The organism is Permianibacter fluminis (genome assembly GCF_013179735.1).
GTDB classification, from domain to species: domain Bacteria; phylum Pseudomonadota; class Gammaproteobacteria; order Enterobacterales; family Permianibacteraceae; genus Permianibacter; species Permianibacter fluminis.
Window position 1 is genome coordinate 230,687 of record NZ_JABMEG010000002.1, and the last position, 57,671, is coordinate 288,357.

Genomic DNA, 57,671 nt, shown 5'->3' on the forward strand with positions numbered 1-57,671 from the left:
TCCAGCGTGTCAGCGTAATCGATGCGGGCAAACTGCTGGCGTTGCATGCGTGGGTCGGCGCAATGGGCAATCGGGGTGACGGTAATCGTTTGCTCGCCGCTGGCCCAACGCTGGTGCTGGTAGCGGACAATTTGCTCGCGGCCGGACCAACGCAGCTCGCGATCCGGCTCTCGCAGGTGTTGGTCACCAGCGCCGAGCTTGGTCAACGTTGCAGCATCGGCCAGCGTATGCAGCGCACGGAAATCCCCGTCAAAGCCAAAATCGGCGAACTCACTGGGTAGCAGGCGAATCTCCTGCTGGGTCCGGTCGTCAAACAGCGAATAGGCAATGCTGCCATCGGCCAGCCTTTCGTAGCGCCGCACCATGCCGTCCGGGTGGCTGTGCGCGCTCTTTGCTGCTGGCTCGGATGGTTCCGCCACCTGTGGTCGCACGCGCTCGAATGCAATCACGTTGTCGGTGCGATACAGCCGCTCGCGATAGCGTTCGGTGAGTTCAACACCATCCGCTCTTTGTTGGCGGCGACTGATGCTCAGTTCCGCACAGAAAAGTTGGCCGTCGGCAGCCATGCTGGTGGCCGGTATTGCTGTGTTTGGTGTTGCGGCTTTTTTTTCAGCGGTGTTTGGCGTCGATGCGTTGGCGATGGGAGCTGCCAGCAATGAGGCAAGTATGGCGGATGCAAGCAAGGCCGATGCACGCAATTCAGCATCGGCAAGCAGGAAAATACGAAACGACATGAGTCTTTGTCCGAAAAGCCATTGGCGCGCACGTCAGGATGCGGCCGTGAGCGCCAATGCGAGTGATTACAAACCGAGTGCGTCTTTGACCAGGCTGAACACCTTGGTGTTGTCCATCGTGCCTTTGAACGACTTGGCGCCCGCGCCGTCGGCAAACAGCATGACATCACCGCCACCATGGGTTTCGCTGCCCTGACGCACGATTGTTTCCTGCAAGTAGGCAGGATCCATTGCCTGCTCGCTGCTTACGCTGGTGCGAATTGCTGGCCGGTTTGGACCATTACCAAAAACCAGGGTGGTGTAGCTCTGGCCGTCGGCATCCAGCAGCGGTTCGTTGTGCTTGTAGTCGCGGACGATGTCGAGCACCGAATTGCCTTTCTTGCCATAACCGTTGAACACCATCGTGTGATCGTGATCGGCGGTGACGACAATCAGCGTATTGCTGAGATCCACCTTGGTCAGCGCCAGCTTGATGGCGTCGTCGAAGGCAACGGCATCTTCCAGTGCGCGCTTGGCATTGGTGCCATGCAAGGCATGATCGATACGGCCGCCTTCAACCATAAGGAAATAACCGTCGCTATCGTTTTTCAGTACATCGATGGCCTTCGCGGTCATCTCTGCCAGTGACGGCTGGGTGTTGTTGACGTTGCTGGCGCGGTCAAATTCATAATCCAGATGACTGCGGCTGCTGAACACGCCAAACAATTTGCTACCGGCGGTGGGCGTGACGGCAGCGAGCTCGGTGTTGCTGCGCACGGTGGTATAGCCCAGCGCGCCGAGTTCGGCGACCAGATCGCGGCCATCGGCCCGGCCCTTGTTGTTGGTCGTGGCGTTAAACGGTGTCCACTCGTTGGCACCGCCGCCCATGATGACATCAAGGCCGTTGCCCAGCGCGGTGTTGTAGCCATCACCGCCGGGTACTGCTTGCTTGGCGATGTCGTAATAGGCATCGCGGTGACAGATGTGCGCGTAAACGGCGGCCGGCGTGGCGTGCGTGATGGTGGTCGTGGTCACGACACCAGCAGCTTTGCCCTTGGCTTTGGCCAACTCCGCCAGCGTCGGTACGGCATGGCCGTTGCTGCCATCGCAGCCGCTCAGACCGGCGTTGTTGTTGCCATCACGCAGGGGGGCTTGGGCAAGCGTATCAGCGCTCATGCTGAGCACTTCGTTGTTCATTTTTACGCCGGTCATGTAGGCCGACATAGACGGCGCACTGTCGGTCGTCTGGGCGTCATGCGAGAAGGTCTTGATTTTGGCGGTACGTGACAGCGTGCCCATGGTCAGCTGGCCGGCTTCGCCGTATTTGTGCAGGCGCGCGGCCGTGACGACGGTTGGGCCCATGCCGTCACCGAGAAAGAAAATGACGTTTTTGGCTTCGCCGGCAGCGTGTGCGCTGGTGGCAGCACCGAGCGCGAGCGCCAGTGCAGTGAGAACAGTTGCTTTCATTTCAGCATTCCCTGAAGTGTGTTGAGCCGAATTGGTGATTGCAAATTCGCTGGATGATCTGCTTGATGCGTCGGGTCGATTACAGATCGGCCGCTTTGCGTACCAGGCTGAACACCTCGGTGTTGTCGATGACGCCGTGGAATGCGTCTGCGCCATAACCGAGTGCACCGAGCCAGACATCGGTACCGCCATGGGTTTCGCTGCCGACCGCGGTGCGAATCGCCGCTTCCTGATGGAAGTTGTTGGCGCTGGTTTCGGCATCGGTCAGCGGTGCAAAATTGCTGCGGGCCCCTTGCGGACGGTTTTCACCGTTGCCGAACGCCAGAATCGGGAACGGCATGCCGTCGGCGTCGGTGGCAATCGAGCCGTCGCTGTAATTGCGCATCACACCCAGCACGCCCGCGTTGTTGGCGGTGGTCTTGCCGGTGCGAGCGGCGTAACCGAGCATGGTCATGGTGTGATCGTGATCCGCCGTCACGACAATCAGGGTGTTTTTCAGTTTCGGATCGGTCTTGCGCACCTCGGCAATGGCTGCCTTGATGGCATTGTCGAACGCGACCGTATCCTGCAGTGCGCGTTTGGCGTTGGTTTCATGTAGCGCGTGATCGATGCGGCCACCTTCCACCATCAGAAAGAAACCGCTGCGCTTTTGCTGCAGAATCTGAATCGCCTTGCTGGTCATTTCGGCCAGCGACGGCTCCTTGGCCGGATCGCGATCCAGGTCGTAACTCATGTGGCTCTTGGTGAACAGACCAAAGGCTTTCTGGGTATTGCTACCGTTCAGGCTGTCGAATGCGGCGCGCTTGCTGACATCAACATAGCCTTCGGCTTTCAGTTGGGCTGTCAGATCCACGCCATCGGTACGACTGCCTCCCGCCGACGCCGGCAGGAAATGGCGGGCACCACCACCGAAAATGACTTCAATGCCGTCACCGAGTTTGCGGTTGTAATGGCGCTTTGCCGGCACCAATTGCGCGGCGATGTCATTTTCCAGATCGCGATGGCAGATATGCGCGTATGTGGCTGCCGGGGTGGCGTGGGTGATCCGTGCCGTGCTGACAATGCCGGTGACCCGACCGTGTTTTTCAGCCAGCTCCAGCAGTGTTTCGACCGGCTGACCGTTGCCGCTGCCACAGAGATTGGTCGAGTTGGCGCCGGGTGTGACGGCCTCGGTATCCGGGCTCATGCTGAGCACTTCGTTATTGGTTTTGACACCGGTCATGTAGGCCGACATCGACGGCGCACTGTCGGTGACTTGTGCGTCATTGGAATAGGTCTTGACGAACGCGGTTTCCGGCAAGGTGTCCATGGTCAACTCGCCGTCTTCGCCGACGGCGTAAACCCGGGCCGCGGTCATCGGTGCTATGCCCATGCCGTCGCCCAGAAAGAAAATCACATTGCGCGCTTTCGGTTCATCTTCTTTTTTACAACCGGCCAGCGTGGCGAGTGCCAGCGCTGCCACGACCGGTACCATGACCAGTGCCTGCTTTTTCATGCTCCAACTCCTGCAAAGGGTTCCTGAGACCGCAGCAGCGTAGGGGCAGCAGATGACTGACCAGTGACGGCAAGATGACGAATTCGTGGGACGCTTGTCACAAAGGCGCTACGATCTGATACAAATCGGGGGGGCCGGCTCACCTAGAATGCCGGGCCGGTCATTCCGTGGCTGGGTAAATGCCAAAAAGAAAGGGGAAGTCGATGAAGCAGTTACTATTGGTCTTGCTATGCGTCATGGGCCTGGGCGCCACGGCGACCGCTGCAGAAATTCCGATTCGGGATTTTTTTGAGCATGCCGAGGTAGCGAATATGAAGATTTCGCCCGATGGCAGCCATGTGGCGTTTACTTATGAGGCCGGCACAGAAGTCCGATTGGCCGTCATGAATCTGGCCAGCAAGAAAATAACGGCCTCATTTGAATTTGGCGACCAAATGCACGTGTTGGGCTTCGCTTGGGGTAACAACGAGCGTGTTCTGATGCAGGTCGGAAAGGTGACGGGTAATCTCGATAATATGGGGCGTCCGGCACACCTCTATGCGGCGAATATCGATGGCAAGAAACGCCAGCAGATATTTGAAATGCAGCGGTCGAGCTTCAATATCATCAGCTTGCTTCCAGATGATGACAGGCACATTCTGATCGCGAAGCGCCACTTTACTGACACCAGCGTCAGAGCGCATCTGCTGGATATCTATACCGGCGACCTTAAATATCTTGCCGATCAGCCTGATGCTGACAATATTTATCGCTTGATGGCGGACAACAGCGGCGCTGTTCGCATCGGCTTAGAATTCGTCGAAGGCGATACTATTGATGACGGACAAGTCATTTTGCATGTCAAGTCAACGAACGATGGCAATGGTGGAAAATGGAAAAAGGTTGCGCTTTCCTCCAAGCGAAAGTCGCCAACGCTCGATCCAGTTGGATTTTCATCCGATAACGATAAAGCTTATTTTGTTTCCAACTATGACTCAAAAGAAGGTGGATTGACTGGCTTATTTGAGTACAGCTTCAGTACGAATACAGTTCGATTAGTGGAGCGTGACAAAGTTGTAGATGTTTATGAACCGTCCGGCATCGGCGGTGTTATGACAATCAACGGTCACGATGGCGGATTGCTTGGCGTAACATACATGCCAGGAAAGCTAGAGTATTCATTTCTGCCTGATACGGGCAAGGACTCAGTCTTCATTAAGTCACTGGTAAACGCATTCAATGGCCAGATAGTTGATGTTACTTCGTTTACTGCGGATGGTACGAAAGCGATTGCTCACGTTAGCTCAGATAAAAACCCAGGCGAATTTTATCTGTTCGATGTCCAGTCGATGAAAGCCAAGTTTTTGGCTTCTCGCTTACCCAAGCTCGATACAAAAAGCTTGGCTTCAGTGGCTCCGGTCGAATTCGATGCTCGTGACGGCTTGAAGATCCACGGCTATTTGACCTTGCCAAACAATAGTTCAGGTAAAAATCTGCCGCTGGTGATGAATATCCATGGTGGCCCGTTTGGTATTCGAGACGATTGGGGCTTCCACTCTGATTCACAGTTCTTGGCTAATCGTGGCTATGCCGTACTGCAGGTCAATTACCGCGGCTCCGGTGGCTATGGCGACGATTTTCACCGTGCCGGCTGGCGTCAGTGGGGTCGTAAGATGCAGGACGACGTGACTGATGCCACCCAGTGGGCCATCAAGCAAGGTATCGCAGATCCGAACCGTGTTTGCATTTATGGCGGTAGCTACGGTGGCTATGCAACATTGTGGGGCGTGATCAAAGAGCCGGACCTATATAAATGTGCAGTCGGCTATGTTGGTGTTTATGACATGCTGAAGTTCTTCAATGGTGACGGATCGGACGCCAGCCGCGGGGATAAAATGGATGAGTGGATCGCCCTGCATATTGGTGATACTGAGGCTGAGCTACGGGAAATTTCGCCTGCCCAACATGTGGATCGGATCAAGGCAGACTTACTGATTGCTCATGGTAAAAACGATGTTCGAGTTACTATGCCACACTTCGATTCGCTGAAAGCCTCTTTGGATAAGATAGGCAAGAAATTTGACTGGATGGTGAAGCCGGAAGGTCACGGCTACTATCAACTAGAGAATCGTGTTGCGCTTTATGGTGAAATGGAAAAATTCCTCAAGAAGAATATTGGTGAGGGTGCGAAGCAGTAAATTCCTGTAACAACAAAAAGGCCGCATAGAGCGGCCTTTTTATTTGTGAATGGCGCGGTGCTGTTGCTTCATTTGATACAGCCTGGCATCCGCCAAGGCAAACCATTGCGTGCGTTCACCATTTGCTTCGCTCAGGGCGGCGATGCCGGCGCTGGCGCCGATGTCGGCGAAGCCGGCCTCGCGCAATTTCTGAACGTTATGGCTGAGCCGGGTTTGCAGTACGGCTGGCGAGACGGTGTTGCCGAGCAGCAGGGCAAATTCGTCGCCGCCGAACCGGTAGGCACGATCGCTGCGGCGGCAGCCGGTGGCGAGCAGTTGGCCGAATTGGCTCAGTAGTCGGTCGCCTTCGTCGTGACCTTTGCTGTCGTTGACTTTCTTCATGCCGTCCAGATCGATCAGCATCAGCACGGCATCCTGATCCTGCCGCCGTCGTCCGTGTTGTTCGAGTTCGGCAAGGTCTTCATCAAAGGCGCGACGGTTCCACAGGCCGGTCAGTGCATCGGTGCGAGCCGCGGCGCGTGCTGCCCGCAACTCGGTTTCGGCACCGAGTGCGCGCCATTCGGCGCTGAGCAGGGCGGTCAGTACGTTGAACACTTCCTCGATATGCGGATCGGCCGCCGGCACCTCGTCATGCAAGGCGAACACATGGCCGAGCGGCAGGCCGTTGTCATCGACATAGATCTTGCCGGCGTAAACCCTGGCACCGATGGCCTTGGCCATAGTGTCTTGTGGAAACAGATCGGCGACTTCGTCAAAGCGGCAGAACTGACGTTTTTCCAGCACCACGGCGCAGGGCATGCCGGGCAATTCGTAGTGCAGGCTGGCAGCGAAGTGATCGGTATCCCAGAGCACCAGCACTTCAACTTGACTGCAACTGCCGCTGGCATCGGGCAGAAAACGGGTGACACCCACCCAGCGCCAACTGAGCGCTTGCCGCAGCGCACTGACGACGGCCTGAAACAGCGATTGCCCTTCACGCAGGGCATGAAAAACCGGCAGCAAACTGGCGGCGGCGGTATCGAGAGCGGTTGGAATCAGGCTGATCAATTGATGATCGGCCGTCAGGATTTGCCGATGCAGGCTATGGCCTTGGCGGGTCAGAAAATTGCTCGTATTGCTGCTGGCCAGCCACACTTGGCCGTCACTTTCGTCGAGTGCGGCGCGCAGCGGCAGGAATGCCGCATTGCTGGCCAGGCATTCGCCTTGTGCGCTGTAAATGCCGGCGGCCTGCGGAAATGCGGCGATCAGGGCCTGATAGAGTTTGTCGTGACTATTTTGATTGTCGAATGTTTCCGTTCCGATCGCGTTCATGGCATCCGTTCCATCAGAAGCGATATTGCAGGCCCAGCGAAATCAGCCGCGGGTCCTGCGGCGATTCCACCAGCGTGGTCCGGGTGCCAGTGCCGGCGTTGTAATAGCGGGTGTCGAACAGGTTGTCGATGCGCAGTTGCAGCTCCAGACCCTCGGCAAGCTGATTTTGGCCGACCAACAGATTGGCCACGGCGAAACCCGGCACGCTTTCATCTTCCGGCAGGGTGGCATTGTCGAGCACCTTGACCCGGCTGCTGGCCTGAACATTGAGATTGGCAAACCAGCCTTGATCGTGTTGCCAGCTTACCGCCAGTTTCAGTTTGTGCTGGCCGACATAGGGCAGTTCTTCATCCATGCCGGAGTTCAGGGTGCCATCGATGGCGGAAACGCCGATGCTGATCAACCATTGCTGGCTGTCTACCCGTGCCTGCCATTGCCACCACAGATCCGCGCCGAGCAAATCGACATCGCCGACATTGTCCCATTGCTGGCTGGCCAGAATGACACCGCCCGGCACAAAGTCGGCATCGGGTGTTGCCATCGGCACCAGACCGATCAGATTGTCGAGCTGACTTTGATAAAGCGCGCCCGCGATGGCCCAATTGCGTTCGCCTTGCCAATGAAAGCCAAGCTCGGTGGTGTGTAGCGTTTCCGGTTGCAGATTTCGATTGGGCACCTGAAAAAAGGACGCGATATAACGCCCCTGATTGTCTTGCGTGCCATTGAATGCACCGAAGTGTTCGTACATAAACAACGGCGATGGCGCCAGATAGGCTTCGGAATAACTCAGGTGACTGCGCCAGTGTTCGCCGCTGCGATACTGGATGCCGAATCGGGGCGTGGTTTGCTCGGCCCAGCTGTCGCTGTGGTCAACGCGGACGCCGAGCAGGCTGTGCCAATGTTCCGACCAATCGCGTTGCCACTGGACAAAGCCACCGCGCTGCTGCTGATCAACGTGAAAAATCTGGATTGGCAAGCTGTCATTGGTGCCGGCATAAAACAGGCCTTGTTCAATTGCGCTGTGATCGGGATTGAACGGTTTGGCCAGATCGGCGGTTTTCGGCAGCGCGTCGATTTGCTGGTAGTTGAGCCCGGCGGTCAGATAGTCGCTGCCACCGAACGGCATGCCCCACTGCAAATCGAATTCTCGTCGTTCGCTTTCGGCGTATTTGTAGACCTTGCTGAAGCCGGAAAAAATATTGTTGAACGCGGTTTTCGGGTCAACTTCATAACGGCTGTAGTCGAGCATGGCGATCAGCTGGCCGCCGTTGTCCCAGTGCAGTTGCTGGCGCAAATAAACGGTATCGATGCGGCTCATCCATTCGCTGCCGTAATTGGCCGAGCCGGGCCGGTCTCCGGCGGTGGTGGGCGTGTCGATACTGCTGTGGTGCAGACCCAATTCGGCGCCGCTGTCATGGTGCAAGGTGGCCGACAGGCTTTCGCTTTCGCTGGCGTTGTTGTAGCTGTTGCGCTCGGCCAGTGGCACCACCACGGTGCCGCCGAAGTTGCGCAGATCGGTAAAGCGAAACACGTCCGGGTAAGCGTCCTGCAGATCGGCGCCATCACTTTGCTGGCGATGCCCGGCCAGATGCCAGCGCCAGCGTTCGTGCTGACCACCGGTGTTGATGCTGGCACGGTGGCTGGCGGCTTCGCCGGTGCTGAGCGCCAGCGTGCTGTCGTCCGGTTCGGCACTGACCAGATTGACCACGGCGGTCATGGCGTCGGCGCCATACACGGCCGACGCCGGGCCATAGACCACTTCGACCTGGCGGATATGGTGCAGCGGAAAATTGTTGTCGATGGGCAATGGCTCGCCGGCCGGGGTGCCGATGCGGACGCCATCCTGCAGAATCAATAACTTGTTGTTGCCGGTCAGGCCGCGCACGGCGACCCGGTTATAAAAGGTCACGCTGGAGTATTGCTGGACGTCGATGCCGGGCAGGGCCGCCAGTAACTCACCCAAATGGCGGTAACCGCGCCGCTGGATGGTGGCGGCATCAATCACCAGCACCGTGGCCGGGATCTGGCTGAGGGGCTCGTCGCGCCGGGTGGCGGTATTGACCCGGACCTGACTCAGCGTCTCTAGGTCCAGCGCAAAGAGGTCATCCGGTGGCTCGGCGGCCAGCAGCGGGCCGCTGGCCGCCAGCAACAGGACAGTGCAGGCACGACAGGTCAAGGGCGGTTTCCGGCGGAAGGTGAGGGCAATTCGCCCATGCGTGGCTTCAGTGTAGGTGAGCCAGCCCGGATCTGCCCTGATTAGCCTTGTCCCTTGTATATAGGCTCGGCTACGATTGCGGCCCGCATTTTTCCGGCGGTTTTGGCCACTTTGGCCCCGGGTTTCCGGCCGCCGAACCGGTCGCAAACCCCTGATTCCCCTTCTTTTGGACAGTACGATGAGCCTTCGCACGCATTTCTGTGGTGATTTGACCTCGGCCCAAGCCGGTCAGACCGTTTCCCTTGCCGGCTGGGTGCACCGCCGCCGCGATATGGGCGGAGTCATCTTCCTGCAGATCCGCGACAAGGCTGGCCTTGTGCAGGTCACCTGCGAGCCGGACGTGCCGGCCGTGTTCAAGGCCGCCGAAGCGCTGCGCGCCGAGTACGTGGTGCAGGTCAAGGGCGTCGTCCGCAAGCGCCCGGAAAGCATGATCAATAAAGAGATGACGACCGGCGAAATCGAAGTCGTCGCCAGCGAAATTGTCTTGCTGAACACCGCGCAGCCGCCAGCTATCTTAATCGACGGCCACGTGCCGACCTCGGAAGAAACTCGTCTTAAGTATCGCTATCTGGATCTGCGCCGGCCGGAGATGCAGCAGAAGCTGTTCTTCCGCCACAAAGTGACGCAGTACATGCGCCGCTATCTGGATGGCAAAGGCTTCACCGATGTCGAAACGCCGTTCCTGACCAAAGCGACGCCGGAAGGTGCGCGCGATTATCTGGTGCCGTCGCGCGTGCACAAGGGCAGCTTCTATGCGCTGCCGCAGTCGCCGCAGATTTTCAAACAGCTGCTGATGATGGCGGGCTTTGATCGCTACTACCAAATCGTCCGCTGCTTCCGCGACGAAGATCTGCGCGCCGATCGCCAGCCGGAATTCACCCAGCTCGATATCGAAACCTCGTTCCTGAGTCAGGACGAGATCATGGCGATCATGGAAGACATGGCCGTCGGTATGTTCAAGGAATGCCTGGGCGTTGATCTCGGCACCTTCCCGCACATGACCTTTGCCGAAGCCATGCGCCGCTACGGTTCCGACAAGCCGGATCTGCGCGTTGATCTGGAACTGGTCGATGTCGCCGACTTGGTCAAAGGCATGGACTTCAAAGTGTTCAGCGAGCCGGCCGTTGCCCCGCGTGGCCGCGTCGCTGCACTGAAAGTGCCGGCCGCCAGCGAAAAACTGTCGCGAAAAAATCTCGATGAGTATGCCGAGTTCGTCAAACCGTATGGCGCCAAGGGCCTGCCGTACATCAAGGTCAACGATGTCAGCAAAGGTATTGAAGGCATTCAATCGTCGTTTGCCAAGTTCCTGACGCCGGAACTCTTGAGTGCCATTTACCAGCGCATCGGCGCGCAAAACGGCGACGTGATTTTCTTCGGTGCCGATAGCTACAAAGTGGTCAGTGACGCACTCGGCGCACTGCGCTTGAAAGTCGCGAACGATCTGGGTTTGGTCAAAGCCGGCTGGGCGCCGCTGTGGGTCATCGACTTCCCGATGTTCGATTACGCCGACGGCCGCTACTACGCGATGCACCACCCGTTCACCGCGCCAAAAGTGCTGTCGATCGACGAACTGAAAGCCAACCCGGAACACGCGGTCTCGCGCGGCTACGACATGGTGCTGAACGGCGTCGAAGTCGGCGGCGGCTCGGTCCGTATCCACGATCAGGCGCTGCAAGCCGCGGTGTTTGATCTGCTCGGCATCTCGCGCGAAGAAGCCCAAGAAAAATTCGGCTTCCTGCTCGAAGCGCTGTCCTACGGCGCGCCGCCGCACGGCGGTCTCGCGTTTGGTTTGGACCGTCTGGTCATGCTGATGGTCGGCGCTTCGTCCATCCGCGACGTTATCGCCTTCCCGAAAACCACCACCGCCAGCTGCCCGCTGACCGATGCGCCGTCGCGCATTCCGGCTGAACAGTTGAAGGAAGTGGGCGTGAAGGTGATTGAATAGGATAGAAGCAAAATATGCCAACGCGCTTACTGTTATTGATAGGGTTGCTGTTTTCGGCAAATGCGATGGCCACCAAGGTGGAGACGAAGTCTATCGATGACGTAGTCGAAAGAGCCGACTACGTCATTGTTGCGACGGTGGTTAGCGTCGATTTGGTCAATGCGCAGGGGAGTATTGTTAACGATCCCGAAGCTAGAACTGGTGAAGGTGATGGCAACGTCATTCGGCTTCATGTCGATACTCAAGAGGTGTTGTTTCCAGCCGACGCAGATGTCCCCAAGCGAATCGTTATTGAATTGTGGCCGATGTGGCATTACACGCTAGGCCAAATTAAAGAGGAAGAATTGGGAAACACCGGTTTTTTCTTGTTGAAAGGGCCAAAATTTGAACCAGCATACCCGGCTTTCTTTCATCCATCCCTTGATAGACGTTCTGAAGTAATGCAGGCGGTCGAACGCCGTTTGGAAAAGACTTTGCGGAAATAAGCGGTCTTGTAGGTACGATTAGCGTAGCGTAATCGTACGAATGGTGACTAATGCAGAACGCTTCGCGTTCCCCCGATTACGACCCGCAGGAAGTCCCCTTGGGGGACGCTCCGTTAATCGAGGCTACAAAACAGGAAATTCTTCTTGCCCGTTATCCTTGGAATTGACCCTGGCTTTCGCACCACCGGTTTCGGTGTGGTGCGCATGGTCGGTTCGCGTGCGGAATACGTCATGAGCGGCTGCATCCGGGTCGCCGATCTGCCGATTGCCGATCGCTTGCGCACGATCTTCGATGGCATCAGCTCCGTCATTCTCGAATGCAAACCCGATGAGTTCGCCATCGAGCAAGTGTTCCAGGGCAAGAACGCCGATTCGGCCTTGAAGCTGGGTCAGGCGCGTGGTGCGGCGATTGTCGCGGCGGCGCAGGCCGGGTTGCCGGTGTCGGAGTATTCGGCACGACAGGTGAAGCAAGCGGTGGTCGGCACCGGCGCGGCGGATAAAGAACAAGTGCAAATGATGGTCTGTCGCTTGCTGAATCTGAGTGGCATTCCGCAGGCGGATGCCGCTGATGCGATTGCGGTGGCGCTGTGTCATGGTCATGGGATCAACAGCCTGGTGCACAGCGCCGGCCTTGGCCTGATAAAAAGAAGAAGAGGAAGAATGCGTTGAGACGGCAACTATGAGAACAACACAATGATCGGTCGTTTGCGTGGAATCCTGATCGAGAAGCGGCCGCCGGAACTCATCATCGAATGCGGTGGCGTCGGTTACGACGTGTTGGCGCCGCTGTCGACCTTTGCCCAGTTGCCGGACACGGGCAAGGAAATCATCCTGCATACCCATTTCGTCGTCCGTGAAGATGCCCAGCTGCTGTTTGGTTTTGCCTCGCGTGAAGAGCGGCAATTGTTTCGCGAATTGATCAAGGTGAACGGCGTCGGCCCGAAGCTGGCGCTGGCGGTGTTGTCCGGCATCAGTGGCGAGGAGTTTTTCCGCGCCATTCACGATGGCGACATCGCCATGCTGACCCGCTTGCCCGGCGTCGGCAAGAAAACTGCCGAGCGTCTGGTGGTGGAAATGCGTGACCGGCTGAAAGAGTGGGGCTCACCGGAAATGCTGCTGCCACCGAGCAAGACCGGCGAGCCGGCAGTGCCGTCGCGGGCCCGCATCACCTCAGAGGCAGTCAGCGCCTTGGTGGCACTCGGGTACAAGCCGCAGGATGCCAGCAAGGCCATCAATGCCGTTGATGATGGCGAACACCCCGCCGAGCAACTGATTCGCCTTGCCCTGCGTCAGATGGCAAAATAGCCGCCCAAACGGCTCAGCCAGTCATGTCTTGGCCGGTCATAATCGCCATAACCACAATAGCTAGTAGTATTGGCCCGCATTGGCAGCTAGCTGCCGTATAGTGCGGTCCAAAGCAGGCATCCCGGCCTGCCTCATATAAGTGGAAAGACGCGTACCCATGATTGAAACCGATCGCCTGGTCACGGCCCGTGGCTCCAACCAGGAAGAGCTCATCGATCGGGCCATCCGGCCCACCCGGCTGGCCGATTACACCGGTCAGGACGCCGTGCGCCAGCAGATGGAGATTTTTCTGGCGGCGGCCAAGGCCCGGAAAGAAGCGCTCGATCATGTGCTCATTTTCGGCCCGCCCGGTCTTGGCAAAACCACACTCGCGAATATCGTCGCCAACGAAATGGGCGTCGGCATCAAGCACACCTCCGGTCCGGTGATCGAGAAGGCCGGCGATCTCGCCGCCATTCTCACCTCGCTCGAACCGCACGACGTGTTGTTCATTGACGAAATCCACCGGCTCTCGCCTGTCGTTGAAGAAATCCTCTATCCCGCGATGGAGGATTACCAGCTCGACATCATGATCGGCGAAGGCCCGGCTGCGCGTTCAATCAAACTGGATTTGCCGCCGTTTACCCTGGTCGGTGCGACCACGCGCGCCGGCTTGCTGACCAGCCCGCTGCGTGATCGCTTTGGTATTGTTCAGCGACTGGAATTTTATTCGGTGACCGATCTGACTCGCATCGTCATGCGCTCGGCGAGCTTGCTGAAAATGCCGATGGAGGAGGGCGGTGCCCACGAAATCGCCCGTCGTTCGCGTGGCACGCCGCGCATTGCCAACCGCTTGCTGCGCCGCGTCCGTGATTACGCCGAAGTGAAAGCCGATGGCAATGTCACGGCGAATGTCGCTGATCGCGCGCTCGACATGCTCGATGTCGACAACCACGGTTTCGACACCATGGATCGCAAGCTCTTGCTGACCATCATCGAGAAGTTTGACGGCGGCCCGGTCGGGCTCGACAGCCTCGCCGCCGCGATCGGTGAAGAGCGCGACACCATCGAAGATGTGCTGGAGCCTTACTTGATCCAGCAGGGCTTCATTCAGCGCACGCCGCGTGGCCGGATGGCGGCCAAGCTGGCTTATCAGCATTTCGGGCTGGTACCACGCGCCGGCAATGGTGATTTATTTGCCGCCAACCGAGTTGATGAGTCCGGAACATGACGCCGTTCGTATTCCCGGTCCGCATCTACTACGAAGATACCGACCTCGCTGGCGTGGTGTTCTACGCCAACTACCTGAAGTATTACGAGCGCGGCCGGACCGAACTGGTGCGCGCGCTGGGGCTGGATCAGGCGGTGCTGATCGAACAGGGGCTGGCCTTCGCGGTCGCTCGCTGTGAAGTCGACTACCTGAAGCCGGCCCGTTTCAACGATGCACTGGAAGTGGTGACCGAAGTCAACCGGGTCGGTCGCGCGTCGATTGAGTTTGGCCAGTACCTGCGCAAGGCCGGCGATCCGGGGAACATTTTGAACAAGGCGCTGGTCAAGGTGGTCTGCATCACGGTTGCCGACATGAAGCCGGCCGGCATGCCGATTGATTTGACCCGCCAGCTGCAGCACCTGCAGCAAGCAAGGTTATAGCAATCCGCACACCGCATTGGCCGGTACCGAATCTGGCAGTACGGAATCAAGCGGTACTCATTCAACAGTACTGAATCAACAAATAGAACGGGAGTTGCAAGCGTGACTGCAGAGATGTCGATTATCAGCTTGTTCATGAATGCCAGCTTGCTGGTCAAGCTGATCATGATTTTCCTGCTGCTGCTGTCGGTGGCGTCGTGGACCATGATCATCCAGCGGGTCAATGTGCTGAAGCGCGCCCGTCAGGACATGCAGCAATTTGAAGAAAAATTCTGGTCGGGGATCGATCTGAACAAGCTCTATACCGATCTGTCGAGCCGCAATCGGGAGAGTTCCGGTCTGGAATTGTTCTTCACCGCCGGCTTCCGGGAGTTTGCCCGTCTGCGTGCGCAAGCCGGCACCTCGCCGCAAGCGATCATGGACGGCACGCACCGCGCCATGAAAGTGGCCCATTCGCGCGAAGTCGACAAGCTGGAGTTCAATTTGTCCTGGCTGGCGACGATCGGCTCGACCTCGCCGTACATCGGTTTGTTTGGCACGGTCTGGGGCATCATGAACTCGTTCATTGCGCTCGGTAGCGTCAAGCAAGCAACGCTGGCGATGGTGGCACCCGGTATCGCCGAAGCGCTGATCGCCACGGCCATGGGTTTGTTCGCGGCGATTCCTGCGGTTATTGCTTACAACCGGTTCAGCAACACGGTTGGTCGGCTGGAAAACCATTACGAGAACTTCATTGAAGAGTTCTCCGGCATTCTTCACCGCAAGGCGCACAGCGCCCCTGGCGGACAGGGGTAAGTCGGTATGGCCAAACGTCGCCGTCAGATGGCCGAAATCAACGTCGTGCCGTATATCGACGTGATGCTGGTGCTGCTGGTCATTTTCATGATCACCACGCCGATCATTACCACCGGCGTCAATGTCGAGCTGCCGGAAGCCGAAGCCGAGCCGATGTCGACCGACAAGGAAATTGCGGTCATCACGGTTGAGCGTAATGGCCAATTGTTTCTGGACGTCGGCAGCAGCAAGAGCGGCCCTTTCGAACCGAATGAATTGTTGGCGGAAGTCAGCGGCCTGCACGAACAGAAACCGGACATGTTGATTGCCCTGGGTGGCGATCGCTACACCGAGTACGGCAATGTCCTGAAAGTTTTCGTGCAATTGAAGCGGGCCGGATTGACCAACGTCGCCTTGATGACCGACGACTCTGCGCTCGAAGACGACAAGCGCCGAAATAAGAAGAAGTAATGGCTCAGCTTCCTCCTTTCCGACAAGAACAACAGAAGCTTGGGTTGCCGCTGGCGATAGCCGGTGTCGGCCACTTGCTGCTGATCGCCCTGCTGGCGCTGCATTTCAACTGGAACAGCTACGAGCCGACGCCAGTGGCGGGCGAGCTACTGGATGCGCCGACCATTGATGTCAGCGAGGTCAAGCAGATTCAAAAGAAGGCCCGACAGCAAAAGCAGGATGTGCAGCGGGCCGAGCAGGAAAAGCTGGACAAGGAACAGGAACTTGAGCGCATAAAACAGCTCAATGACGAGGCCGAGCGGCAACAGCAGGCCGAACAGAAGCAATTGGCTGAAGAGCAGGCCAGAGAGGAAGTTCGACGCAAGGAAGACGAGGCCAAGCGCATCGCACTGGAAAAGAAGAAAGAGCAGGAAGAACGCGAACAAAAAGAAAAAGCCGAGGCCGACAAGAAGCGCAAGGCCGAGGAAGAGAAAAAACGCAAGGCGGAAGAAGAGCAGAAAAAGAAAGACGCCGAAGCGAAGAAGAAAAAGGAAGAGGAAGAGAAAAAACGCAAAGCTGACGCCGAGAAAAAGAAGAAGGAAGAGGATGCCAAACGCCGCGCCCAGCAGGAAGCGGATTTGGAGGCACAGATGGAGCAAGAGGCTGCCGCCAGCGCCGCGCGGCAAAAATACATTCAGACCGAGAAGCAGAAATACATTGGCCTTATCCAGGCCAAAGTGAAACGCAACTGGATCAAGTCCAGTGAAACCGAAATCTGCATTGTGTCATTGCGACTCGGTGCCGATGGCACGGTGCTGGATGTGCTGAGTTCGAGTGGCAATGAGGCGCAGTGTCGGGCGGCGGTGACAGCCATTCGAAAAGCCGAACCGCTGCCTGTACCGCAAGAGCCGGATGTCTTTGATGAGTTCAGAAATTTGCGCTTGCCGTTTGATCCAACCAAACCATAACCGGCGGCGACTGTAAAACCTGTGGTGGAGCCATTGATGAATAAACTAGCAACGCTTTTGCTCTCGGCGTTCTTGAGTAGCCTGATGCTGGTGCCATCGGCGCAGGCTGAGTTGGAAATTGTCATTACCGGCGGCATGGACGATGCCCGGCCCGTCGCCATCGCCCCGTTTGTCTGGAATGGCACCACGGTTGCACCGCCGCAGGACATGGCTGAGATCATCGCCCGCGATCTCGAGCGTAGCGGACGCTTCAGGCCGATGGCCGTGGCCGACATGCCGGAGCAACCGACCAGCTCGGCAACGGTCAATCTCGCAGCCTGGCGCAATCGCGGCATCGAAGCCGTGGTGGTCGGCAAGATCAGCGAAACCGCACCGGGTCAGTATCAGATCGGTTTTGAATTGATCGATGTCTTCAAAGGCAAGGACAAGGCCGGCAGCGCGTCGGCACTGGGCAGCAGCAGCGTCATCGAAGCGCGTCAGCATCTGGTGCCGAGCGCCGGCGTGCGCATGCATGCGCACAAGATGGCCGACATCATTTATGAAAAGCTGACCGGTGAGCGTGGCGCGTTTGCGACCATGATTGCTTACGTCAATATCGATCGCGGTGATCGGCTGCCATACAAACTCTATGTTGCCGATTCGGATGATTACAATCCGCGCGTGGTGGCCTCGACCACTGAACCTCTGATGTCACCGGCCTGGGCCAAAGACGGGCATCGCATTGCTTATGTCAGTTTTGAAAAAGGCCGCTCACAGTTGTTTGTCCAGGACATCTACACCGGTCAGCGTCAGGTTGTTGCGGCATTCCCCGGCCACAATGGTGCGCCGGCGTGGTCACCGGACGGCACCAAGCTGGCGATGTCGCTGTCGCACGAAGGCAATCCGGAAATCTACATTTACGATCTCGCCTCGCGGCAGACCAAGCGGATGACGCAAACCGGTGGTGGGGTCATTGACACCGATCCGACCTGGTCGCCGGACGGTCAATACGTGGCCTTTACCTCGGACCGTGGCGGCAAACCGCAGATTTATCGGGTCCATCTGGCCTCGGGTCAGACCCAGCGGGTGACCTTCGAGGGCGACTACAACTCCGAGCCGGAATACAGCCCGGACGGCAAAAAGATGGTCATGATCAACCGGACCGCCGGCCAGTTCCGGGTCGGGATTCAGGATCTGGCCTCCGGCAACCTGCAAGTGCTGTCGGATACCCAATTAGATCAATCACCTAGCTTGGCACCGAACGGGAGCATGGTAATATACGCGACCCTTTACCGGGGGCAGCAGGTGCTGGCGGTGGTGTCCACAGATGGGCGCTTCAAGGCCCGGTTGCAAGCGCGCAAGGGTGAAGTGCGTGCGCCGGCGTGGTCGCCGTTCCTGGATTGATTTGTGGTGCCCGGCCGTTTTGGCTGGGCAGTTGTGCTTGTTTTTTGTTTCACTTGTCTTAGGCGGGAGTCTAAAAATGTCGATTTATCAAATGGGGAAAAGTGCTGTTCTGGCGTTGGTCGTCGCCGGTCTGGCCGCTTGCGCCAGCAAGCAAACTGAAACTGCAACCAGCGGCAGCAGCAATGCTGGCACTGACAGCACCGTGACTCAGCCGATTCAGCAAGGTCCGAGCGCCGAAGAACTGGCCCGTCTGGCTGACATCGAAGCCCGCAAGGCTCGCGTTGTCTATTTCGATTTCGATGATGCCAACATCAAGCCGGAATACCGTGATCTGCTGGCTGCCCATGGCGCCTTCCTGGCCAAGAACCCGGGCCTGACCGTCACCGTTGAAGGTCACACCGACGAGCGCGGCACCCCGGAATACAACGTTGGCCTCGGCGAGCGTCGTGCCAATGCTGTGAAGCAAGTGCTGCAAAGCTACGGCGTGCAAGCCTCGCAAATCAAAACCGTGTCGTTCGGCGAAGAAAAGCCGGCCAACCCGGGTCATGACGAAGCCGCCTGGGCGCAAAACCGCCGTGGCGTGCTGGCTTACCAAGGTTAATACCGATGCGTAAGCTCAAAGCGGCGGCGCTGGTCGCCGCTTTGTCTACTTCGTTCTCGCGGCCGCTCCTGCGCATCCTTGCGCTCGCGGCATTCACACTTCCGTGTGTAGCACTGGCAGCCGCTCCGGTTGTCAGTGCCGAGACCGAACAGCGTCAGCTGCAGCAGGCAACTGCCAATCAAGAGCAGCAGGCGCAATTGCGCAATCAAGTGATTGCCGATCTGCAAATTCAAGTCAATGCCCTTCAGGAAGACGTGCGCATGCTGCGCGGTCTGGTCGAGGAGCAGGACTACAAAATTTCCCAGTTGCTGGAACGCCAACGCGAGTTGTATCGCGATATCGATCGTCGTCTGTCTGGCATGCCAGGCGCGGGCGGCGGTGCGAGTGCCAGCACGACTGAACCGGCCACCGTCAATACGGTGCCGTCGCTGCCGGATGTTGCAACGTCCGAGCCGCAAGTGATTGAGCCGGTCCCGGCACCGGCCGAGCCGAAACCGGCCAAACCGGCCGGCAAAGGCAGCAAAGATGTCGAAGCCGAACAAAAAGCCTATGACGCGATTTTTCCGCTGGTGCGCAACAAGCAATACAGCGAAGCGGTGAAAGCCTACAGCGAATTTCTGAGCAAGTTTCCGGATGGCCGCAACGCTGCCAATGCCCGTTACTGGCTCGGTCAGGTCTATTACGTCCAAGGCAGCAACGAAGACGCTGAGACCCAGTTCAAACTGGTCATGAGCCAGTACGCTGACTCACCAAAAGCCTCGGACGCGCTGGCCAAACTGGCCGCCATCGAAGAGCGCCGTGGCGCCTTGGACAAGGCTAAAGCGCTGGCCTGATAAAAAGAAGAAGAGGAAGAATGCGTTGAGACGGCAACTATGAGAACAACACAATGATCGGTCGTTTGCGTGGAATCCTGATCGAGAAGCGGCCGCCGGAACTCATCATCGAATGCGGTGGCGTCGGTTACGACGTGTTGGCGCCGCTGTCGACCTTTGCCCAGTTGCCGGACACGGGCAAGGAAATCATCCTGCATACCCATTTCGTCGTCCGTGAAGATGCCCAGCTGCTGTTTGGTTTTGCCTCGCGTGAAGAGCGGCAATTGTTTCGCGAATTGATCAAGGTGAACGGCGTCGGCCCGAAGCTGGCGCTGGCGGTGTTGTCCGGCATCAGTGGCGAGGAGTTTTTCCGCGCCATTCACGATGGCGACATCGCCATGCTGACCCGCTTGCCCGGCGTCGGCAAGAAAACTGCCGAGCGTCTGGTGGTGGAAATGCGTGACCGGCTGAAAGAGTGGGGCTCACCGGAAATGCTGCTGCCACCGAGCAAGACCGGCGAGCCGGCAGTGCCGTCGCGGGCCCGCATCACCTCAGAGGCAGTCAGCGCCTTGGTGGCACTCGGGTACAAGCCGCAGGATGCCAGCAAGGCCATCAATGCCGTTGATGATGGCGAACACCCCGCCGAGCAACTGATTCGCCTTGCCCTGCGTCAGATGGCAAAATAGCCGCCCAAACGGCTCAGCCAGTCATGTCTTGGCCGGTCATAATCGCCATAACCACAATAGCTAGTAGTATTGGCCCGCATTGGCAGCTAGCTGCCGTATAGTGCGGTCCAAAGCAGGCATCCCGGCCTGCCTCATATAAGTGGAAAGACGCGTACCCATGATTGAAACCGATCGCCTGGTCACGGCCCGTGGCTCCAACCAGGAAGAGCTCATCGATCGGGCCATCCGGCCCACCCGGCTGGCCGATTACACCGGTCAGGACGCCGTGCGCCAGCAGATGGAGATTTTTCTGGCGGCGGCCAAGGCCCGGAAAGAAGCGCTCGATCATGTGCTCATTTTCGGCCCGCCCGGTCTTGGCAAAACCACACTCGCGAATATCGTCGCCAACGAAATGGGCGTCGGCATCAAGCACACCTCCGGTCCGGTGATCGAGAAGGCCGGCGATCTCGCCGCCATTCTCACCTCGCTCGAACCGCACGACGTGTTGTTCATTGACGAAATCCACCGGCTCTCGCCTGTCGTTGAAGAAATCCTCTATCCCGCGATGGAGGATTACCAGCTCGACATCATGATCGGCGAAGGCCCGGCTGCGCGTTCAATCAAACTGGATTTGCCGCCGTTTACCCTGGTCGGTGCGACCACGCGCGCCGGCTTGCTGACCAGCCCGCTGCGTGATCGCTTTGGTATTGTTCAGCGACTGGAATTTTATTCGGTGACCGATCTGACTCGCATCGTCATGCGCTCGGCGAGCTTGCTGAAAATGCCGATGGAGGAGGGCGGTGCCCACGAAATCGCCCGTCGTTCGCGTGGCACGCCGCGCATTGCCAACCGCTTGCTGCGCCGCGTCCGTGATTACGCCGAAGTGAAAGCCGATGGCAATGTCACGGCGAATGTCGCTGATCGCGCGCTCGACATGCTCGATGTCGACAACCACGGTTTCGACACCATGGATCGCAAGCTCTTGCTGACCATCATCGAGAAGTTTGACGGCGGCCCGGTCGGGCTCGACAGCCTCGCCGCCGCGATCGGTGAAGAGCGCGACACCATCGAAGATGTGCTGGAGCCTTACTTGATCCAGCAGGGCTTCATTCAGCGCACGCCGCGTGGCCGGATGGCGGCCAAGCTGGCTTATCAGCATTTCGGGCTGGTACCACGCGCCGGCAATGGTGATTTATTTGCCGCCAACCGAGTTGATGAGTCCGGAACATGACGCCGTTCGTATTCCCGGTCCGCATCTACTACGAAGATACCGACCTCGCTGGCGTGGTGTTCTACGCCAACTACCTGAAGTATTACGAGCGCGGCCGGACCGAACTGGTGCGCGCGCTGGGGCTGGATCAGGCGGTGCTGATCGAACAGGGGCTGGCCTTCGCGGTCGCTCGCTGTGAAGTCGACTACCTGAAGCCGGCCCGTTTCAACGATGCACTGGAAGTGGTGACCGAAGTCAACCGGGTCGGTCGCGCGTCGATTGAGTTTGGCCAGTACCTGCGCAAGGCCGGCGATCCGGGGAACATTTTGAACAAGGCGCTGGTCAAGGTGGTCTGCATCACGGTTGCCGACATGAAGCCGGCCGGCATGCCGATTGATTTGACCCGCCAGCTGCAGCACCTGCAGCAAGCAAGGTTATAGCAATCCGCACACCGCATTGGCCGGTACCGAATCTGGCAGTACGGAATCAAGCGGTACTCATTCAACAGTACTGAATCAACAAATAGAACGGGAGTTGCAAGCGTGACTGCAGAGATGTCGATTATCAGCTTGTTCATGAATGCCAGCTTGCTGGTCAAGCTGATCATGATTTTCCTGCTGCTGCTGTCGGTGGCGTCGTGGACCATGATCATCCAGCGGGTCAATGTGCTGAAGCGCGCCCGTCAGGACATGCAGCAATTTGAAGAAAAATTCTGGTCGGGGATCGATCTGAACAAGCTCTATACCGATCTGTCGAGCCGCAATCGGGAGAGTTCCGGTCTGGAATTGTTCTTCACCGCCGGCTTCCGGGAGTTTGCCCGTCTGCGTGCGCAAGCCGGCACCTCGCCGCAAGCGATCATGGACGGCACGCACCGCGCCATGAAAGTGGCCCATTCGCGCGAAGTCGACAAGCTGGAGTTCAATTTGTCCTGGCTGGCGACGATCGGCTCGACCTCGCCGTACATCGGTTTGTTTGGCACGGTCTGGGGCATCATGAACTCGTTCATTGCGCTCGGTAGCGTCAAGCAAGCAACGCTGGCGATGGTGGCACCCGGTATCGCCGAAGCGCTGATCGCCACGGCCATGGGTTTGTTCGCGGCGATTCCTGCGGTTATTGCTTACAACCGGTTCAGCAACACGGTTGGTCGGCTGGAAAACCATTACGAGAACTTCATTGAAGAGTTCTCCGGCATTCTTCACCGCAAGGCGCACAGCGCCCCTGGCGGACAGGGGTAAGTCGGTATGGCCAAACGTCGCCGTCAGATGGCCGAAATCAACGTCGTGCCGTATATCGACGTGATGCTGGTGCTGCTGGTCATTTTCATGATCACCACGCCGATCATTACCACCGGCGTCAATGTCGAGCTGCCGGAAGCCGAAGCCGAGCCGATGTCGACCGACAAGGAAATTGCGGTCATCACGGTTGAGCGTAATGGCCAATTGTTTCTGGACGTCGGCAGCAGCAAGAGCGGCCCTTTCGAACCGAATGAATTGTTGGCGGAAGTCAGCGGCCTGCACGAACAGAAACCGGACATGTTGATTGCCCTGGGTGGCGATCGCTACACCGAGTACGGCAATGTCCTGAAAGTTTTCGTGCAATTGAAGCGGGCCGGATTGACCAACGTCGCCTTGATGACCGACGACTCTGCGCTCGAAGACGACAAGCGCCGAAATAAGAAGAAGTAATGGCTCAGCTTCCTCCTTTCCGACAAGAACAACAGAAGCTTGGGTTGCCGCTGGCGATAGCCGGTGTCGGCCACTTGCTGCTGATCGCCCTGCTGGCGCTGCATTTCAACTGGAACAGCTACGAGCCGACGCCAGTGGCGGGCGAGCTACTGGATGCGCCGACCATTGATGTCAGCGAGGTCAAGCAGATTCAAAAGAAGGCCCGACAGCAAAAGCAGGATGTGCAGCGGGCCGAGCAGGAAAAGCTGGACAAGGAACAGGAACTTGAGCGCATAAAACAGCTCAATGACGAGGCCGAGCGGCAACAGCAGGCCGAACAGAAGCAATTGGCTGAAGAGCAGGCCAGAGAGGAAGTTCGACGCAAGGAAGACGAGGCCAAGCGCATCGCACTGGAAAAGAAGAAAGAGCAGGAAGAACGCGAACAAAAAGAAAAAGCCGAGGCCGACAAGAAGCGCAAGGCCGAGGAAGAGAAAAAACGCAAGGCGGAAGAAGAGCAGAAAAAGAAAGACGCCGAAGCGAAGAAGAAAAAGGAAGAGGAAGAGAAAAAACGCAAAGCTGACGCCGAGAAAAAGAAGAAGGAAGAGGATGCCAAACGCCGCGCCCAGCAGGAAGCGGATTTGGAGGCACAGATGGAGCAAGAGGCTGCCGCCAGCGCCGCGCGGCAAAAATACATTCAGACCGAGAAGCAGAAATACATTGGCCTTATCCAGGCCAAAGTGAAACGCAACTGGATCAAGTCCAGTGAAACCGAAATCTGCATTGTGTCATTGCGACTCGGTGCCGATGGCACGGTGCTGGATGTGCTGAGTTCGAGTGGCAATGAGGCGCAGTGTCGGGCGGCGGTGACAGCCATTCGAAAAGCCGAACCGCTGCCTGTACCGCAAGAGCCGGATGTCTTTGATGAGTTCAGAAATTTGCGCTTGCCGTTTGATCCAACCAAACCATAACCGGCGGCGACTGTAAAACCTGTGGTGGAGCCATTGATGAATAAACTAGCAACGCTTTTGCTCTCGGCGTTCTTGAGTAGCCTGATGCTGGTGCCATCGGCGCAGGCTGAGTTGGAAATTGTCATTACCGGCGGCATGGACGATGCCCGGCCCGTCGCCATCGCCCCGTTTGTCTGGAATGGCACCACGGTTGCACCGCCGCAGGACATGGCTGAGATCATCGCCCGCGATCTCGAGCGTAGCGGACGCTTCAGGCCGATGGCCGTGGCCGACATGCCGGAGCAACCGACCAGCTCGGCAACGGTCAATCTCGCAGCCTGGCGCAATCGCGGCATCGAAGCCGTGGTGGTCGGCAAGATCAGCGAAACCGCACCGGGTCAGTATCAGATCGGTTTTGAATTGATCGATGTCTTCAAAGGCAAGGACAAGGCCGGCAGCGCGTCGGCACTGGGCAGCAGCAGCGTCATCGAAGCGCGTCAGCATCTGGTGCCGAGCGCCGGCGTGCGCATGCATGCGCACAAGATGGCCGACATCATTTATGAAAAGCTGACCGGTGAGCGTGGCGCGTTTGCGACCATGATTGCTTACGTCAATATCGATCGCGGTGATCGGCTGCCATACAAACTCTATGTTGCCGATTCGGATGATTACAATCCGCGCGTGGTGGCCTCGACCACTGAACCTCTGATGTCACCGGCCTGGGCCAAAGACGGGCATCGCATTGCTTATGTCAGTTTTGAAAAAGGCCGCTCACAGTTGTTTGTCCAGGACATCTACACCGGTCAGCGTCAGGTTGTTGCGGCATTCCCCGGCCACAATGGTGCGCCGGCGTGGTCACCGGACGGCACCAAGCTGGCGATGTCGCTGTCGCACGAAGGCAATCCGGAAATCTACATTTACGATCTCGCCTCGCGGCAGACCAAGCGGATGACGCAAACCGGTGGTGGGGTCATTGACACCGATCCGACCTGGTCGCCGGACGGTCAATACGTGGCCTTTACCTCGGACCGTGGCGGCAAACCGCAGATTTATCGGGTCCATCTGGCCTCGGGTCAGACCCAGCGGGTGACCTTCGAGGGCGACTACAACTCCGAGCCGGAATACAGCCCGGACGGCAAAAAGATGGTCATGATCAACCGGACCGCCGGCCAGTTCCGGGTCGGGATTCAGGATCTGGCCTCCGGCAACCTGCAAGTGCTGTCGGATACCCAATTAGATCAATCACCTAGCTTGGCACCGAACGGGAGCATGGTAATATACGCGACCCTTTACCGGGGGCAGCAGGTGCTGGCGGTGGTGTCCACAGATGGGCGCTTCAAGGCCCGGTTGCAAGCGCGCAAGGGTGAAGTGCGTGCGCCGGCGTGGTCGCCGTTCCTGGATTGATTTGTGGTGCCCGGCCGTTTTGGCTGGGCAGTTGTGCTTGTTTTTTGTTTCACTTGTCTTAGGCGGGAGTCTAAAAATGTCGATTTATCAAATGGGGAAAAGTGCTGTTCTGGCGTTGGTCGTCGCCGGTCTGGCCGCTTGCGCCAGCAAGCAAACTGAAACTGCAACCAGCGGCAGCAGCAATGCTGGCACTGACAGCACCGTGACTCAGCCGATTCAGCAAGGTCCGAGCGCCGAAGAACTGGCCCGTCTGGCTGACATCGAAGCCCGCAAGGCTCGCGTTGTCTATTTCGATTTCGATGATGCCAACATCAAGCCGGAATACCGTGATCTGCTGGCTGCCCATGGCGCCTTCCTGGCCAAGAACCCGGGCCTGACCGTCACCGTTGAAGGTCACACCGACGAGCGCGGCACCCCGGAATACAACGTTGGCCTCGGCGAGCGTCGTGCCAATGCTGTGAAGCAAGTGCTGCAAAGCTACGGCGTGCAAGCCTCGCAAATCAAAACCGTGTCGTTCGGCGAAGAAAAGCCGGCCAACCCGGGTCATGACGAAGCCGCCTGGGCGCAAAACCGCCGTGGCGTGCTGGCTTACCAAGGTTAATACCGATGCGTAAGCTCAAAGCGGCGGCGCTGGTCGCCGCTTTGTCTACTTCGTTCTCGCGGCCGCTCCTGCGCATCCTTGCGCTCGCGGCATTCACACTTCCGTGTGTAGCACTGGCAGCCGCTCCGGTTGTCAGTGCCGAGACCGAACAGCGTCAGCTGCAGCAGGCAACTGCCAATCAAGAGCAGCAGGCGCAATTGCGCAATCAAGTGATTGCCGATCTGCAAATTCAAGTCAATGCCCTTCAGGAAGACGTGCGCATGCTGCGCGGTCTGGTCGAGGAGCAGGACTACAAAATTTCCCAGTTGCTGGAACGCCAACGCGAGTTGTATCGCGATATCGATCGTCGTCTGTCTGGCATGCCAGGCGCGGGCGGCGGTGCGAGTGCCAGCACGACTGAACCGGCCACCGTCAATACGGTGCCGTCGCTGCCGGATGTTGCAACGTCCGAGCCGCAAGTGATTGAGCCGGTCCCGGCACCGGCCGAGCCGAAACCGGCCAAACCGGCCGGCAAAGGCAGCAAAGATGTCGAAGCCGAACAAAAAGCCTATGACGCGATTTTTCCGCTGGTGCGCAACAAGCAATACAGCGAAGCGGTGAAAGCCTACAGCGAATTTCTGAGCAAGTTTCCGGATGGCCGCAACGCTGCCAATGCCCGTTACTGGCTCGGTCAGGTCTATTACGTCCAAGGCAGCAACGAAGACGCTGAGACCCAGTTCAAACTGGTCATGAGCCAGTACGCTGACTCACCAAAAGCCTCGGACGCGCTGGCCAAACTGGCCGCCATCGAAGAGCGCCGTGGCGCCTTGGACAAGGCTAAAGCGCTGTACAACCAGATTATCCAGAAGTTTCCCGGCAGCTCGTCGGCCTTGGCCGCACAGAAACGGCTGCAGGAACTGCGCTGAGTTTTCGACCGATTAACCGCGGGCCCGCCCGCTGCACTCCGGCCGCGTCTGCGGCCGTTTTCTTGTGATCGCCATGACCCGTTTGCGCCTCACCGAAATGTTTTTCTCGCTGCAGGGCGAAGCCCGCACCGTCGGCTGGCCGACCGTGTTCATTCGCCTGACCGGCTGTCCGTTGCGCTGCGGTTATTGCGACAGCGAGTACGCGTTTTACGGCGGGGAATACCACGAACTTGAGGCCATTCTTGCCAAAGTCGCGGAGTGGTCACCGCGCTATGTCTGCGTGACCGGTGGTGAGCCGCTGGCGCAGAAGGGTTGCATCGATCTGCTGAAAGCGCTCTGCGACGCCGGTTATGGGGTGTCGCTGGAAACCAGCGGTGCGCTCGATATCTCCGAGGTCGATACCCGGGTGTCGCGGGTGGTCGATATCAAGACGCCCGGGTCCGGCGAGGTCGACAAGAATCGCTGGGCCAATCTGCCGCTGCTGACCGCAAACGATCAAATCAAGTTTGTCCTGTGTGACCGCAAGGATTACGACTGGGCACGGATGAAGCTGGATGAGCATCGCCTGACCCAGACCTGCGATGTGCTGTTCTCGCCGGTGTTCGGTCGCTTGAGTTATCGCGATCTGGCGGAATGGATACTGGCCGATCGCTTGCCGGTGCGGATGCAGGTCCAGTTGCACAAGCATATCTGGGGCGATGTGCCGGGGCATTGATTGCCATGGCCACAATTCCCGTCTGAGGACTTTTCAGGAAGCCGATTGATGAATCCGCGCGCTGTCGTTCTGCTCTCCGGTGGCCTCGATTCCACCACCTGTCTTGCCATTGCCAAATCGCGTGGCTTTGACTGTTATGCGCTGAGTTTCAACTATGGCCAGCGTTCGCAGCAGGAGATTGTCTTTGCCGAGCGCATTGCCAAGGCGATGCAGGTTCGCGAACACAAAATCATTGATCTGGATCTGTCGCAGATTGGCGGTTCGGCACTGACCGATCACGCCATCGCCGTGCCGGAGGCGCCGACCAGCGGCATTCCGGTGACCTATGTGCCGGCCCGCAACACCGTGTTTCTGTCGATTGCGCTCGGCTGGGCCGAGGTGCTCGATGCCCGCCACATTTTCACCGGCGTCAATGCCGTGGATTACTCGGGCTACCCCGATTGCCGGCCGGCCTACATTGCGGCGTTTGAGCGTATGGCCAATCTGGCAACGCGTGCCGGCGTCGAAGGCCACATGCTGCATATCGAGACGCCACTCATCGCCCTCAGCAAAGCCGAGATTGTCCAGACCGGGACGGCGCTCGGCGTCGATTACAGCCTGACCGTGTCCTGTTATCAGGCCGATGATCACGGCCGCGCCTGCGGCCGTTGTGATGCCTGCCGGCTGCGCAAAGCCGGTTTTGTCGACGCGGGTGTGGCCGACCCGACCCGCTATCAATAAGTGCAGAAGGCGGCGGTACCGTTCAGTAATCGCACGTTACGGGCCAAGCCGTCGTTCGCCGTGGCGCCAGACGGCTGACTCCGCGGCGCAAAACTCCTGATCGAGCCTGCGGGTTTGCGGGCGCCTTCACATTGTCATTGCCGGTTCTTCCTTAGCATCGGGTCTCCACCCACACGGAAAGGGGAGGCAACATGCGACGCCAAGGAAAAGGGTTTCACCACGCGGCTTGTGCCGCATTCTCACTGGTTCTGTTCGGTTTCATTCTCGCTGCGGTTTTGCCGCAAACAGCACAGGCGGCCTTGCCGGCGGAACGTTTCGATGAGCCCGATGTGCCGGAGCTCGATCTCAACCGCGATCGCTGGCAGCGCTTTTTGTCCGCCAGTGCCGCCCGCTATCAGGCGCTGGCCGAAAAAGCCGAAATGCTGCAGGGCCGCTTTGCCGATGATTGCGCCGAACCAACCTTGATGCTGGCCGATCGGCGCGAATGCCTGCGCGGCGATGTCTTTGCCCGTGCGGCAATGGAGCGCGACGGCATGTCGCTGGACGAATACGCCAGCGTCTTGCATGCCGCCGTGGCCAACAGCGGCACGCTGCGGCCGTCGGCCAGTCAGCGTGGCCAGTTCCAGCGCCTGCGGGCGGAATGGTGGCCGGAGCGGCGCACGGCCGGGCAGTAACGGGGTTGAGATAAGCGAATTTCAAGCAAGAAAAAAGCCGCGATTGCGACTTTTTTCTTGGTCCAGTTTCTTGGACGAGTTTCTTGATTAGTCTTTCACGATTGTTTTTTCCTCACGGCAGGCGTCGCCTGACGCTGAAATCGCTTTTCCACCGGCTGCCGGTTCAGCCGTGTTTCACCACCGGCCGCCCCGGATGGCTCCATTCGACATGGAATTTCTTGCCGCGCGGTTTGTCGGTTCGCTCGAAGGCATGGGCGCCGAAATAATCGCGCTGGCCCTGCAGCAGATTGGCCGGCAATACCTCGGTACGATACGAGTCGTAATACGACAAGGCCGAGCTCAGGCCCGGCACCGGCACGCCCCATAAACTGGCGTTGGCGACGGCGCGCCGCCAGTTGCTCTGGTAGCGGGAAATCTGACCGGCGAAATACTGATCCAGCAGCAGGTTTTCCAGCTCCTCTTTGCGTTCGTAGGCATCGGCAATGGATTGCAGGAACGCCGCCCGAATGATGCAGCCGGCGCGCCAGATTTTCGCGATCTCGGCAAAGTTCAGCGACCAGCCCTGTTCGCGGGCGGCGGTTTTCATCAGATCAAAGCCTTGGGCGTAGGCGCAGATCTTGGCGCAGTACAGCGCATCGTGCAGTTGTTGGATCAGGGCTTCGCGTTCGGTCGCGGCTGGTCGTTCGGTGGCGGGGCCGGCCAATAGCTTCGAGGCTTGCACGCGCTGATCTTTCAAGGTGGAAATCGAGCGGGCGTAAACCGCTTCGGCAATGGTCGGTGCCGGACACCCCAGCTCCATGCTGCTGACAGCGGTCCACAATCCGGTGCCTTTCTGTCCGGCTTTGTCGAGAATGATCCGGACCAGCGGCTGGCCGGTTTCGCTGTCGCGGGTGGCCAATACATCGGCCGAGATTTCGATCAGATAACTGTTCAGCAGACCGTCATTCCAGTGGCGGAAGACGGCGGCGATTTCCTCGTCGGACATCGCCAGCGCATCTCGCATCACTTGATACGCTTCGCAGATCAATTGCATGTCGGCGTATTCGATGCCGTTGTGCACCATTTTGACGTAATGACCGGAACCGGACGGGCCGATATAAGCCGCGCACGGTTCGCCGCGAGCCACCACTTCACCGGGCGCTTTCCGTTCGATGGGCCGGCCGCTGGCCGGATCGACTTTCGCGGCAATCGCGGTCCACATCGGTTTGATCCGGGCCCAGGCATAGGGGTCGCCAGAGGGCATCAGCGACGGGCCGAAGCGAGCGCCGACTTCGCCGCCGGAAACCGCGGTCGAAAACAGAATGAATTTGCCTTCGTAATCTTTTTCACGGCGCTGGGTATCGGTCCACAGGCTGTTGCCGGTATCGACCACGATATCGTCGGCCTGCAGGCCGGCATCGATCAGTTTGTGGCAGACATCATCGACCGGATCGCCGGCCGGCACCGACAGTACAATGAGATGCGGCCGCTTCAGGCTGGCCAGCAGATCGGTGTAGGAGTTGCAGGTGTAGACCCGCGCCGGGCCATCGCCCCGTTCGGCGGCATCTTGCGCCATCAGGGCATTCAATTTGGCTTGATCCAGATCGAAGGCGATAACCGTAAAGCCGTTGTCGACCAAGTTCATGATGAGGTTCTTGCCCATCACGCCGGTGCCGACAAAACCGATGTCGCAAAGCTGCGCTGCTGCTGCCATGACACTCCCCACAGGATTGAAGTTGCTAACCGCGTCCTGACTGGTGCGACACGGCGTCCCTGACGGATGCGGAATTTCTGGCCAGTGTACTGGAAAGACTGAGCGCGGGAAGCCAGTATGGGGGCCCGTCACACGTGCTGATTGAGGAAAAGAGCGATGACCGAATCGAGAAAACCGGCGACTGCCGATGCCGCGGTTGATCCGTCGCGGCGGGCCTTTGTCACCGCCACGATCAGTGCCGGCTTTGCCGCGTCGGTGGCGCCCGCCATTGGCAGCATGGTGACCCAGACCGACAGCATCGGTCTGGATGCCGGTGAGACCCGGATTGCGGCTGGCGATATCGAGATGCTGGCGTATTACGCCAAACCGGCTGGCAAACCGGTCGACAAACAACAGTTGCCGGTGGTGCTGCTGGTGCAGGAGATTTTTGGTCTGCATGAGCATATTCGCGATCTGGTCCGGCGCCTGGCCAAGGCCGGTTATCTGGCGATTGCGCCCAATCTGTATCAGCGTCAGGGCGATGCGACGGCCGTCAGCGACATCAATCAGCTGGTGCAAACCATCGTGGCCAAGGTGCCGGACGCGCAGGTGTTTCGTGATCTTGATGCCGCGGTGGTCTGGGCCGGCGGTCATGGTGGCGATGTCAGCAAACTCGCGGTGACCGGTTTTTGCTGGGGCGGCCGGATCACCTGGCTGTATACGGCCTACAGTCCGGCCGTCAAAGCGGCAGTGGCTTGGTATGGTCGGCTGGTCGGTACGGCCAATGAACTGCAGCCCTTGTATCCGCTCGATGTCGTGACGCAGCTGCATGCGCCGGTGCTGGGGTTGTATGGCGAGTCCGATACCGGCATTCCGCAGGAGTCGGTCGAGAAAATGCGGGCGGCTTTGGCGGCGGCCGGCAAGCCTTCGGAAATCGTGGTTTACCCCAAAGCGCCGCACGGATTCAATGCCGACTACCGGCCCAGTTATGTCAGCGAATTCGCCGCCGATGGTTGGCACCGGATGCTGGAATGGTTCCGGAAAAACGGCGTGGCGTGATAGCCTTGCCCGGCCTGCAAACGGCGCACCCGATGGTGCGCCGTTTCATTTTTGCCAGCGAATTTTCCATTCAGCGCCAAGGCGCTGATGCCAACACGGGTGAGTGATATCGCGATGAATGCCGCAGGGTGGGGTTTGTATTTGCTGGCGGTACTGATCTGGGGCTCGACCTGGCTCCTGATCACCTTCCAGCTCGGCAAGGTGGCGCCGGAAGCGTCCATTGTTTATCGCTTTGCGCTGGCCGCGCTGGTGATGTTTGGCTGGTCAGCCTGGCGTGGCTTGACGCTGCGGTTCGATCGGGCTGCCCATATTCGTTTTGCGCTGCAGGGCGCGTTCCTGTTTTGCCTCAACTACGTGCTGTTCTATCACAGCGAACGGTTCATCAGCTCAGGTCTGGTGGCGCTGATTTGCTCCGGCATCGCCTTCTTCAACATGTTTGGCATGCGGCTGCTGTATGGCCAGGCCATTGCGCCGACCGTTGCGCTCGGGTCGTCGATCGGCATTGCCGGCATCATGGTGGTGTTCTGGCCGGAAGTGCGTGGATTCTCGGCTGGCCATGCCGGCTGGCTCGGCATCGCACTGGCGGCGATCGCGACGTTCAGCGCCTCCTGCGGCAATCTGGTTTCGGTCAGTCAGCGCCGGGCCAATCTGCCGGTACTGCAGTCGACCGCCTGGGCCATGTTGTACGGCACCTTGCTGACCGGCTTGTACGCGCTGCTGGCCGGGATACCGTTCGGCTTCGATTTTTCCCTGCGCTACCTCGGCTCGCTGGCCTATCTGGTGCTATTCGGTTCGGTGGTGGCGTTCATGAGCTACCTGACCTTGATCGCCCGGGTCGGCGCCGCCAAGGCCGCCTACGTCAACGTCACCGTGCCGATCGTGGCACTGATCCTGTCGGCGCTGGTCGAAGGCTTCCGCTGGCAGTTGGCCACCTTTGTCGGCATCGGCCTGTCGCTGCTTGGCAATCTCCTGGTCATGCAGGCCAGCAAGCGCTGAGTACTGAGGGCGTCTGGGCCGGCTGGAGACCGCTATTCAGCAGCCAGCGGCCTTGCCAGACCGGGACTAAAGTGCCTGTTTTTGGCTAGGTATTGGCCGCCACACAAGGGTATAATTCGCCGTTTTTCCGGGCCGGCCCTGGCGGGCGCGGCTTTTTCTGCAGATTTTTGCTAGTCCTTTTGGAGTTTTTCATGGCTGTCGAACGCACCCTTTCCATCGTCAAACCGGACGCAGTGGGCAACAACGTCATTGGCGAAATTTTCACCCGCTTTGAACGTGCCGGTCTGAAGATCGTTGCTACCAAGATGAAGCACCTCAGCAAGGCCGAAGCCGAAGGCTTCTACGCCGAGCACAAAGAACGCGGTTTCTTTGGCGCGCTGGTTGGTTTCATGACCTCGGGTCCGGTGGTGATCTCGGTGCTGGAAGGCGAAAACGCCGTGCTGCGTCACCGCGAAATCCTTGGCGCGACCGATCCGAAGAAAGCGCTGGCCGGCACCATTCGTGCTGACTATGCCGTCTCGGTTGATGAAAACGCTGCCCACGGTTCTGACGCAGTTGCGTCGGCCGAGCGCGAAATTGCTTACTTCTTCAAAGCCGACGAAGTCTGCCCGCGTACCCGCTAAGCCGTTCGGTTTCTAGCGGACGTTTTTGCCGGACAATGCTCGCAGACGCTGTTTGCAGGCGTTCTTTGCAGATGTTGTTCGCAGACGTAGATTGAAGCCGTAGTGTGTAGCAAGCACATCGTGAAACCGGCATCCGGTTTCACGATGTTGCCAAAGCCTGTAGCAAGGTAGAAATCCTGTAACAAGGCCGTCCTGTCAGTGCACAGGGCAATGGAGTATTTGATGACTGCAGTTGCAACGCCCGGCAAAGTGAATCTGCTGGGTCTCGATACCAACGGACTGGCCGAGTTTTTTGCCAGCATTGGCGAAAAACCGTTTCGCGCCACCCAGGTCCTGAAATGGATCCATCAGCACGGTGCCGATGATTTCGACACCATGTCCAACCTGAGCAAAGCGCTGCGGGAAAAGCTCAAGGAAACCGCTGAAATCCGCGGCCCGGAAGCCGTCACCGAACAAGTGTCCGCCGATGGCACCATCAAATGGGCCTTGCGCCTCGAAGGTGGTCAGCTGGTTGAAACCGTCTTTATTCCCACCACCGATCGCGGCACGCTGTGCGTGTCGTCGCAAGTGGGTTGCGCGCTCGATTGCGCGTTCTGCTCGACCGCCCAGCAAGGCTTCAATCGCAACCTGACCAGCGCTGAAATCATCGGCCAGGTCTGGCATGCCACCCGCCGTCTCGGCGCCGTTGCCACCACCGGTGAGCGCAAGGTCACCAACGTCGTGATGATGGGCATGGGCGAGCCGCTGCTCAATTTCGACAACGTGGTCACCGCGATGGGCATGATGCTCGACGACAACGCCTATGGCCTGTCCAAACGTCGGGTCACGCTGTCCACGTCCGGCGTGGTGCCGGGCCTGGAAAAGCTGATTGACCATATCGACGTCGCGCTGGCGCTGTCGCTGCATGCGCCAAACAATGCGCTGCGTGACGAGCTGGTGCCGGTGAACAAGAAATATCCGATCGAGGTGCTGCTGCCGGCTGTGCAGAAGTATCTCGACAAATCGCTGGCGGCCCGTACAGTCACCATCGAATATGTGATGCTCGACGGCGTCAACGATCAGGATGTCCATGCCCGCGAGCTGGCCCGGTTGCTGAAAGACATGCCGAGCAAGATCAACCTGATTCCGTTCAACCCGTTCCCGCAAACGCGGTTCAAGTGTTCCAGTGATGAACGAATTGAGCGGTTTGGCCAGATTTTGATTAACGCCGGCTTTACCGTAGTGACCCGGCGCACCCGCGGCGATGATATCGACGCGGCCTGTGGTCAGCTGGTCGGCAAGGTCAATGACCGGACCCGCCGCACCCAGCAAAAACAAATACCGATTTCTGTTCAGTAAACGAGCCGGAAACAAGACCGGCCCAATAAAACCGGCATGAGGAATGGAACGCGATGAAGCAATGCCTGACCGTCTGTGTATTGATGTTGTGCCTCGCTGCGTGCAGCAGCGCGCCGAGCAGTCAACCCGACAATCTGGCATCCGACAAGCGCGAGAAGGCCGCGGAAGCGCGGTTGGCTGCCGCATCCGGCTATCTGGACGCCGGCCAAATGGAGCGGGCCAAGTTCCATCTCGACAAGGCGTTGCAACACGCACCTGACAATGCGAACGTGCAGGCAACGCTCGGTTATTACTACTCGCTGGTCAGTGAAAACAAGCGGGCCGAAGAGCATTTCCAGAAAGCCTTGCGGCTGGATGGGGACAGTCCGGGCGTGCTGGATTTGTACGGCGTCTATCTCTGCCGTCAGGGCAAGTACAGCAAGGCGCAGGAATTGTTTGAACGTGCCATCGCCATTCCATCGAACCCGAAAATGGCGTCAGTGATGGAGAACGCCGGTCTCTGTGCGCTGCGCAGCAATGCCCCGGAAAAAGCCGACGAGTATTTCCGGCGGGCGCTGCAACACAATCCGAAGCAAGCCAACGCGTTGCTGGAAATGGCCAATCGCGAGCTGGAACAGCAGCGACTGGAGCGGGCCAAAGGGTATTGGGATCGATTCAAGGAAGTCGGACGCGATACCCCGCGTTCGTTGTGGGTGGGTATTCAGTTAGCACATGCGTTGCGCGACAAGGACACCGTTGCCAGCCTCGGCCTGAAACTGGAGCAGATCTTCCCGGACTCGGAAGAAGCTGATCTTTACGCAGATAAAAAACAACAATGGCGGAATTGACCACTGAAGCGGCGCCGGTTGCGGCGCCGCGAGTCGGACCGGGCGCCCGGCTGAAAGCCGGACGGGAAGCGCAAAAGCAATCGCTGGAGCAGGCTGCGCGGCATTTGCGGCTGGATGAACCCACGCTGGCCGCAATCGAATCGGATCACTATCCGGCGCACGTGCCGTCGACCTTTTTGCGCGGCTATTTGCGCGCCTATGCCAAATGGCTGGAATTGCCGGCCGACGAAATCGTCGCGGCCTATAACGAACAGCAGCCGAATGAAGCAACGCTGGCCGGTTTGAAAAGTTTGTTGCCGTTGCCTGAAAGCGGTCGCAGTCGCAGCAGCAAGTGGTTGTGGCTCAGCATGCTGGCCATTGTGCTGATCGTGGTTGTGGTCGCGGTGATCAAGCTGTCGCCGGGAAATTGGCTGGAGCAAATGCGCTTGGCAGACAGCAGTGTCAGTGCCACAGACAGCACGGCGACGTTGGCGCTGCCGCCGGAAACCACCAGCGGCGAACTGTCATTGCAGCTGGCGCCGGAAGAACCGGTGACCGACGCCGAAGTGGTGCCGGAAGCGGAAACCGAAACGGCTGCGAGCACCGAGAGCGTCGCGGCCAAGCCGGATCCGGCGACGAAGCCAAGTGAGAGCGCCAGCAAGCCGGCGACCAGCAACAGCCCAGCCACGTCGGCAAGCGTCGTTCCGGTGAGCACGTCAGCAGCGGAGCCGGTCAGCGGTAGCGGTGAGTTGCTGGAATTTGCGTTTATTGAAGACTGCTGGATTCGGGTGACCGATGCCGGCGGCAGCGTGTTGTCGGTAGGCATCAAGCAAAAGGGCAATCGGATTCGCTTGTCCGGTCAGGCGCCGCTGACCGTGGTGCTCGGCAATCCGAGTGGCGTGCAATTGCGGCACAACGGTCGGCCGATCGATTTGACCGCTTATCCGGGCGGTCGGCCGGCAACGCTGACCGTGCAAACGGCAGCCAGTGAATGATGATGGCGCGGCCGCAAGCCGCGTCGTGACGAGTATCGAGGACATATGAAAGGGCAGTCGTGGATCGTACGGCGCAAAACGCGCCAGATTCGGGTGGGCAATGTCCTGGTCGGCGGTGATGCGCCGATCAGCGTGCAAAGCATGACCAATACCGAAACGACCGATGTCGATGCGACTGTTGCGCAGATCGTGCAGCTGGCCAACGCCGGTGCCGATATTGTCCGGGTTTCGGTGCCGACCATGGACGCGGCCGAGGCGTTCAAAATCATCAAGCAGCGCTCACCGGTGCCGCTGGTTGCCGATATTCATTTCGATTACCGCATTGCGCTGAAAGTGGCGGAGTACGGGGTCGATTGCCTGCGCATCAACCCGGGCAATATCGGCAAGGAAGAGCGGGTGCGGGCGGTGGTCGATGCCGCGCGTGACAAGGGCATTCCGATTCGCATTGGCGTCAATGCCGGTTCGCTGGAAAAAGATCTGCAAGAGAAATACGGCGAGCCGACACCGGAAGCCTTGGTCGAGTCGGCGTTTCGACACATCGACATGCTCGACAAGCTGAATTTCCACGATTTCAAGCTCAGCCTGAAATCGTCGAACGTGTTCATGGCGGTCAGCGCGTATCGACTGATTGCCGCGCAAATTGATAATCCGCTGCATCTGGGCATCACCGAAGCTGGCGCCTTCCGCACCGGCACGGTGAAGTCGTCGGTGGGCCTCGGCATGCTGCTCGCCGAAGGCATTGGCGACACCATCCGCATTTCGCTGGCGGCCGATCCGGTCGAGGAAGTGAAAGTCGGCTGGGACATTTTGAAGTCGCTCGGTTTGCGCAACCGCGGCGTCAACATCATTGCCTGCCCGACCTGTTCGCGCGCCGAGTTTGATGTCATTGGCACGGTCAATGAGCTGGAGCTGCGGCTGGAAGATGTCCGCGAGCCGCTTGATGTCTCGGTGATCGGCTGCGTGGTCAACGGCCCAGGTGAAGCCGGTGAAACCGATGTCGGTCTGACCGGTGGCTTCAGTGGCTCGATGTTGTATTTCGACGGCGAGAAGCACGAGAAGATTCCGAACAACGACATCATCGACCGGCTGGAAAAAGCCGTGCGCGGCAAGCTGGCCGAGCGGGAAGCGCAGCATGCGGCCGCGGCCAAAGGTGCCGAGCGGCTGACAGTAAAAAACGCCTGAATGGAATGAATGATTGGTGGGAGCGGCTTTAGCCGCGATTGATTGGCATCGCGGCTAAAGCCGCTCCCACAACAACAAGACATGGTGGATTGTAAGTTGAGTAAAACCATTCAATCTGTGCGCGGCATGAACGATTTGTTGCCGACCCAGAGCCCGACCTGGCAGCGACTGGAAAGCGCGCTGCGTGCGCTGATGGCGCGCTACGGCTATGAAGAAATTCGCACCCCGGTGGTGGAAAAGACCGAGCTGTTTGCCCGCGCCGTCGGCGCGGTGACCGATATCGTCGAGAAAGAAATGTATACCTTTCTCGATCGGGAAAAAGAGTCGCTCAGTTTGCGCCCGGAAGGCACAGCCTCCTGTGTTCGCGCCGGTATCGAACAAGGCCTGCTCTATAACCAGGAACAGCGGCTCTGGTACATGGGCCCGATGTTCCGGCACGAGCGCCCGCAAAAGGGCCGCTACCGTCAATTTCACCAGCTCGGTGTCGAAACCTTCGGCATTCCGGGGCCGGATGTCGACGCTGAGCTCATCCTGATGACGGCGCGACTCTGGCGCGAACTCGGCTTTGCCGACAAGGTTGAGTTGCATCTGAATTCGCTCGGCTCCAACGAAGCGCGCAAAGCCTACCGGGAAAAGCTGGTGGCATTTTTGCGCCAGCACGAAGCCATTCTCGATGAGGACAGCAAGCGCCGGCTGGAAACCAACCCGCTGCGCGTGCTCGACAGCAAGAGCCCGGCTGTGCAGGCGGTGTTGAAGGACGCGCCGCAGCTGATCGATTGCCTCGATGCCGAGTCGCAAGCGCATTTCGATGGCCTGAAAAAACTGCTTGATGCGGCCGGCATTGCCTACGTGATCAACCCGCGGCTGGTGCGTGGTCTCGATTATTACAATCGCACCGTGTTCGAGTGGATGACGGACGCGCTCGGCGCCCAGGGGACCATTTGCGGTGGCGGTCGTTACGATGGTCTGGTCGAGCAGCTCGGCGGCCATGCCACCACGGCCTGTGGTTTTGCCATGGGTATCGAGCGTATTGTGCTGTTGCTGGAAGCGGTCCACGGCGTGACTGCGCCGAGCCAAGCCGATGTCTTTGTTGCCGCGCTCGGTACCGAAGCAGAGCTGGCGGTATTTCCGCTCAGCGAGCAGCTGCGCGATGCGCTGCCGGCCTTGCGACTGGTGCAGGGGCATGGCGGCGGCAATTTGAAGAAACTGCTCAAGCGGGCTGACCGCAGCGGTGCCCGTTACGCGCTGATTGTTGGCGACAGTGAGCTGCAGCGCGGGGTTGCCGCGGTCAAGCCACTGCGCGGTGAAGGTGAGCAGCAGGATATTCCGTTCGCCGAGTTGGCGAACTTTTTGACCAAAGCCCTCTCGAACTGACGGCCTCACGCCTCCGCGTTGGGGCGGCCGTTGCCACGAGAGATGAACGACGAAGATTGAATGACCAATAGTTTGGTTTAGGAGCAGAACGTGGACGTTTTTACAACTGAAGAACAACAACTCGAAGTCATCAAGAAGTGGTGGCGTACCAACGGTAGCTCGGTGCTGATCGGCGCAGCTTTGGGTTTGGCAGCGATTGCCGGCTGGAAGTATTACCAGCAGAACGAGCTGAACAAAGCCGTCAATGCGTCGGATGCCTACGAGGCCGTGATCAAGCTGGCCGACGATGCCGGCAAGCGCAGCGAATTCAAGCAGCAAGCTGAAGCGCTGGTTAGCGAACACCAGGGCACCGCCTACGCTCAGTTTGGTCAGCTGTATCTGGCCCGGGAAGCGGTGCGCGACAACGATCTGGCGCGTGCTGCCAGCCTGTTGCAGGCCGTGGTCAACAAACCGGAACACGAAGCGATTGGTCACGTCGCGACCTTGCGGTTGGCGCGGGTCAAACTGGCGCAGGGCGAAAGCGACGCAGCACTGAAGCTGGTTGATATCAGCAAGGAAAAAGCCGGTGCCTATGCTGGCGCTTACGCGCTGGTGCGTGGTGATGTCTTGACCGCGCTGAATCGTACTGCTGAAGCCAATGCCGCCTATCAGGACGCTGCTGCTGAGCAGAGCGTTGCGGCACAGGATCCGGCGCTGGCCATGAAACTGGATGCCAGCGCACTGCCGGCCCTGGCCACGGAAACCGCGAAATGAAAACTGTATTGAACCGCCGTTGGTTGCGCGCCGCGGCCTTGTCGCTGGCCGGTTTGTTGCTGGTCAGCTGCGCCAGTGATGACGAGGAAGTGGTTGTTGCGCCGGTGCCGGATATCACGCCGCAATTTGAGCCGCATCCGCTCTGGAGCAAAACGGTCACCACGACTGTTGGTGAAGACATTTCTCTGGCGCTTGGTGCCACCTGGCGCACGATTTGGCCGTGGGCGGGTTCGCCGGATGCCGATCGGCCGATCGACGGTGGCTTTGCCCCGAATCTGGAACCGGTGGTGTACGGCAATCGGGTTTTTGTCGCCAACGGTGAAGGTCTGTTGCTGGCGCTGGATCGCGATGGCAAGGAACTCTGGCGTTACTGGCTTGGTAGCCGCCTGTCCGGCGGTATGGCCGCCGGTGCCGGCATCTTGATCGTCGGCACGCCAGAAGGTGTCGTGCTGGCGCTGGATTCGGAAACCGGTCAGGAAAAATGGCGCAATACCGTTTCCAGTGAAGTCATTGCCCCGCCGGCAGTTGGCGAAGGTTTTGTTGTAGTCCGCACGGTCGATGGCAAATTGTTTGCGCTCGATGTCGATAGCGGCGAACGCAAATGGTTTTCCGATCGCAACGTGCCGTTGTTGACCCAGCGTGGGACCAGTTCACCGCTGATCGGTGGTGGCATTGCGCTGGCCGGATTTGATAACGGCAAGGTGGCCGCATTCCGGCTCGACAATGGTCAACCGCTGTGGGAAAAGCGGGTCGGTCAGCCGACCGGCCGCTCCGAGATCGAGCGCATTGCCGATGTTGACACCAATCCGCTGGTATTCGGCAACGTGATGTATGCTGCCAGCGTCAACGGCAGCATCATCGCCGTGGATCTGCGCAACGGCGAAACGCTGTGGCAGCGCGAACTGTCGACCTACCGCAATCTCGGTGTCGATGCCCAGATGCTGTTTGCCAGCAATACACAGGGCTATGTGGTTGCGCTGGACCGTCGTAACGGCTTTGTCCTGTGGACCCAGAAGGCGCTGGAAAATCGCCAGTTGAGCGCGCCGGTATCGATGGGTGACTATGTTGTGGTCGGGGATCTGGAAGGCTACCTGCACTTCATGAAGCGCGAAGATGGCGCGTTTGTGGCCCAGGTGCAGGTCGATAGCGATGGCTTGCAAGCGCCGCCGCAAGTCGTCGATCAGCAGTTGCTGGTCTATGATCGTGACGACACGCTGCATCTGTACAAGTTGCCCTGAGCTTTGACGTAGCAAGCTCCAGCGCCGGGCGTGATCGCGTCCGGCGCTTTTTCGTTTTTTTGCTTTTGTGTTTTCGTGTTTTCGTGTTTTCGTTTTGACGGTTGAGTTCTTGGTATGTTGCCTGTTATCGCTCTGGTCGGCCGACCCAATGTCGGCAAGTCCACCCTGTTCAACCAGCTGACCCGCAGTCGGGACGCGCTGGTCGCTGACATGCCCGGCCTGACCCGGGATCGCAAATACGGCCGCGCCCAACTGCGAGACCGGATGGCGATCGTCATCGACACCGCCGGTATCACCGGCGAAGAAGAGGGCATCGATGAAGCGATGGCCAAACAGTCGCGGCTGGCGATGGAAGAAGCCGATCTGGTGTTGCTGCTGTGCGACGCCCGTGACGGCCTGACCCCGATCGACGAACAGGTCGCGCGCGAACTGCGCACCATGAACAAGCCGACCCTGCTGGTGGTCAACAAGATTGATGGCTTGAACATCGATCTGGTGTTGCCGGAATTTTTTGCCCTCGGTCATGGTGAGCCGCAACCGATTGCCGCGGCGCACGGCCGCGGCGTTCTGCAAATGATCGATGCCGTGCTGGAGCGATTGCCCGACGCGCCGGAACTGACCGAAGAAGAACGTGCTGCGCAAGGCATCAAGATGGCGATTGTCGGCCGGCCGAACGTCGGCAAGTCGACGCTGGTCAACCGCATTCTCGGTGAAGATCGGGTGCTGGTGTTTGACATGCCCGGCACCACCCGCGATTCGATTTACGTCGAGATGGAACGGCGTGGCACCAAATACACCCTGATTGACACCGCCGGTGTTCGTCGCCGCGGCAAGGTGTTTGAAGCGGTCGAAAAATTCTCGGTGGTCAAAACCCTGCAAGCCATCGACGACGCCCATGTCGTCATTCTGGTGATGGACGCCAAAGAAGCCATTACCGATCAGGACCTGCATTTGCTTGGCTATGTGATGGACACCGGCCGGGCGTTGGTGCTCAGCGTCAACAAATGGGATGGCCTGGACAGTGATCAACGCCAGCTGATCAAGGACGACATCGATCGCCGGCTGGGCTTTGCCGATTTCGCCCGCCTGCATTTCATTTCGGCGCTGCATGGTACCGGCGTCGGCGATCTGTTTGATTCGGTGCACGAAGCCTATGACTCGGCGCATCTGGATGTGCCGACCAGCAAGATGACTGAGCTGCTGCAACAGGCACAAGCCGAGTTTCAGGCCCCGCAAGTCAATGGTCGGCGAGTCAAGATGCGTTATGCCCACCTCGGTGGCCACAATCCTTTTCTGGTGGTCATTCACGGCAACCAGGTGTCGCGCTTGCCGATGAACTATCAGCGCTATCTCATCAACTATTTCCGCAAACGGCTCAATCTGGTGGGGGCGCCGATTCGGCTGGAACTGAAGGATGCCGACAACCCGTTCAAGGATCGCAAGAACACCTTGAGCGAGCGCCAGGCTGACCGCCGGCGACGGATGATCCGCAATCGCAAACGCGGCGAAAAATAGCCCGACTTTATTGCGGAATCCAGACAAAAACGCCAGCAACATGCTGGCGTTTTTGTTAGCGGCAATGGCGTTCAGGCCGTGACTTTCTCGACGATGTCCTGCAAGCGTCCGGCGACCTGATTCAACTGCCCGGCAACGCTCGCCGATTGCTGCGCGTGCACCGCGCTTTCGCGGGCGCTGTCGGCAATGCCATTGACGTTGCGGGTGATGTCGTCGACGACTGTGCTCTGTTCTTCGGCGGCCGCGGCGACCTGAGTGTTCATGTCGCGGATATCGGTAACAGCGCGGGTAATTTCCGCCAGTGCGCTGCGCGCCTGTTCGGATTGCTCAGCGCTTTCCCGGGTTCGGCTGTTGCCTTGCTCCATGGCATTGGCAGCCGATGACGCGCCATTCTGAACGTTCTGAATGATTTGCTGGATTTCGCTGGTGGAGTCCTGGGTGCGTTTGGCGAGATTGCGCACTTCGTCGGCGACCACAGCAAAGCCACGGCCCTGCTCACCGGCACGGGCGGCTTCAATGGCGGCGTTCAGTGCCAGCAAATTGGTTTGTTCGGCAATGCCGCGAATGACCTCCAGTACCTGACCGATATTCTTGGTGTCATCGCGCAGCTTCTGCACCACCTCAGCCGCTTTGGCCATATCGTCGGCGAGCTGTTGCGAGACGCTGGCCGAGCGCTCCATCTGGCTCAGCGCGCTGCTGGCCGATTTGTTGACCGCTTCGGTGGCCTGCGCTGTGGTCGCGGCATTTTTGGCCACTTCCTGCACGGTGGCCGACATTTCAGTCAGCGCGGTTGCAGCTTGATGGATGCGGTGTTCGGCATCGCCGGTAGCGCCGGCAAGCTCCTGTGCGGCGCGGGTAATCTGGCCGGCGCTGGCGCCGATGTCGCGTGAGGCCGCGTGAATCTCTTTGACCAAGCCGGCAATGAATTGCCGCTCCAGCTCCATGTCGCTCGCCATCAGTCCCAGTTCGTCGTCGCCCTCGGGTGCGATCGGATGTTGGAACTGGCCCTGTGACATTTTTTCCATGTGCTCAAACAGCCGCCGGGTACGTTGGACGATCAATCGATTGGTCATCATCTGCAGCACCACGATCACCGCCAGCGAAAAGCCGACCACGACCACGATGACAACCGTTCTGGCGGTATCGGCCGAGGCGCTGAGATTGGAAATTTTTTCGGCCAGCCCTTTTTGCAGATGCTCGAGTTTTTCGGTGGCGGCGCGATCGATGCCTTTGACCGCCTTGTCACCGGCTTTGTGATCAAACCCGGCGGCTTCAAACGCCCGGAAGCCTTCTTCGTATTTGCTGCGCATGCTGGCGTGTTCGGTCAGGAAGTCGGCAACGTGCTGGGCATCTTCGTCGAGGCCCAGCTCGGTCAGCCGGGCCTTCAGGACTTTGCCGTCGGATTGGACGCGGTCAGCCTCGCTGTTGAACTGGCTCCAGTATTTGCCACGGGCTTCGGCATCACTGCCACGCAACAGGACGTTTTTCCATTCCTGAACCTGGGTTTTGAAACTGACGCCCAGACTGCCGACCGCGCTGTTGACTTCGAGCCCTTCGCGCAGCGTGCTGACGTGGCCACCGAGCACCGACAAGCCAACCAGTGAAGCGATGACCAAAATGCCAAAGCCGCCGCCAACGACGGTCAGCAAACGTTTACCAAGACTGCTGCGAGGTTCTGCCATGTTCCTGCTCCTGCACCAAAACGCGGCGGGCGGCTGTTGTCGTCCGTATCGCGATCAAGCGTAGTCAGGGCCGGGCGAACTGCAACTGTGGCCAGTCCCGATGGGCCTACTTAGGGCTCGGTCGGGGCGGGCAGAAACAGCGCCGGATTGATGCGGGCGCCGTTGAGACTGACGGAGAAATGCAGATGCGGGCCGGTAACGCGCCCGGTGGCGCCGACCAGACCGAGCACGGTCCCGGTGTCGACGGTTTGTTCGGGCGTGGCGTCGATGCGGTCAAGATGGCAATACAGGCTGAGCAGGCCGCCGCCGTGATCGACGATGACGGTGTTGCCGTTGAAATAAAAATCGCCGGTGACCACCACTTTGCCCGGCAATGGCGCCCGCACGACACTGCCTTTGTTGGCAGCGATGTCCATGCCCGAATGCGGGTTGCGGGCTTCGCCATTGAATACCCGGCGCAGGCCAAAGCTGCTGCTCTGCGGACCGTCGGCCGGGGCGCGCATGCGCAACTGACTCGGCAGCGGCAGACTGAAGCGGGCGAACGCCTGTTGCATCAGCGCTTGCTCGCGGGCGATGCGGGCTTCGTCGGCCGGATCCGGGTTGACGTATTTCGGTTCGACTTTCAGCGGCTGAGTCGGGTAGGCCTTGTCGACAATGCTGAAGGTCAGCGGCCGGCCATCGACGTTGATCTGCTGCTCGCCAACGGCGGCGCTCAGTGGCAAGCCGACCACGGCGAGCCAGCGATCGGCTGCGGCCAACACCAGCACCGGCGATTCCCCGTAGCGGACAGTCGGCATCGCAATCGTGCGAGGGCCAACATCGAGCAGCGCGACGCCGCCCGGCACCCGCTCTTCGCTGGGCAAGGTCGCGGTGATGGCGGGTGCATCAATTGTCGTTGTTGCAGAGAGTGCTGTCGTCGAAGCCGCAGTCGCAGCGGTCGCGGCGATCACAAAAACAGGCAAGGTCAGACCCAGAAGTGCCAAACCCGGCAGCAATCGACCGAGCAGACCAGCCAGATTGCGCCGGCATAAACCGGTGCGCGTGGGACGCTGGACAAGCGGGCGGTCAGCGGCGGTCGGGAACGGCGAGCGGATCGGCATGGGCTAAGACCTCATCGGTTTCGACGCGGCTGAGCACGCGCCGATTCGGCAAGCGGGTTTCGAGCAGGGTGCCGGCCGGCAGCTGGGGTTGCTGCTGCAGCAGCACGCCGGAGGCTTCGATACGGGTCAGGGTATAGCCGCGACTCAAGGTGGCCAGCGGACTCAACGTGGCCAGTTGGCCGGTACAACGGGCCAACTTGGTTCGCCGTTTCTCAATGGTCCGATTGGCAGTGAGCACTAACCTTTGCTGAAGGCTGGCCAGCCGGTGCCGGGCCGAGGCCAAGCGAACGGCGGGCGCGACAGACCGCAGCCGCGCCTCCTGATGGGCCAGGGCCAGTCGGCCGAGCTGCAGTCGACGTTGGCTGCCGGCCAGCAGCCGGTCACGCAGCTCATCGAGCCGCTGGGCCCGACGGGCCAGCAGCCGTTCCGGCGTAGGTAAGCGACCACTCAGGCTGTCGAGTTGGCTGCGGCGCTGGCGGATGGCCCGCTGCAACACCTGATGTTGACGATGGCCCAGTTGGCCGAGCAGCTGACGCAAGGCGTCGCGGTCCGGTGACAGCAGCGCGGCGCCGGCCGACGGTGTCGGCGCCCGCAGGTCGGCGACAAAATCGGCAATGGTGAAATCGACCTCATGGCCGACCGCCGACACCACCGGAATACCGCTGCCGGCAATCTGCCGGGCCAGTTTTTCATCGTTGAAGCAGAACAGATCTTCCAGCGAGCCGCCGCCACGGGTCAGCAGCAACACGTCGCATTCACGGCGGCGGTTGGCAGTTTTCAGTGCTTCGATCAGCGCTGCCGGTGCCTCGGCACCTTGCACCACGGCCGGATAGAGGATGACCTTGATAAACGGCGCCCGCTTCGCCAGCACGCTCAGCACATCGCGGATGGCGGCGCCGGTCGGTGAGGTGATGACACCGACGGTGGTCGGGAAGGGGGGCAAGACGCGCTTGCGCTCGGCGTTGAACAAACCTTCGTCGGCGAGCTTTTGTTTCAGCTGCTCAAACTTTTGCTGCAAGGCTCCGAAACCAGCCGGCTCCAGATATTCGCAGACCAGCTGAAAATCGCCGCGCGGCTCATACACAGTGACCCGGCCCCGGATCAGCACCTTGTCGCCGTCTTTGGGCCGATAGCTGAGCAACTGATTGCGGTTACGGAATAGCGCCGAGCGGACTTGGGCGCCTTCGTCTTTCAACGTGAAGTACCAATGCCCGGAGGGCGGTGCGGAGAAATTGGAGATTTCGGCTTCCAGCCAGAGCAGGCCGAAGTCCTGTTCCAGCACACGCCGGGCGCGGCCGACCAGCTCGGAGACGGTGTAAACCTTGCGGGTGGACGTCATGGGTGGCGTGGTACCCGGGTATCATCGCGGAGGGCAAACCGCGGCATTTTCGCGCATCGCGACCGGAATGGCCAGAAAGAAACTCGCTGGGGGCGGTGTGACAAGCGAACGGGGAAAACGGTATAATTCCGCTTTGCTATTGCCAGCGGGGTTTTGAGGAATCATGCGGATTATCGGTGAAGCGCTGACGTTTGATGACGTGCTTTTGGTGCCAGCGCACTCCACAGTACTGCCACATCAGGCTGAACTCAAGACATTCTTGACCCGCGAGATCCAGCTGAACATCCCGCTGGTGTCGTCGGCGATGGATACCGTCTCGGAAGCGCGGCTCGCAATCGCGCTGGCCCAGGAAGGCGGTCTCGGTTTCATTCACAAGAACCTGACAGTCGAAGAGCAAGCCGAGCACGTCCGCAAGGTCAAGAAATTCGAAAGCGGTGTCGTCAGTGATCCCATCACCGTTACCTCCCGCACCACCATTCGTGAGCTGAAAGCGCTCACCGCCAAGCATGGCATCTCCGGCGTGCCGGTAGTCGATGGCGATGATCTGGTTGGCATTGTCACCGGCCGTGATGTCCGTTTCGTCTCCGCGCTCGATGAGCCGGTGTCGTCGGTGATGACGCCGAAAGCGCAGCTGGTCACCGTGCAGGAAGGTGCCGATCTTGATGAAGCGCTGCATCTGATTCAAAAGCACCGCATCGAGCGCGTGCTGGTGGTCGACAAGCAGTTCCGCCTGAAAGGCCTCATCACCGTCAAAGACATTCAGAAATCCGCTGACAAACCGAATGCCTGCAAAGATGCCTTTGGTCATCTGCGTGTGGGCGCGGCGGTGGGTACCGGTGCCGATACTGACGCGCGTGTCGCCGCGCTGGTCAACGCCGGTGTCGACGTCATTCTGGTCGACACTTCGCACGGCCATTCGCAAGGCGTGTTGGATCGCGTCCGTCGGGTCAAAACAATGTATCCGGGCGTGCAGGTCATCGGCGGCAATATCGCCACTGCAGCAGGCGCACTCGCGCTGGCTGAAGCCGGCGCTGACGGCGTCAAAGTTGGCATCGGCCCCGGTTCGATTTGCACCACCCGCATTGTTACCGGTGTCGGCGTACCGCAAATTTCCGCAGTCGCCAATGCCGTTGAAGCACTGAAAGCCAAAGGCATTCCGTGCATCGCTGATGGCGGCATCCGTTTCTCCGGCGACATGTGCAAAGCGCTGGTCGCGGGTGCGCATGTGGTGATGGTTGGTTCACTGCTGGCTGGCACCGAAGAAGCGCCGGGCGAAGTCGAACTGTTCCAGGGCCGCAGCTACAAGAGCTACCGCGGCATGGGTTCGCTGGGCGCGATGGCGCAGCGTCATGGTTCGGCCGATCGGTATTTCCAGGGCAGCAACGATGCCGAAAAGCTGGTGCCGGAAGGTATCGAAGGCCGGGTGCCGTACAAAGGCTCGCTGGTCGCCATCGTGCATCAGATGATGGGCGGCTTGCGCTCCTGCATGGGTCTGACCGGTTGCCGCACCATTGAAGAGCTGCGCAGCAAGGCGCAATTCGTCAAGGTGACCTCGGCCGGCATGCGCGAAAGCCATGTCCATGATGTGCAAATCGTTAAAGAGGCGCCGAACTACCGCGTCGATTGAGCGCGCGGTGGCAAGATAAATCGGGATCGCAATGCGGTCCCGATGCGCTTTCAGCAGTCGCTATTTTGCTAGACCCCTTTACGCCGGTTCTTTTTGCCGGAACGGAATTTCTTACACCTGCAAGGCAGTCGACATGAGCCAAAACATTCATGCCCACCGCATCCTGATTCTGGATTTCGGTTCCCAAGTTGCCCAGCTGATTGCCCGCCGCGTGCGCGAAATCGGTGTCTATTGCGAACTCTGGCCCTACGATGCTGACGAAGCGGCGATTCGCGAATTCAATCCCAAGGGCATCATCCTGTCGGGTGGTCCGGAGTCAGTCACCGAAACCGATACGCCGCGAGCGCCAGATTGCGTGTTTGAGATGGGCGTGCCGGTGTTCGGTATTTGCTATGGCATGCAAACCATGGCAGCGCAGCTGGGTGGCCGCGTTGAAGGCGGTCACGCTCGCGAATTCGGTTACGCGGCGGTGCGGGTGCACGGCGATTGTGATCTGTTGCATGGCATTGAAGATCGGGTCAACGAGCAGGGCAAGGCCGTGCTCGATGTCTGGATGAGCCATGGCGACAAAGTGGTCGAAGTGCCGTCGGCCTTTGAAGTGATCGGCGAAAGCGACAACTGCGCCATTGCCGTGATGGCCGATGAAGGCCGCAAATTCTACGGCGTTCAGTTCCATCCGGAAGTGACCCATACCCACCAGGGCGGCCGGATGCTGGAGCGCTTTGTCCGCGACATTTGTGGCTGCGACAAGAACTGGACCTCGACCAACATCATCGAAGATGCCATCGCCAATATCCGCAAGCAGGTTGGCAGCGACGATGTGATCCTCGGACTGTCTGGTGGTGTCGACTCATCGGTGGTCGCGGTGCTGTTGCATCGTGCCATCGGCAAGCAACTGACCTGCGTGTTCGTCGATCATGGCCTGCTGCGGCTGCACGAAGGCGATCAGGTCATGGCGATGTTCGCCGAGCACCTTGGTATCAAGGTCATCCGGGTCAATGCCGAAGCGCGCTTCCTCGGTGAGCTCAAAGGCGTTGCCGATCCGGAAGCCAAACGGAAAGTGATCGGCAAATTGTTTGTCGATGTGTTCCAGGAAGAGTCGACCAAGTTGCCGAATGCCAAGTGGCTGGCGCAGGGCACCATTTATCCGGACGTGATCGAGTCGGCCGGCGCCAAAAGCGGCAAGGCCCATGTCATCAAGTCCCACCACAATGTCGGTGGTCTGCCGAAAGATATGAAGCTCGGTCTGGTCGAACCGCTGCGTGAACTATTCAAAGACGAAGTGCGCAAAATTGGTCTGGAGCTCGGCCTGCCTTACGACATGCTCTATCGCCATCCTTTCCCGGGGCCGGGTCTCGGTGTCCGCGTGCTCGGCGAAGTGAAGAAAGAGTACTGCGATCTGCTGCGCAAGGCCGACGCGATCTTTATCGACGAGCTGCGCAAGGCCGACTGGTATCACAAGGTCAGCCAGGCGTTTGTCGTATTCCTGCCGGTGAAATCGGTCGGCGTAATGGGCGATGGCCGTCGTTATGATTACGTGGTCGCCGCGCGCGCGGTGCAGACCATCGATTTCATGACCGCGAAGTGGGCGCATCTGCCGTACACGCTGCTGGAAACCATTTCCAACCGCATCATCAACGAAGTGCCGGGCATTTCCCGGGTGGTCTACGATGTCTCTGGCAAGCCGCCGGCGACGATCGAGTGGGAATGAGTCGCACGCATACGCTTGCCTGAAGCGAGAACAAGTTAAGGCAAGCGAACGGAAAGCGAACGAAATGAAAATGCCGGGTTGCCCGGCATTTTTCATGGCGAAATGCGGAATGGTGAATCGGTATGTGTGCTCAACTCAGTCTGGCGGGTTTTGCCGAGCCGGCAACAAGCTTGTCGCCATTGTCGTTACACCGACCCGGCAGAGAGCGGCTGTTTCTGGCGCTGCAACCGCCAGCGCAAATGTGGCCAGCGCTGCGCCAGCTGGAGCAGCAACAACGCCAGTTGCACGGTTTGCAGGGCACTGCGCTGCGCGATGAACATTTGCATATCACGCTGCAGCACCTGCTCGATCACGAAGCCTTGCCCGATGACTGGATTGCCCGTGCCGGCGTCGCGGTCGAGAGTGTGGAACGACACAAGCTTGCCCTGCGTTTTGATCGAGTCATGAGCTTTGCCCGGCGTACCGACAACCGGCCGTTTGTGTTACTGGCGCAGGAAGGCCTTCAGCCCTTGCTTGGCTTGCAACGCGCACTCGGTGAAGCGATGAAGCGGGTCGGTTTTCTTCAGGTCGATCGCAGCTTTACTCCGCATGTCACGCTGTTGTATGACCGCCAGCAAGTTCCGCTGCAGGCGATCGAGCCGCTACAGTGGCAGGCACAGGAAATGGTTCTGATTCACAGCTTGCTCGGCCGCACGCAACATCGCGTGCTGGCGCGCTGGCCTTTGTGCTGAGAGAGAGTGGGTGATGACCGTCGAGCACGATGATGTTTTCTGGATGCAGCAAGCCTTGCTGCTGGCTGCGCGCGCCGCTGAAGCGGGCGAAGTGCCGGTCGGTGCAGTGCTGGTGCGCAATGGCGAGAAAATCGCCGAAGGCTGGAATCAGCCCATCGCCTTGAATGATCCCACCGCGCATGCCGAGATCGTCACGCTGCGTGCGGCGGCGCAGGCACTCGGCAATTACCGTCTGAATGACTGCACGCTGTACGTGACCTTGGAGCCTTGTCCGATGTGCGCCGGCGCGTTGGTGCATGCGCGGGTGAAGCGGGTGGTTTATGCCACCGCGGATGACAAAGCCGGTGCCGCTGGCAGCGTGCTCCAGGTGCTGCGTCACCCGCAGCTCAATCACCTGTGTCAGGTCAGCAACGGCGTATTGGCTGATGCTGCCAAGGCGCAGCTGACGGCGTTCTTTGCCAGTCGGCGCAAAGAGAAATCCTGAGTCATGATCGGAATGAGCGGCTGAGCCGGTTTCATGGCGAGGCTCGGCAGACCGTCGCCATCGATGACAACTGAACGTCATGGTAAGTCATGGCAAGGAGACATGAAGACAAATAAAAAGCCCGCATTGCGGGCTTTTTTATTTGAAGCTTTTATTGGCTGCCTGAGCGTGTTGTTTTTGTGACTCAATCGGCCTCTCAGTCGGTCACGCCGATGGGCAGCGCTTGTTGCCGCGCAGACCGGCGCTCACTGTCGTAGGCCAGCAGCGTGCTGCTGGGGGTTACGGCCGGTTCGGCAGCGACGACTGGCTCGGCTTCCGGTTCGGCAACTGGCGACAGTCGACGGGCCGGCTCACCCGCCATCCGGCGCAGTGCGGTGCTGTCGAGATCATCGCCAAGCCAACGCAAAGTGGTGTAGTAGCGCTGGATGTTTCCGACGAATTGCACCGGTTCATCTCCGCGCGCGTAGCCGCGCTTGAGGCTCGGATAAACGTTCGGGTCGCGCAGCTTTGGCAGCTGCTTTTGCACATCATCCCAGCGGTCCGGATTGCCACCGGCACGCTCGGTCAGCACCCGGGCATCTTCCAGATGACCGAAGCCGATGTTGTAGGCGGCCAAGGTAAACCAAGTGCGGTCCGGCTCGGCAATGCGCTCCGGAATGGTGTCATGCATGGTGCGGAAATAGGCCGCGCCGCCGCGAATGCTTTGCTCGGCATCGGTGCGATCGGTCACGCCCATGCGCTCGGCGGTGTCTTCGGTCAGCATCATGATGCCGCGCACGCCGGTTGGCGAAATGGCGTTTTCCCGCCAATGCGATTCCTGGTAGGCAATCGCTGCCAGCAGTCGCCAGTCCAGATCGGTTTTTGCGGCATGGACGAAATGCGGTTTCAGCGCCGGCAGCCGTTCCAGCATGGCATCGACAAAATGGCGCGACTCGATGTAGTCGGCGCCATCAATCGGCTCGACCAGCCGATCGCGCAGGCTGGCGATGGTGCCGTCGTCGATGCGCTCGCCGAGGAAGCTGTCGGCCAGTTCGGCCAGGCTGTCATCGTCGCCGGGGAAGGCCCAGACCCAAGGCTCGGCCTTGCTGACGACCAGGCCGGCGGCCAGTTCCGGGTGCAAGCTGCGCTCGATGGCATACACCGGCGCTGGCACCAGTGTGTAGGCCAGCGTTTCATCAATGATTTCTGCCATCAGCTCGCGGTGGCTGAGCGGGCTTTCGGTCCAGTTCAGCGCCGGCTGCTCGACCTTGGCTTCCAGCAACAGCTCGCTGGCGCGGCTGCTGGCCGGGACTTTCAGGTCGCCGTCCAGCTCAGCCCAACTGCGGCCACGATGAACGCCATTTTTGAACACCAGCCGGTAATCGACTTCCTGATAGGCGCGCGTTTGCTGCAAGCCGGCCAGCTGGCTGCTAGCCGCCGGCACTGCCAGGATGGCGTCGATCTGGCCCCGCACGAGCAGTTCGCGTGCTTCAGTAAGTTGCTGATATGGAAGTATTTTTAGCGTCAAATGGCGGGCGTCGGCAAATTGCTTGGCGAGCACCAAATCCAGCGACACGTCGATGTCACCGGAGGCAGGCAGCAAGTCGGAAGCAATGGCGACGCGCCATTCTCCACGTTGGCTGACCTGATCCCGTTGAGAGAATGAAGGCTCGGAGCGATGCTGCATCCAGCATCCACCGATAACTGCGGCACCCAGCCATGCCCACCAGGTGCGTTTGAACGACGTTGAAAACCCCAATTACACCATCCTGTATGGCCGCCGGTGGAATGGTCGTCCTGACCGTCCCGTATGGCGAGAGTTGGCGCAATTATGAGGAATGGGTCACGTTTTATCAAGTTTACCTAAAATAGGTCTTATAAATCAGATTCTTAGATGACTGTCTTAATCAAGTTTTCAGCCGTCCAAACGGCCTTGCCTACCGCCCTTGACTGCTTTTGCGCTATCATATGCGCCCGAAATTTCCCCTCCATCCGCGCGAGTTCCCACCATGCTGACCCTGCGTGGCGCTCCGGCCCTTTCGAGTTTTCGCAAGGCCAAGCTGCTGTCGTCCTGCCGTGATCGTTCGTCTGCTGTACACCATGTTTACGCCGAGTATGTGCACTTTGCCGATGTCAGCGCTGCGCTCAGCAGTGCCGAACAGGCCGTGCTCGACAAGCTGCTGGAATACGGCCCACGGCTGGACAAGGAAGCCGCTAGCGGCAGCCTGATTCTGGTGGTGCCGCGGCCGGGCACCATTTCGCCGTGGTCATCCAAGGCGACCGATATCGCCCGCAACTGCGGGCTGGACAAGATCAAGCGACTGGAGCGCGGCATTGCCTACTTCGTCAGCGGCGCCAATGGCATGCCGCTCGATGGCGCGACACTAGCGGCGGTAACGCCGCAACTGTTCGACCGGATGACCCAGGCGGCACTGCATCGGCTGGAGGATGCGGCGGTACTGTTTGAAGCGCATACGCCGAAGCCATTTACCAGCGTTGATGTCATGGCGGGTGGCCGCGAGGCACTGGTGCGCGCCAATAAAGAACTCGGTCTTGCGCTCGCCGAAGACGAAATCGATTACCTCGTTGCCCGCTTCACCGAACTCAAACGCAACCCGACCGATGTCGAGTTGATGATGTTCGCGCAGGCCAACAGCGAACATTGCCGGCACAAGATTTTCAACGCCAGCTGGACCATCGACGGCGTCAATCAGGACAAGTCGCTGTTCCAGATGATCAAGAACACCTACGCTCATCATCCGGATGGCGTGCTGTCGGCCTACAAAGACAACGCCTCGGTCATCGAAGGTTTCACCGTTGATCGGTTCATGACTGATGTGCCGACTGGCGAATACCAGTACGTCACCGAACCGACCCATATTCTGATGAAGGTCGAAACCCACAACCACCCGACCGCGATCTCCCCATACGCTGGCGCTTCCACCGGTGCCGGTGGCGAAATCCGCGACGAAGGCGCAACCGGTCGCGGTTCCAAACCGAAAGCCGGCCTGACCGGTTTCACCGTGTCGAACCTGCGTATTCCGGGCAATGTGCAGCCGTGGGAAATGAACGATTACGGCAAGCCGTTCCGCATCGTCTCGGCGCTCGACATCATGCTCGAAGGCCCGATCGGCGGTGCCGCGTTCAACAATGAATTCGGCCGGCCGAACCTGTGCGGTTATTTCCGTTCGTTCGAGCAGACGGTAACGACCAACGACGGCGTCGAAGTGCGCGGCTACCACAAGCCGATCATGATCGCCGGCGGTCTCGGTAACATTCGCGCCAATCACGTCAAGAAAGGCCAGCTGCAACCGGGCGACAAGATCATTGTGCTCGGTGGTCCGTCGATGCTGATCGGTCTGGGCGGTGGCGCGGCCTCGTCGATGGCGAGCGGTGCCTCGGCAGCGGATCTGGATTTTGCCTCGGTGCAGCGTGACAACGCTGAAATGGAACGCCGCTGTCAGGAAGTGATCGACCGCTGCTGGGCGCTTGGCGATGCCAACCCGATCCGCTCGATTCACGACGTCGGTGCCGGCGGTATCTCGAACGCGGTGCCGGAACTGGTGCACGACGGCGAACTCGGTGGCCGCTTTGAATTGCGCGAAGTGCCGAATGCCGAACCGGGCATGTCGCCGGTCGAGATCTGGTGCAACGAAGCGCAAGAGCGCTACGTGCTGGCGATTCCGCCGGAAAATCTACCGCTGTTTGAAAAGCTCTGCGAGCGCGAGCGGGCGCCGTTTGCCGTGCTCGGCGAAACGACCAAAGAACTGCAGCTGACCATCACCGATCGCCAGTTCAACAACGCGCCCATCGATATGCCGATGGATGTGCTGTTCGGCAAGCCGCCGCGCATGCACCGCGAAGCCAAGTCACGCAGCGTCGCGCACAAGCCGGTCGCGATCGACGCCAGCATCAAGGCGATGACCGAGCGGGTGCTGGCGCATCCGACCGTTGCTGACAAATCCTTCCTGATCACCATCGGTGACCGCACCATTACCGGTCTGGTCGCGCGCGATCAGATGGTCGGCCCGTGGCAGGTGCCGGTGGCCGACTGCGCGGTCACGCTGAGCGCTCTCACTGGCTACACCGGCGAAGCGATGAGCATGGGCGAGCGCACGCCCGCAGCGCTTATCGATGCCGCCGCTTCGGCGCGCATGGCCGTGGGCGAAGCGATCACCAATATTGCGGCGGCACGCATTGGCAAACTATCCGACGTGAAACTGTCGGCGAACTGGATGGCATCAGCAGGCTCGGCCGGCGAAGACGCGAATCTGTTTGCCGCGGTCAAAGCGGTGGGCATGGAGCTGTGCCCGGCGCTTGATTTGACCATTCCGGTCGGCAAAGACTCGATGTCGATGAAGACGGTCTGGCAGGAAGACGGCAAGCAGAAAGCTGTGACGTCGCCGCTCAGCCTGATCATCTCGGCCTTTGCGCCGGTGCTCGACGCTCGCAAGACGCTGACGCCGCAATTGCAGGCGCTCAATGCGGAGACGAGCCTTCTCTTTATCGATCTGGCCAACGGTAAGCAGCGCCTTGGTGCCTCGGTATTGGCGCACTGCTTTGACCAGCTTGGCAACGAAACCCCGGACGTCGACAACCCGGCGTTGCTGAAAGGTTTCTTCAACGCGATGCAGGCTTTGAACGATGCCGGCAAGCTGCTCGCCTATCACGACCGCTCGGATGGCGGTCTCATCACCACGCTGATTGAGATGGCGTTTGCCGGTCATTGCGGTGTCGATGTCGATGTCGCTGCGCTCGGCGCCAACCCGACAGCGGCACTGTTCAACGAAGAACTGGGCGGCGTGATTCAGGTGCGCAGCGCCGAACTTGCAGACGTGCAGGCAGTGTTGCAACAGCATGGTCTCGGCGCGGTCAGCTATGTCATTGGCAAAGCCGGGCAGCGCCAGCATGTGATCGTGCGTAACGGCAGCGCCGTGCTGCTGGACGAGCCGACCATGCAGCTGAAAACGATCTGGTCGAAAGTGTCGTTTGAAATGCAGCGCCTGCGCGACAACCCGCGCGGCGCCGAAGAAGAATACGCCAGCAAGTGTGACGCGAATAACCCGGGCATCCAGCCGGTGCTGACCTTCAATCCGGCCGATGACGTTGCCGCGCCGTTCATTGCCAAAGGCGTCAAACCAAAAGTGGCCATCTTGCGTGAGCAAGGTGTCAACGGTCAGGTTGAAATGGCGGCCGCATTCATGCGCGCCGGTTTCCGCTCGATTGACGTGCACATGAGCGATCTGTTGGCCGGCCGCGTTTCCCTGCAGGAGTTTGCCGGTGTGGTTGCCTGCGGCGGCTTCTCCTACGGTGATGTGCTCGGCGCCGGTGGCGGCTGGGCCAAGAGTGTGCTGTTCCACAGCCGTACTCGCGACGAGTTCGCGGCGTTCTTTGCCCGGCCGGACAGTTTTGCGCTTGGTGTCTGCAACGGTTGCCAGATGATGTCGCAGCTCAAGGACATGATTCCGGGTGCCGAGCATTTCCCGCGCTTTGTCCGCAATGCCTCGGAGCAATTCGAAGGCCGCTTCGTGCAAATGGAATTGCAGAAGAGTCCGTCGTTGTTCTTCACCGACATGCACGGTTCGCGCATTCCGGTCGCGGTCGCGCACGGCGAAGGCTATGCCGAAACCGCAACGGCGGCCGACGCGTTGGCGCTGTCGAACAGCGGTCTGGTTGCCGCCCGCTGGGTGGATAACTACGGCAAGACCGCGAGTACCTATCCGGCCAACCCGAACGGCTCGCCGCATGGCATCTGCTCGGTCACCAGCCGCGATGGCCGCGTCACCATTCTGATGCCGCACCCGGAGCGGGTGTTCCGCACCGTGCAGAACTCCTGGCATCCGGCCGAGTGGGGCGAAGACGGTCCGTGGCTACGGATGTTCCGCAATGCCCGCAGGCACGTCGGCTAAGTTGCGACGGCAAGCAAAAAACGCCCGCCCCATGCGGGCGTTTTTCTTTTTGGCCGCAGACCGGATCAGCGCCGAACGAAAAAAAATTGGCGGAGGCTGTGACAATTCGGAGCCGGCCGCGAATCATGGATCAGATTGGTCATGATGGATATCGGACGATGGCAACGGATGCTCCTGCTGTGAAAGCGCGGTGTCTTGTGAAGACGTCTTGCGCTGTGACGCTGCTTGCTGTTGTGAAAACGGCACGAGCGCGTGGTCACGCTGTGTTTGGTGATGACGCTCAGCGCTTCTTGCCGGCAGCCGGGTGCAAGCGACAGATCAGA

52 protein-coding genes (1 of these 52 cut by a window edge) are annotated in these 57,671 nt (G+C 59.4%); 42 read left to right on the forward strand and 10 right to left on the reverse strand.

Annotation, left to right across the window (positions count from 1 at the left end; genetic code table 11):
- The 3 genes from HPT27_RS16355 to HPT27_RS16365 all read right to left on the reverse strand — a co-directional run.
- Positions 1 to 734: the 5' portion of a hypothetical protein gene (locus HPT27_RS16355; protein WP_172245779.1), read on the reverse strand. The gene continues 4 nt to the left of window position 1, outside the view; 734 of the gene's 738 nt are visible here — the first part of the coding sequence; it begins with the start codon at positions 732 to 734; its stop codon lies beyond the left edge, outside the window.
- 66 nt (positions 735 to 800) lie between these two features.
- Positions 801 to 2,180 (reverse strand): alkaline phosphatase, encoded by a 1,380-nt coding sequence (locus tag HPT27_RS16360; protein ID WP_172245781.1) that lies wholly within the window; start codon positions 2,178 to 2,180, stop codon positions 801 to 803.
- Between the two features lie 79 nt (positions 2,181 to 2,259).
- Complete coding sequence (locus HPT27_RS16365; protein ID WP_211198080.1) at positions 2,260 to 3,675, reverse strand: alkaline phosphatase; 1,416 nt, start codon at positions 3,673 to 3,675, stop codon at positions 2,260 to 2,262.
- A gap of 203 nt (positions 3,676 to 3,878) precedes the next feature.
- Between HPT27_RS16365 and HPT27_RS16370 the strand changes: the two genes are divergently transcribed.
- Entirely contained in the window at positions 3,879 to 5,852 is a 1,974-nt protein-coding gene (locus tag HPT27_RS16370) for an alpha/beta hydrolase family protein (protein WP_172245783.1), read from the forward strand.
- A 39-nt stretch (positions 5,853 to 5,891) separates the two neighbouring features.
- Here HPT27_RS16370 and HPT27_RS16375 read toward each other — a convergent pair whose 3' ends face one another.
- Both HPT27_RS16375 and HPT27_RS16380 read right to left on the reverse strand, forming a co-directional pair.
- Complete coding sequence (locus HPT27_RS16375; protein ID WP_172245785.1) at positions 5,892 to 7,163, reverse strand: GGDEF domain-containing protein; 1,272 nt, start codon at positions 7,161 to 7,163, stop codon at positions 5,892 to 5,894.
- Positions 7,164 to 7,176: 13 nt separating this feature from the next.
- Complete coding sequence (locus HPT27_RS16380) at positions 7,177 to 9,339, reverse strand: TonB-dependent receptor plug domain-containing protein (RefSeq protein ID WP_172245787.1); 2,163 nt, start codon at positions 9,337 to 9,339, stop codon at positions 7,177 to 7,179.
- A 217-nt stretch (positions 9,340 to 9,556) separates the two neighbouring features.
- Here HPT27_RS16380 and aspS point away from each other — a divergent pair, with 217 nt between their 5' ends.
- The 24 genes from aspS (at position 9,557) to HPT27_RS16500 (ending at position 29,235) form a co-directional block, all read left to right on the forward strand.
- The gene (gene aspS / locus HPT27_RS16385; RefSeq protein WP_172245789.1) at positions 9,557 to 11,323 is read left to right on the forward strand and encodes an aspartate--tRNA ligase; all 1,767 of its coding nucleotides are present in this window, start codon (positions 9,557 to 9,559) and stop codon (positions 11,321 to 11,323) included.
- 14 nt (positions 11,324 to 11,337) lie between these two features.
- On the forward strand, positions 11,338 to 11,808 hold the full coding sequence (locus HPT27_RS16390; protein WP_172245791.1) for a hypothetical protein: 471 nt from the start codon (positions 11,338 to 11,340) through the stop codon (positions 11,806 to 11,808).
- A 144-nt stretch (positions 11,809 to 11,952) separates the two neighbouring features.
- Entirely contained in the window at positions 11,953 to 12,477 is a 525-nt protein-coding gene (ruvC, locus tag HPT27_RS16395; RefSeq protein ID WP_172245793.1) for a crossover junction endodeoxyribonuclease RuvC, read from the forward strand.
- A gap of 24 nt (positions 12,478 to 12,501) precedes the next feature.
- Positions 12,502 to 13,113: a Holliday junction branch migration protein RuvA gene (gene ruvA, locus HPT27_RS16400; RefSeq protein ID WP_172245795.1), complete on the forward strand. Its 612-nt coding sequence runs from the start codon at positions 12,502 to 12,504 to the stop codon at positions 13,111 to 13,113.
- Positions 13,114 to 13,270: 157 nt separating this feature from the next.
- Entirely contained in the window at positions 13,271 to 14,323 is a 1,053-nt protein-coding gene (ruvB, locus tag HPT27_RS16405) for a Holliday junction branch migration DNA helicase RuvB (protein WP_172245797.1), read from the forward strand.
- Between the two features lie 23 nt (positions 14,324 to 14,346).
- Complete coding sequence (locus HPT27_RS16410; RefSeq protein WP_407951155.1) at positions 14,347 to 14,742, forward strand: YbgC/FadM family acyl-CoA thioesterase; 396 nt, start codon at positions 14,347 to 14,349, stop codon at positions 14,740 to 14,742.
- A 114-nt stretch (positions 14,743 to 14,856) separates the two neighbouring features.
- Positions 14,857 to 15,537, forward strand: coding sequence for a protein TolQ (gene tolQ / locus HPT27_RS16415; RefSeq protein ID WP_211198109.1), 681 nt, complete (start codon positions 14,857 to 14,859; stop codon positions 15,535 to 15,537).
- A gap of 6 nt (positions 15,538 to 15,543) precedes the next feature.
- Positions 15,544 to 15,987: a protein TolR gene (gene tolR / locus HPT27_RS16420; protein ID WP_172245803.1), complete on the forward strand. Its 444-nt coding sequence runs from the start codon at positions 15,544 to 15,546 to the stop codon at positions 15,985 to 15,987.
- The gene (gene tolA, locus HPT27_RS16425; RefSeq protein WP_172245805.1) at positions 15,987 to 16,934 is read left to right on the forward strand and encodes a cell envelope integrity protein TolA; all 948 of its coding nucleotides are present in this window, start codon (positions 15,987 to 15,989) and stop codon (positions 16,932 to 16,934) included. The genes tolR (HPT27_RS16420) and tolA (HPT27_RS16425) overlap by 1 nt, the downstream gene beginning before the upstream one ends.
- A gap of 36 nt (positions 16,935 to 16,970) precedes the next feature.
- Positions 16,971 to 18,317 carry a Tol-Pal system beta propeller repeat protein TolB gene (tolB, locus tag HPT27_RS16430; protein WP_172245807.1) on the forward strand — a complete coding sequence of 449 codons (1,347 nt, stop codon included), beginning with the start codon at positions 16,971 to 16,973 and terminating at the stop codon, positions 18,315 to 18,317.
- A 76-nt stretch (positions 18,318 to 18,393) separates the two neighbouring features.
- On the forward strand, positions 18,394 to 18,918 hold the full coding sequence (gene pal / locus HPT27_RS16435; RefSeq protein ID WP_172245809.1) for a peptidoglycan-associated lipoprotein Pal: 525 nt from the start codon (positions 18,394 to 18,396) through the stop codon (positions 18,916 to 18,918).
- 5 nt (positions 18,919 to 18,923) lie between these two features.
- Entirely contained in the window at positions 18,924 to 19,751 is an 828-nt protein-coding gene (locus tag HPT27_RS16440) for a YbgF trimerization domain-containing protein (protein WP_172245811.1), read from the forward strand.
- A 53-nt stretch (positions 19,752 to 19,804) separates the two neighbouring features.
- Positions 19,805 to 20,416: a Holliday junction branch migration protein RuvA gene (ruvA, locus tag HPT27_RS16445; RefSeq protein ID WP_172245795.1), complete on the forward strand. Its 612-nt coding sequence runs from the start codon at positions 19,805 to 19,807 to the stop codon at positions 20,414 to 20,416.
- 157 nt (positions 20,417 to 20,573) lie between these two features.
- Positions 20,574 to 21,626 carry a Holliday junction branch migration DNA helicase RuvB gene (gene ruvB / locus HPT27_RS16450; RefSeq protein WP_172245797.1) on the forward strand — a complete coding sequence of 351 codons (1,053 nt, stop codon included), beginning with the start codon at positions 20,574 to 20,576 and terminating at the stop codon, positions 21,624 to 21,626.
- A gap of 23 nt (positions 21,627 to 21,649) precedes the next feature.
- Entirely contained in the window at positions 21,650 to 22,045 is a 396-nt protein-coding gene (locus HPT27_RS16455; protein WP_407951155.1) for a YbgC/FadM family acyl-CoA thioesterase, read from the forward strand.
- A 114-nt stretch (positions 22,046 to 22,159) separates the two neighbouring features.
- Positions 22,160 to 22,840: a protein TolQ gene (gene tolQ / locus HPT27_RS16460; RefSeq protein WP_211198109.1), complete on the forward strand. Its 681-nt coding sequence runs from the start codon at positions 22,160 to 22,162 to the stop codon at positions 22,838 to 22,840.
- Positions 22,841 to 22,846: 6 nt separating this feature from the next.
- Entirely contained in the window at positions 22,847 to 23,290 is a 444-nt protein-coding gene (gene tolR, locus HPT27_RS16465; protein ID WP_172245803.1) for a protein TolR, read from the forward strand.
- Positions 23,290 to 24,237: a cell envelope integrity protein TolA gene (tolA, locus tag HPT27_RS16470; protein WP_172245805.1), complete on the forward strand. Its 948-nt coding sequence runs from the start codon at positions 23,290 to 23,292 to the stop codon at positions 24,235 to 24,237. The genes tolR (HPT27_RS16465) and tolA (HPT27_RS16470) overlap by 1 nt, the downstream gene beginning before the upstream one ends.
- A 36-nt stretch (positions 24,238 to 24,273) precedes the next feature.
- Complete coding sequence (tolB, locus tag HPT27_RS16475) at positions 24,274 to 25,620, forward strand: Tol-Pal system beta propeller repeat protein TolB (RefSeq protein WP_172245807.1); 1,347 nt, start codon at positions 24,274 to 24,276, stop codon at positions 25,618 to 25,620.
- Positions 25,621 to 25,696: 76 nt separating this feature from the next.
- Positions 25,697 to 26,221, forward strand: a complete 525-nt coding sequence (gene pal, locus HPT27_RS16480) for a peptidoglycan-associated lipoprotein Pal (RefSeq protein WP_172245809.1) — start codon at positions 25,697 to 25,699, stop codon at positions 26,219 to 26,221.
- Between the two features lie 5 nt (positions 26,222 to 26,226).
- Positions 26,227 to 27,126 carry a tol-pal system protein YbgF gene (ybgF, locus tag HPT27_RS16485; protein WP_172245813.1) on the forward strand — a complete coding sequence of 300 codons (900 nt, stop codon included), beginning with the start codon at positions 26,227 to 26,229 and terminating at the stop codon, positions 27,124 to 27,126.
- Between the two features lie 73 nt (positions 27,127 to 27,199).
- Entirely contained in the window at positions 27,200 to 27,841 is a 642-nt protein-coding gene (gene queE, locus HPT27_RS16490; protein ID WP_172245815.1) for a 7-carboxy-7-deazaguanine synthase QueE, read from the forward strand.
- A 48-nt stretch (positions 27,842 to 27,889) separates the two neighbouring features.
- Positions 27,890 to 28,561: a 7-cyano-7-deazaguanine synthase QueC gene (gene queC, locus HPT27_RS16495; protein ID WP_407951148.1), complete on the forward strand. Its 672-nt coding sequence runs from the start codon at positions 27,890 to 27,892 to the stop codon at positions 28,559 to 28,561.
- A gap of 191 nt (positions 28,562 to 28,752) precedes the next feature.
- A complete protein-coding gene (locus HPT27_RS16500) occupies positions 28,753 to 29,235 on the forward strand; it encodes a hypothetical protein (protein WP_172245819.1) in 483 nt (160 codons plus the stop codon).
- Positions 29,236 to 29,398: 163 nt separating this feature from the next.
- On the opposite strand, the gene gndA is transcribed toward HPT27_RS16500, so the two are convergent.
- Positions 29,399 to 30,928, reverse strand: coding sequence for an NADP-dependent phosphogluconate dehydrogenase (gene gndA / locus HPT27_RS16505; RefSeq protein ID WP_172245821.1), 1,530 nt, complete (start codon positions 30,926 to 30,928; stop codon positions 29,399 to 29,401).
- A 156-nt stretch (positions 30,929 to 31,084) separates the two neighbouring features.
- Between gndA and HPT27_RS16510 the strand changes: the two genes are divergently transcribed.
- The 12 genes from HPT27_RS16510 (at position 31,085) to der (ending at position 42,786) form a co-directional block, all read left to right on the forward strand.
- Positions 31,085 to 31,966 carry a dienelactone hydrolase family protein gene (locus HPT27_RS16510; protein WP_172245823.1) on the forward strand — a complete coding sequence of 294 codons (882 nt, stop codon included), beginning with the start codon at positions 31,085 to 31,087 and terminating at the stop codon, positions 31,964 to 31,966.
- Positions 31,939 to 32,073: a hypothetical protein gene (locus HPT27_RS19525; RefSeq protein WP_268935810.1), complete on the forward strand. Its 135-nt coding sequence runs from the start codon at positions 31,939 to 31,941 to the stop codon at positions 32,071 to 32,073. The genes HPT27_RS16510 and HPT27_RS19525 overlap by 28 nt, the downstream gene beginning before the upstream one ends.
- A 7-nt stretch (positions 32,074 to 32,080) precedes the next feature.
- Entirely contained in the window at positions 32,081 to 32,962 is an 882-nt protein-coding gene (locus tag HPT27_RS16515) for a DMT family transporter (protein WP_172245825.1), read from the forward strand.
- 191 nt (positions 32,963 to 33,153) lie between these two features.
- Entirely contained in the window at positions 33,154 to 33,585 is a 432-nt protein-coding gene (gene ndk / locus HPT27_RS16520; RefSeq protein ID WP_172245827.1) for a nucleoside-diphosphate kinase, read from the forward strand.
- 222 nt (positions 33,586 to 33,807) lie between these two features.
- Positions 33,808 to 34,923: a 23S rRNA (adenine(2503)-C(2))-methyltransferase RlmN gene (rlmN, locus tag HPT27_RS16525; protein ID WP_172245829.1), complete on the forward strand. Its 1,116-nt coding sequence runs from the start codon at positions 33,808 to 33,810 to the stop codon at positions 34,921 to 34,923.
- Positions 34,924 to 34,976: 53 nt separating this feature from the next.
- Complete coding sequence (gene pilW, locus HPT27_RS16530) at positions 34,977 to 35,750, forward strand: type IV pilus biogenesis/stability protein PilW (RefSeq protein WP_172245831.1); 774 nt, start codon at positions 34,977 to 34,979, stop codon at positions 35,748 to 35,750.
- A complete protein-coding gene (locus HPT27_RS16535) occupies positions 35,738 to 36,724 on the forward strand; it encodes a RodZ domain-containing protein (protein ID WP_172245833.1) in 987 nt (328 codons plus the stop codon). Before pilW ends, HPT27_RS16535 begins: the two co-directional genes overlap by 13 nt.
- Before the next feature lie 45 nt (positions 36,725 to 36,769).
- Entirely contained in the window at positions 36,770 to 37,906 is a 1,137-nt protein-coding gene (gene ispG / locus HPT27_RS16540; RefSeq protein WP_172245835.1) for a flavodoxin-dependent (E)-4-hydroxy-3-methylbut-2-enyl-diphosphate synthase, read from the forward strand.
- A 96-nt stretch (positions 37,907 to 38,002) separates the two neighbouring features.
- Complete coding sequence (gene hisS, locus HPT27_RS16545; protein ID WP_172245837.1) at positions 38,003 to 39,280, forward strand: histidine--tRNA ligase; 1,278 nt, start codon at positions 38,003 to 38,005, stop codon at positions 39,278 to 39,280.
- Positions 39,281 to 39,370: 90 nt separating this feature from the next.
- On the forward strand, positions 39,371 to 40,033 hold the full coding sequence (locus HPT27_RS16550) for a YfgM family protein (protein WP_172245839.1): 663 nt from the start codon (positions 39,371 to 39,373) through the stop codon (positions 40,031 to 40,033).
- A complete protein-coding gene (gene bamB / locus HPT27_RS16555) occupies positions 40,030 to 41,271 on the forward strand; it encodes an outer membrane protein assembly factor BamB (RefSeq protein WP_172245841.1) in 1,242 nt (413 codons plus the stop codon). Before HPT27_RS16550 ends, bamB begins: the two co-directional genes overlap by 4 nt.
- Before the next feature lie 114 nt (positions 41,272 to 41,385).
- Positions 41,386 to 42,786 carry a ribosome biogenesis GTPase Der gene (gene der, locus HPT27_RS16560; RefSeq protein ID WP_172245843.1) on the forward strand — a complete coding sequence of 467 codons (1,401 nt, stop codon included), beginning with the start codon at positions 41,386 to 41,388 and terminating at the stop codon, positions 42,784 to 42,786.
- 71 nt (positions 42,787 to 42,857) lie between these two features.
- Here the strand turns inward: der and HPT27_RS16565 are convergent, their stop codons facing one another.
- From HPT27_RS16565 to xseA, 3 genes are all read right to left on the reverse strand, one after another.
- Positions 42,858 to 44,468 carry a methyl-accepting chemotaxis protein gene (locus tag HPT27_RS16565; RefSeq protein ID WP_172245845.1) on the reverse strand — a complete coding sequence of 537 codons (1,611 nt, stop codon included), beginning with the start codon at positions 44,466 to 44,468 and terminating at the stop codon, positions 42,858 to 42,860.
- Between the two features lie 110 nt (positions 44,469 to 44,578).
- Positions 44,579 to 45,568 carry a M23 family metallopeptidase gene (locus tag HPT27_RS16570; RefSeq protein ID WP_172245847.1) on the reverse strand — a complete coding sequence of 330 codons (990 nt, stop codon included), beginning with the start codon at positions 45,566 to 45,568 and terminating at the stop codon, positions 44,579 to 44,581.
- Entirely contained in the window at positions 45,534 to 46,907 is a 1,374-nt protein-coding gene (xseA, locus tag HPT27_RS16575; RefSeq protein WP_172245849.1) for an exodeoxyribonuclease VII large subunit, read from the reverse strand. The genes HPT27_RS16570 and xseA overlap by 35 nt, the downstream gene beginning before the upstream one ends.
- Positions 46,908 to 47,067: 160 nt before the next feature.
- On the opposite strand from xseA, the gene guaB reads away from it, so the two are divergent.
- From guaB to tadA, 4 genes are all read left to right on the forward strand, one after another.
- On the forward strand, positions 47,068 to 48,534 hold the full coding sequence (guaB, locus tag HPT27_RS16580) for an IMP dehydrogenase (RefSeq protein WP_328820726.1): 1,467 nt from the start codon (positions 47,068 to 47,070) through the stop codon (positions 48,532 to 48,534).
- Positions 48,535 to 48,667: 133 nt separating this feature from the next.
- Positions 48,668 to 50,245, forward strand: coding sequence for a glutamine-hydrolyzing GMP synthase (gene guaA, locus HPT27_RS16585; RefSeq protein ID WP_172245853.1), 1,578 nt, complete (start codon positions 48,668 to 48,670; stop codon positions 50,243 to 50,245).
- Positions 50,246 to 50,367: 122 nt separating this feature from the next.
- Positions 50,368 to 50,976, forward strand: a complete 609-nt coding sequence (locus HPT27_RS16590; protein ID WP_172245855.1) for a 2'-5' RNA ligase family protein — start codon at positions 50,368 to 50,370, stop codon at positions 50,974 to 50,976.
- A gap of 13 nt (positions 50,977 to 50,989) precedes the next feature.
- Positions 50,990 to 51,460, forward strand: coding sequence for a tRNA adenosine(34) deaminase TadA (gene tadA / locus HPT27_RS16595; protein ID WP_172245857.1), 471 nt, complete (start codon positions 50,990 to 50,992; stop codon positions 51,458 to 51,460).
- Positions 51,461 to 51,656: 196 nt separating this feature from the next.
- Here the strand turns inward: tadA and mltF are convergent, their stop codons facing one another.
- Positions 51,657 to 53,126 (reverse strand): membrane-bound lytic murein transglycosylase MltF, encoded by a 1,470-nt coding sequence (mltF, locus tag HPT27_RS16600; protein ID WP_172245859.1) that lies wholly within the window; start codon positions 53,124 to 53,126, stop codon positions 51,657 to 51,659.
- 322 nt (positions 53,127 to 53,448) lie between these two features.
- Here mltF and purL point away from each other — a divergent pair, with 322 nt between their 5' ends.
- Entirely contained in the window at positions 53,449 to 57,348 is a 3,900-nt protein-coding gene (gene purL, locus HPT27_RS16605) for a phosphoribosylformylglycinamidine synthase (RefSeq protein WP_172245861.1), read from the forward strand.
- Positions 57,349 to 57,671: the final 323 nt, after the last annotated feature.

Coding starts and splice junctions, on each gene's coding strand:
- HPT27_RS16360 (WP_172245781.1), bottom strand. CDS start 2,180: ATGAAAGCAACTGTTCTCACTGCACTGGCGCTCGCGCTCGGTGCTGCC.
- HPT27_RS16365 (WP_211198080.1), bottom strand. CDS start 3,675: ATGAAAAAGCAGGCACTGGTCATGGTACCGGTCGTGGCAGCGCTGGCA.
- HPT27_RS16370 (WP_172245783.1), top strand. CDS start 3,879: ATGAAGCAGTTACTATTGGTCTTGCTATGCGTCATGGGCCTGGGCGCC.
- HPT27_RS16375 (WP_172245785.1), bottom strand. CDS start 7,163: ATGAACGCGATCGGAACGGAAACATTCGACAATCAAAATAGTCACGAC.
- aspS (WP_172245789.1), top strand. CDS start 9,557: ATGAGCCTTCGCACGCATTTCTGTGGTGATTTGACCTCGGCCCAAGCC.
- HPT27_RS16390 (WP_172245791.1), top strand. CDS start 11,338: ATGCCAACGCGCTTACTGTTATTGATAGGGTTGCTGTTTTCGGCAAAT.
- ruvA (WP_172245795.1), top strand. CDS start 12,502: ATGATCGGTCGTTTGCGTGGAATCCTGATCGAGAAGCGGCCGCCGGAA.
- ruvB (WP_172245797.1), top strand. CDS start 13,271: ATGATTGAAACCGATCGCCTGGTCACGGCCCGTGGCTCCAACCAGGAA.
- tolQ (WP_211198109.1), top strand. CDS start 14,857: ATGTCGATTATCAGCTTGTTCATGAATGCCAGCTTGCTGGTCAAGCTG.
- tolR (WP_172245803.1), top strand. CDS start 15,544: ATGGCCAAACGTCGCCGTCAGATGGCCGAAATCAACGTCGTGCCGTAT.
- tolA (WP_172245805.1), top strand. CDS start 15,987: ATGGCTCAGCTTCCTCCTTTCCGACAAGAACAACAGAAGCTTGGGTTG.
- tolB (WP_172245807.1), top strand. CDS start 16,971: ATGAATAAACTAGCAACGCTTTTGCTCTCGGCGTTCTTGAGTAGCCTG.
- pal (WP_172245809.1), top strand. CDS start 18,394: ATGTCGATTTATCAAATGGGGAAAAGTGCTGTTCTGGCGTTGGTCGTC.
- HPT27_RS16440 (WP_172245811.1), top strand. CDS start 18,924: ATGCGTAAGCTCAAAGCGGCGGCGCTGGTCGCCGCTTTGTCTACTTCG.
- ruvA (WP_172245795.1), top strand. CDS start 19,805: ATGATCGGTCGTTTGCGTGGAATCCTGATCGAGAAGCGGCCGCCGGAA.
- ruvB (WP_172245797.1), top strand. CDS start 20,574: ATGATTGAAACCGATCGCCTGGTCACGGCCCGTGGCTCCAACCAGGAA.
- tolQ (WP_211198109.1), top strand. CDS start 22,160: ATGTCGATTATCAGCTTGTTCATGAATGCCAGCTTGCTGGTCAAGCTG.
- tolR (WP_172245803.1), top strand. CDS start 22,847: ATGGCCAAACGTCGCCGTCAGATGGCCGAAATCAACGTCGTGCCGTAT.
- tolA (WP_172245805.1), top strand. CDS start 23,290: ATGGCTCAGCTTCCTCCTTTCCGACAAGAACAACAGAAGCTTGGGTTG.
- tolB (WP_172245807.1), top strand. CDS start 24,274: ATGAATAAACTAGCAACGCTTTTGCTCTCGGCGTTCTTGAGTAGCCTG.
- pal (WP_172245809.1), top strand. CDS start 25,697: ATGTCGATTTATCAAATGGGGAAAAGTGCTGTTCTGGCGTTGGTCGTC.
- ybgF (WP_172245813.1), top strand. CDS start 26,227: ATGCGTAAGCTCAAAGCGGCGGCGCTGGTCGCCGCTTTGTCTACTTCG.
- queE (WP_172245815.1), top strand. CDS start 27,200: ATGACCCGTTTGCGCCTCACCGAAATGTTTTTCTCGCTGCAGGGCGAA.
- queC (WP_407951148.1), top strand. CDS start 27,890: ATGAATCCGCGCGCTGTCGTTCTGCTCTCCGGTGGCCTCGATTCCACC.
- HPT27_RS16500 (WP_172245819.1), top strand. CDS start 28,753: ATGCGACGCCAAGGAAAAGGGTTTCACCACGCGGCTTGTGCCGCATTC.
- gndA (WP_172245821.1), bottom strand. CDS start 30,928: ATGGCAGCAGCAGCGCAGCTTTGCGACATCGGTTTTGTCGGCACCGGC.
- HPT27_RS16510 (WP_172245823.1), top strand. CDS start 31,085: ATGACCGAATCGAGAAAACCGGCGACTGCCGATGCCGCGGTTGATCCG.
- HPT27_RS19525 (WP_268935810.1), top strand. CDS start 31,939: ATGGTTCCGGAAAAACGGCGTGGCGTGATAGCCTTGCCCGGCCTGCAA.
- HPT27_RS16515 (WP_172245825.1), top strand. CDS start 32,081: ATGAATGCCGCAGGGTGGGGTTTGTATTTGCTGGCGGTACTGATCTGG.
- ndk (WP_172245827.1), top strand. CDS start 33,154: ATGGCTGTCGAACGCACCCTTTCCATCGTCAAACCGGACGCAGTGGGC.
- rlmN (WP_172245829.1), top strand. CDS start 33,808: ATGACTGCAGTTGCAACGCCCGGCAAAGTGAATCTGCTGGGTCTCGAT.
- pilW (WP_172245831.1), top strand. CDS start 34,977: ATGAAGCAATGCCTGACCGTCTGTGTATTGATGTTGTGCCTCGCTGCG.
- HPT27_RS16535 (WP_172245833.1), top strand. CDS start 35,738: ATGGCGGAATTGACCACTGAAGCGGCGCCGGTTGCGGCGCCGCGAGTC.
- ispG (WP_172245835.1), top strand. CDS start 36,770: ATGAAAGGGCAGTCGTGGATCGTACGGCGCAAAACGCGCCAGATTCGG.
- bamB (WP_172245841.1), top strand. CDS start 40,030: ATGAAAACTGTATTGAACCGCCGTTGGTTGCGCGCCGCGGCCTTGTCG.
- der (WP_172245843.1), top strand. CDS start 41,386: ATGTTGCCTGTTATCGCTCTGGTCGGCCGACCCAATGTCGGCAAGTCC.
- HPT27_RS16565 (WP_172245845.1), bottom strand. CDS start 44,468: ATGGCAGAACCTCGCAGCAGTCTTGGTAAACGTTTGCTGACCGTCGTT.
- HPT27_RS16570 (WP_172245847.1), bottom strand. CDS start 45,568: ATGCCGATCCGCTCGCCGTTCCCGACCGCCGCTGACCGCCCGCTTGTC.
- xseA (WP_172245849.1), bottom strand. CDS start 46,907: ATGACGTCCACCCGCAAGGTTTACACCGTCTCCGAGCTGGTCGGCCGC.
- guaA (WP_172245853.1), top strand. CDS start 48,668: ATGAGCCAAAACATTCATGCCCACCGCATCCTGATTCTGGATTTCGGT.
- HPT27_RS16590 (WP_172245855.1), top strand. CDS start 50,368: ATGTGTGCTCAACTCAGTCTGGCGGGTTTTGCCGAGCCGGCAACAAGC.
- tadA (WP_172245857.1), top strand. CDS start 50,990: ATGACCGTCGAGCACGATGATGTTTTCTGGATGCAGCAAGCCTTGCTG.
- mltF (WP_172245859.1), bottom strand. CDS start 53,126: ATGCAGCATCGCTCCGAGCCTTCATTCTCTCAACGGGATCAGGTCAGC.
- purL (WP_172245861.1), top strand. CDS start 53,449: ATGCTGACCCTGCGTGGCGCTCCGGCCCTTTCGAGTTTTCGCAAGGCC.